Source organism: Paraburkholderia sp. BR14374 (assembly GCF_040948685.1).
Classification (GTDB): Bacteria; Pseudomonadota; Gammaproteobacteria; order Burkholderiales; family Burkholderiaceae; genus Paraburkholderia; species Paraburkholderia youngii.
The window spans coordinates 56436-113085 of sequence record NZ_JBFPKF010000013.1; the positions used below are offsets into that span (position 1 = coordinate 56436).

General features: G+C 65.0%; 53 protein-coding genes (2 of these 53 only partly in view). 21 read left to right on the forward strand and 32 right to left on the reverse strand.

The features are described 5' to 3' along the window. On the forward strand, positions 1 to 41 hold the 3' end of the coding sequence (locus tag AB3X86_RS25855) for a c-type cytochrome (protein ID WP_013088844.1). It extends 328 nt beyond the left edge of the window; 41 of the gene's 369 nt are visible here — the last part of the coding sequence; its start codon lies off the left edge, out of view; its stop codon occupies positions 39 to 41. Positions 42 to 87: 46 nt separating this feature from the next. Then, positions 88 to 468 (forward strand): c-type cytochrome, encoded by a 381-nt coding sequence (locus AB3X86_RS25860; RefSeq protein WP_176109202.1) that lies wholly within the window; start codon positions 88 to 90, stop codon positions 466 to 468. A 100-nt stretch (positions 469 to 568) separates the two neighbouring features. Here the strand turns inward: AB3X86_RS25860 and AB3X86_RS25865 are convergent, their stop codons facing one another. The 3 genes from AB3X86_RS25865 to rsxB form a co-directional block, all read right to left on the reverse strand. Further along, entirely contained in the window at positions 569 to 1003 is a 435-nt protein-coding gene (locus AB3X86_RS25865; RefSeq protein WP_176109201.1) for a DUF1841 family protein, read from the reverse strand. A gap of 146 nt (positions 1004 to 1149) precedes the next feature. Further along, the gene (gene nth, locus AB3X86_RS25870; protein ID WP_368598219.1) at positions 1150 to 1794 is read right to left on the reverse strand and encodes an endonuclease III; all 645 of its coding nucleotides are present in this window, start codon (positions 1792 to 1794) and stop codon (positions 1150 to 1152) included. Between the two features lie 43 nt (positions 1795 to 1837). Beyond that, positions 1838 to 2743: an electron transport complex subunit RsxB gene (gene rsxB, locus AB3X86_RS25875; protein ID WP_368598220.1), complete on the reverse strand. Its 906-nt coding sequence runs from the start codon at positions 2741 to 2743 to the stop codon at positions 1838 to 1840. A gap of 241 nt (positions 2744 to 2984) precedes the next feature. Between rsxB and AB3X86_RS25880 the strand changes: the two genes are divergently transcribed. Next, positions 2985 to 3617: a TetR family transcriptional regulator gene (locus AB3X86_RS25880; RefSeq protein WP_176109198.1), complete on the forward strand. Its 633-nt coding sequence runs from the start codon at positions 2985 to 2987 to the stop codon at positions 3615 to 3617. Positions 3618 to 3740: 123 nt separating this feature from the next. Here the strand turns inward: AB3X86_RS25880 and AB3X86_RS25885 are convergent, their stop codons facing one another. From AB3X86_RS25885 to AB3X86_RS25895, 3 genes are all read right to left on the reverse strand, one after another. Beyond that, a complete protein-coding gene (locus tag AB3X86_RS25885) occupies positions 3741 to 5018 on the reverse strand; it encodes a polyhydroxyalkanoate depolymerase (RefSeq protein WP_176109197.1) in 1278 nt (425 codons plus the stop codon). A gap of 179 nt (positions 5019 to 5197) precedes the next feature. Next, the gene (locus AB3X86_RS25890; protein ID WP_368598221.1) at positions 5198 to 7087 is read right to left on the reverse strand and encodes a glycoside hydrolase family 15 protein; all 1890 of its coding nucleotides are present in this window, start codon (positions 7085 to 7087) and stop codon (positions 5198 to 5200) included. 69 nt (positions 7088 to 7156) lie between these two features. Beyond that, positions 7157 to 7297, reverse strand: coding sequence for a hypothetical protein (locus AB3X86_RS25895; protein WP_368598222.1), 141 nt, complete (start codon positions 7295 to 7297; stop codon positions 7157 to 7159). 35 nt (positions 7298 to 7332) lie between these two features. On the opposite strand from AB3X86_RS25895, the gene AB3X86_RS25900 reads away from it, so the two are divergent. Beyond that, positions 7333 to 7578 (forward strand): hypothetical protein, encoded by a 246-nt coding sequence (locus AB3X86_RS25900; RefSeq protein WP_176121351.1) that lies wholly within the window; start codon positions 7333 to 7335, stop codon positions 7576 to 7578. A 235-nt stretch (positions 7579 to 7813) separates the two neighbouring features. Here the strand turns inward: AB3X86_RS25900 and AB3X86_RS25905 are convergent, their stop codons facing one another. Further along, a complete protein-coding gene (locus AB3X86_RS25905; RefSeq protein ID WP_013088853.1) occupies positions 7814 to 7966 on the reverse strand; it encodes a DUF3096 domain-containing protein in 153 nt (50 codons plus the stop codon). Between the two features lie 267 nt (positions 7967 to 8233). Between AB3X86_RS25905 and AB3X86_RS25910 the strand changes: the two genes are divergently transcribed. Continuing rightward, entirely contained in the window at positions 8234 to 9553 is a 1320-nt protein-coding gene (locus tag AB3X86_RS25910) for a lactonase family protein (protein ID WP_368598223.1), read from the forward strand. An 82-nt stretch (positions 9554 to 9635) separates the two neighbouring features. Here AB3X86_RS25910 and AB3X86_RS25915 read toward each other — a convergent pair whose 3' ends face one another. Together AB3X86_RS25915 and AB3X86_RS25920 are read right to left on the reverse strand one after the other, a co-directional pair. Then, positions 9636 to 13622, reverse strand: coding sequence for a DNA translocase FtsK (locus AB3X86_RS25915; RefSeq protein ID WP_368598224.1), 3987 nt, complete (start codon positions 13620 to 13622; stop codon positions 9636 to 9638). A 113-nt stretch (positions 13623 to 13735) separates the two neighbouring features. After that, positions 13736 to 14272, reverse strand: a complete 537-nt coding sequence (locus AB3X86_RS25920; RefSeq protein ID WP_176109191.1) for an META domain-containing protein — start codon at positions 14270 to 14272, stop codon at positions 13736 to 13738. 269 nt (positions 14273 to 14541) lie between these two features. Between AB3X86_RS25920 and purT the strand changes: the two genes are divergently transcribed. From purT to AB3X86_RS25950, 6 genes are all read left to right on the forward strand, one after another. Continuing rightward, a complete protein-coding gene (gene purT / locus AB3X86_RS25925; RefSeq protein ID WP_184227664.1) occupies positions 14542 to 15756 on the forward strand; it encodes a formate-dependent phosphoribosylglycinamide formyltransferase in 1215 nt (404 codons plus the stop codon). Between the two features lie 98 nt (positions 15757 to 15854). Next, a complete protein-coding gene (locus tag AB3X86_RS25930; RefSeq protein ID WP_176366934.1) occupies positions 15855 to 16067 on the forward strand; it encodes a DUF6726 family protein in 213 nt (70 codons plus the stop codon). A gap of 125 nt (positions 16068 to 16192) precedes the next feature. Continuing rightward, entirely contained in the window at positions 16193 to 16573 is a 381-nt protein-coding gene (locus AB3X86_RS25935; RefSeq protein WP_368598225.1) for an MliC family protein, read from the forward strand. Positions 16574 to 16810: 237 nt separating this feature from the next. After that, positions 16811 to 18463 carry an acetolactate synthase large subunit gene (locus tag AB3X86_RS25940; protein WP_368598226.1) on the forward strand — a complete coding sequence of 551 codons (1653 nt, stop codon included), beginning with the start codon at positions 16811 to 16813 and terminating at the stop codon, positions 18461 to 18463. Between the two features lie 45 nt (positions 18464 to 18508). Then, positions 18509 to 19945, forward strand: coding sequence for an aldehyde dehydrogenase family protein (locus AB3X86_RS25945; RefSeq protein WP_368598227.1), 1437 nt, complete (start codon positions 18509 to 18511; stop codon positions 19943 to 19945). Between the two features lie 343 nt (positions 19946 to 20288). Next, a complete protein-coding gene (locus AB3X86_RS25950; protein WP_176121260.1) occupies positions 20289 to 21743 on the forward strand; it encodes a DEAD/DEAH box helicase in 1455 nt (484 codons plus the stop codon). Between the two features lie 107 nt (positions 21744 to 21850). On the opposite strand, the gene gluQRS is transcribed toward AB3X86_RS25950, so the two are convergent. Continuing rightward, on the reverse strand, positions 21851 to 22741 hold the full coding sequence (gene gluQRS, locus AB3X86_RS25955) for a tRNA glutamyl-Q(34) synthetase GluQRS (RefSeq protein WP_368598228.1): 891 nt from the start codon (positions 22739 to 22741) through the stop codon (positions 21851 to 21853). 52 nt (positions 22742 to 22793) lie between these two features. After that, complete coding sequence (locus AB3X86_RS25960) at positions 22794 to 23657, reverse strand: sulfurtransferase (protein WP_368598229.1); 864 nt, start codon at positions 23655 to 23657, stop codon at positions 22794 to 22796. A 317-nt stretch (positions 23658 to 23974) separates the two neighbouring features. Between AB3X86_RS25960 and dnaE the strand changes: the two genes are divergently transcribed. After that, positions 23975 to 27553: a DNA polymerase III subunit alpha gene (gene dnaE / locus AB3X86_RS25965; protein WP_368598230.1), complete on the forward strand. Its 3579-nt coding sequence runs from the start codon at positions 23975 to 23977 to the stop codon at positions 27551 to 27553. 58 nt (positions 27554 to 27611) lie between these two features. Here the strand turns inward: dnaE and AB3X86_RS25970 are convergent, their stop codons facing one another. After that, positions 27612 to 28373 (reverse strand): glycosyltransferase family 2 protein, encoded by a 762-nt coding sequence (locus AB3X86_RS25970; protein WP_368598231.1) that lies wholly within the window; start codon positions 28371 to 28373, stop codon positions 27612 to 27614. 243 nt (positions 28374 to 28616) lie between these two features. On the opposite strand from AB3X86_RS25970, the gene msbA reads away from it, so the two are divergent. After that, positions 28617 to 30410: a lipid A export permease/ATP-binding protein MsbA gene (gene msbA, locus AB3X86_RS25975; protein ID WP_368598232.1), complete on the forward strand. Its 1794-nt coding sequence runs from the start codon at positions 28617 to 28619 to the stop codon at positions 30408 to 30410. Positions 30411 to 30560: 150 nt separating this feature from the next. Further along, positions 30561 to 31610 carry a glycosyltransferase family 2 protein gene (locus AB3X86_RS25980; RefSeq protein WP_368598233.1) on the forward strand — a complete coding sequence of 350 codons (1050 nt, stop codon included), beginning with the start codon at positions 30561 to 30563 and terminating at the stop codon, positions 31608 to 31610. Positions 31611 to 31658: 48 nt separating this feature from the next. On the opposite strand, the gene AB3X86_RS25985 is transcribed toward AB3X86_RS25980, so the two are convergent. Beyond that, positions 31659 to 32684, reverse strand: a complete 1026-nt coding sequence (locus AB3X86_RS25985) for a glycosyltransferase family 2 protein (protein WP_368598234.1) — start codon at positions 32682 to 32684, stop codon at positions 31659 to 31661. A 182-nt stretch (positions 32685 to 32866) separates the two neighbouring features. On the opposite strand from AB3X86_RS25985, the gene AB3X86_RS25990 reads away from it, so the two are divergent. Then, entirely contained in the window at positions 32867 to 33961 is a 1095-nt protein-coding gene (locus AB3X86_RS25990; protein WP_368598235.1) for a glycosyltransferase family 4 protein, read from the forward strand. 45 nt (positions 33962 to 34006) lie between these two features. Here the strand turns inward: AB3X86_RS25990 and AB3X86_RS25995 are convergent, their stop codons facing one another. Beyond that, on the reverse strand, positions 34007 to 35308 hold the full coding sequence (locus AB3X86_RS25995; protein WP_368598236.1) for an O-antigen ligase family protein: 1302 nt from the start codon (positions 35306 to 35308) through the stop codon (positions 34007 to 34009). Between the two features lie 290 nt (positions 35309 to 35598). Here AB3X86_RS25995 and AB3X86_RS26000 point away from each other — a divergent pair, with 290 nt between their 5' ends. Next, the gene (locus AB3X86_RS26000) at positions 35599 to 36444 is read left to right on the forward strand and encodes a glycosyltransferase family 2 protein (RefSeq protein ID WP_176109175.1); all 846 of its coding nucleotides are present in this window, start codon (positions 35599 to 35601) and stop codon (positions 36442 to 36444) included. Positions 36445 to 36510: 66 nt separating this feature from the next. On the opposite strand, the gene AB3X86_RS26005 is transcribed toward AB3X86_RS26000, so the two are convergent. Then, positions 36511 to 36837: a hypothetical protein gene (locus AB3X86_RS26005; RefSeq protein ID WP_176109174.1), complete on the reverse strand. Its 327-nt coding sequence runs from the start codon at positions 36835 to 36837 to the stop codon at positions 36511 to 36513. Between the two features lie 198 nt (positions 36838 to 37035). On the opposite strand from AB3X86_RS26005, the gene AB3X86_RS26010 reads away from it, so the two are divergent. After that, positions 37036 to 37968, forward strand: a complete 933-nt coding sequence (locus AB3X86_RS26010) for a recombination-associated protein RdgC (RefSeq protein WP_368598237.1) — start codon at positions 37036 to 37038, stop codon at positions 37966 to 37968. Positions 37969 to 37971: 3 nt separating this feature from the next. Here the strand turns inward: AB3X86_RS26010 and AB3X86_RS26015 are convergent, their stop codons facing one another. From AB3X86_RS26015 to AB3X86_RS26035, 5 genes are all read right to left on the reverse strand, one after another. Further along, entirely contained in the window at positions 37972 to 38787 is an 816-nt protein-coding gene (locus AB3X86_RS26015) for a FecR family protein (protein ID WP_368598238.1), read from the reverse strand. A 636-nt stretch (positions 38788 to 39423) separates the two neighbouring features. Next, positions 39424 to 40644, reverse strand: coding sequence for an MFS transporter (locus AB3X86_RS26020; RefSeq protein ID WP_368598239.1), 1221 nt, complete (start codon positions 40642 to 40644; stop codon positions 39424 to 39426). Positions 40645 to 40735: 91 nt separating this feature from the next. Further along, on the reverse strand, positions 40736 to 41209 hold the full coding sequence (locus tag AB3X86_RS26025; protein ID WP_176109171.1) for a VOC family protein: 474 nt from the start codon (positions 41207 to 41209) through the stop codon (positions 40736 to 40738). 67 nt (positions 41210 to 41276) lie between these two features. Further along, complete coding sequence (locus AB3X86_RS26030) at positions 41277 to 41762, reverse strand: VOC family protein (protein WP_176380793.1); 486 nt, start codon at positions 41760 to 41762, stop codon at positions 41277 to 41279. Between the two features lie 150 nt (positions 41763 to 41912). Beyond that, positions 41913 to 43475 carry an SH3 domain-containing protein gene (locus AB3X86_RS26035; RefSeq protein ID WP_368598240.1) on the reverse strand — a complete coding sequence of 521 codons (1563 nt, stop codon included), beginning with the start codon at positions 43473 to 43475 and terminating at the stop codon, positions 41913 to 41915. A gap of 158 nt (positions 43476 to 43633) precedes the next feature. On the opposite strand from AB3X86_RS26035, the gene AB3X86_RS26040 reads away from it, so the two are divergent. After that, positions 43634 to 44059: a molybdopterin-binding protein gene (locus AB3X86_RS26040; RefSeq protein WP_368598241.1), complete on the forward strand. Its 426-nt coding sequence runs from the start codon at positions 43634 to 43636 to the stop codon at positions 44057 to 44059. A 36-nt stretch (positions 44060 to 44095) separates the two neighbouring features. Here AB3X86_RS26040 and AB3X86_RS26045 read toward each other — a convergent pair whose 3' ends face one another. After that, complete coding sequence (locus tag AB3X86_RS26045; RefSeq protein ID WP_368598242.1) at positions 44096 to 44533, reverse strand: hypothetical protein; 438 nt, start codon at positions 44531 to 44533, stop codon at positions 44096 to 44098. Continuing rightward, positions 44530 to 45012, reverse strand: coding sequence for a lysozyme (locus AB3X86_RS26050; protein ID WP_246392069.1), 483 nt, complete (start codon positions 45010 to 45012; stop codon positions 44530 to 44532). The genes AB3X86_RS26045 and AB3X86_RS26050 overlap by 4 nt, the downstream gene beginning before the upstream one ends. A gap of 285 nt (positions 45013 to 45297) precedes the next feature. Between AB3X86_RS26050 and AB3X86_RS26055 the strand changes: the two genes are divergently transcribed. Both AB3X86_RS26055 and AB3X86_RS26060 read left to right on the forward strand, forming a co-directional pair. Continuing rightward, the gene (locus tag AB3X86_RS26055) at positions 45298 to 45798 is read left to right on the forward strand and encodes a GAF domain-containing protein (RefSeq protein WP_368598243.1); all 501 of its coding nucleotides are present in this window, start codon (positions 45298 to 45300) and stop codon (positions 45796 to 45798) included. Positions 45799 to 46001: 203 nt separating this feature from the next. Further along, the gene (locus tag AB3X86_RS26060) at positions 46002 to 46811 is read left to right on the forward strand and encodes a mechanosensitive ion channel family protein (protein ID WP_176109165.1); all 810 of its coding nucleotides are present in this window, start codon (positions 46002 to 46004) and stop codon (positions 46809 to 46811) included. Between the two features lie 18 nt (positions 46812 to 46829). On the opposite strand, the gene AB3X86_RS26065 is transcribed toward AB3X86_RS26060, so the two are convergent. From AB3X86_RS26065 to upp, 10 genes are all read right to left on the reverse strand, one after another. Further along, positions 46830 to 47228: a VOC family protein gene (locus AB3X86_RS26065; RefSeq protein WP_368598244.1), complete on the reverse strand. Its 399-nt coding sequence runs from the start codon at positions 47226 to 47228 to the stop codon at positions 46830 to 46832. Between the two features lie 398 nt (positions 47229 to 47626). Continuing rightward, a complete protein-coding gene (rng, locus tag AB3X86_RS26070; RefSeq protein WP_368590349.1) occupies positions 47627 to 49096 on the reverse strand; it encodes a ribonuclease G in 1470 nt (489 codons plus the stop codon). A 9-nt stretch (positions 49097 to 49105) separates the two neighbouring features. Further along, positions 49106 to 49735 carry a nucleoside triphosphate pyrophosphatase gene (locus AB3X86_RS26075; protein ID WP_368598245.1) on the reverse strand — a complete coding sequence of 210 codons (630 nt, stop codon included), beginning with the start codon at positions 49733 to 49735 and terminating at the stop codon, positions 49106 to 49108. Between the two features lie 258 nt (positions 49736 to 49993). Further along, positions 49994 to 50464, reverse strand: a complete 471-nt coding sequence (gene rlmH / locus AB3X86_RS26080; RefSeq protein WP_008919684.1) for a 23S rRNA (pseudouridine(1915)-N(3))-methyltransferase RlmH — start codon at positions 50462 to 50464, stop codon at positions 49994 to 49996. 36 nt (positions 50465 to 50500) lie between these two features. Further along, the gene (gene rsfS / locus AB3X86_RS26085) at positions 50501 to 50950 is read right to left on the reverse strand and encodes a ribosome silencing factor (RefSeq protein WP_176109161.1); all 450 of its coding nucleotides are present in this window, start codon (positions 50948 to 50950) and stop codon (positions 50501 to 50503) included. 4 nt (positions 50951 to 50954) lie between these two features. Next, a complete protein-coding gene (locus tag AB3X86_RS26090; RefSeq protein WP_368598246.1) occupies positions 50955 to 51710 on the reverse strand; it encodes a nicotinate-nucleotide adenylyltransferase in 756 nt (251 codons plus the stop codon). A 10-nt stretch (positions 51711 to 51720) separates the two neighbouring features. Next, on the reverse strand, positions 51721 to 52644 hold the full coding sequence (hemF, locus tag AB3X86_RS26095; protein WP_368598247.1) for an oxygen-dependent coproporphyrinogen oxidase: 924 nt from the start codon (positions 52642 to 52644) through the stop codon (positions 51721 to 51723). 256 nt (positions 52645 to 52900) lie between these two features. After that, complete coding sequence (gene purD, locus AB3X86_RS26100) at positions 52901 to 54184, reverse strand: phosphoribosylamine--glycine ligase (protein WP_368598248.1); 1284 nt, start codon at positions 54182 to 54184, stop codon at positions 52901 to 52903. 104 nt (positions 54185 to 54288) lie between these two features. Then, on the reverse strand, positions 54289 to 55017 hold the full coding sequence (locus tag AB3X86_RS26105) for a YebC/PmpR family DNA-binding transcriptional regulator (RefSeq protein ID WP_176121283.1): 729 nt from the start codon (positions 55015 to 55017) through the stop codon (positions 54289 to 54291). 608 nt (positions 55018 to 55625) lie between these two features. Further along, positions 55626 to 56276: a uracil phosphoribosyltransferase gene (gene upp, locus AB3X86_RS26110; RefSeq protein ID WP_013088896.1), complete on the reverse strand. Its 651-nt coding sequence runs from the start codon at positions 56274 to 56276 to the stop codon at positions 55626 to 55628. Between the two features lie 216 nt (positions 56277 to 56492). On the opposite strand from upp, the gene AB3X86_RS26115 reads away from it, so the two are divergent. Continuing rightward, positions 56493 to 56650: the start of an SDR family oxidoreductase gene (locus tag AB3X86_RS26115; RefSeq protein WP_176109156.1), read on the forward strand. 622 nt of this gene lie beyond the right edge of the window; the window shows 158 of its 780 coding nt (coding positions 1–158); its start codon is at positions 56493 to 56495; its stop codon lies off the right edge, out of view.

Genomic DNA, 56650 nt, shown 5'->3' on the forward strand with positions numbered 1-56650 from the left:
CAGCGCAAACTGCCGCTTCGAAAAACAATCCCGACAAGTGATCGGCGTCGGTCACCAGTACATCCAATTCGCGGGATAGGAGATTTCATGATCAAGCCCCAACAGGCACTCCACACGGTATTCAAGGCGGTCGGCGCGGCGGCGGTAATCGGTCTGGCCGTGGCGAACGTCGCTCACGCGGCTGACGCGGGCAACGGCAAGGTGCTCGCCGACAGTCACAACTGCGCGGCCTGCCACGGTCCCGGCCTGAACAAGCCGGTGAGCCCGGAGTATCCGAAGCTGGCCGGTCAGCACTCCGACTATGTGTACTGGGCGCTGCGTCAGTACCAGATGGGCACCGGCAATCCGCACCTCGGCCGCAACAACGCGATCATGCAGGCACAGGTGCAGAGCCTGTCGCTAGGCGACATGAAGGACATCGCCGCTTACGTCGAATCGCTCGAAGGCGACCTCGTGCAGAAGAAGTGAGCGTAGGACGCGGGTCTCGCGTCGCGGCTTCAAAAGCAAAACACCCCGCCTTGGCGGGGTGTTTTGCTTTGAGGGCATCGAGTCGGGGTTTGCGGTCGCTTCAGTCGCGCGTCGCGCGACGTTCGATGCGCTGCAAATACGCGTCCGTGTCCGGCGGCGTGCCGGTGCGCTGCGCTTCCCAGATGGTTTCGCCGAGGCAGTCCATGATCGCGTGCTGCGCCTCGTGCGTCGAGCCGAGGCGTGCGGCGAGCCGCTCGTGCGCGGCGCGAATGCCGGGCGGCTGATCGATCGACAGCTGTTCGGAGATCGCCAGATGCATCGACAGGTGCAGGAACGGATTGGTCTGGCCGCGCTCCGGCGAATAGTCCTGCGCCTGCGCAGCGGGGGCGTCGGTGAGGTCGGCGTGATATTCCGGATGCTCGACGATCCAGTCGGCGGCGATCGCCTCGAGCGGCGTCAGAATCTCGCCTTGGCGCTGTTTTCGCCAGGTGTCGGTGAAAAAGAGGCGAACTTCGTCGCGGCTGGGATTGAACATCGTGGAACCGGTGCGTGGGAGTGGGGCGTGTGCGGGCGCGACGGCGTGTGTACGCGGGGCGCACTGCGTGTAAAGCATCATTTTACGCGGCGGCCGTTCGGGCTGCAGGCGCGCCGCGCGGTCTGGGGTTTCGAGTTGGGCTGCCCTTAAAGATCGGGCGGCGGGGTTTTCGGCCGGAACTCGCACAGCGGCTCGATCACGCAATGCCAGCATTCGGGGCGGCGCGCCTTGCACACATAGCGTCCATGCAGGATCAGCCAGTGGTGCGCGTCCTTCCTGAATTCGGCGGGCGTGAATTTTTCGAGCGCCGCTTCGACCGCGCGCACGTCCTTGCCGGGCGCGAGGCCGGTGCGGTTGGCGACGCGGAAAATGTGCGTGTCGACCCCGATGGTCGGATGGCCGAACGCGGTGTTCAGAATCACGTTGGCCGTTTTGCGGCCGACACCCGGCAGCCGTTCGAGCGCCTCGCGATCCTCGGGCACCTCGCCGCCGTACTGGTCGAGCAGAATGCGACAGGTCGCGATCACGTTCTTCGCCTTCGTGCGATACAGGCCGATCGTCTTGATATAACTCGCGACACCTTCCTCGCCGAGGTCGAACACCTTCTGCGGTGTGTTCGCCACGGGGAACATCCTGCGCATCGCCTTGTTGACCGACACGTCGGTCGCTTGCGCTGACAGCAGCACCGCGATCAGCAGTTCGAACGGCGTCGTGTACTCGAGTTCGGTGGTCGGGTGCGGATTCAGGCTCTGAAGCGTTTCGTAGATCGCGCGGCGTTTGTTCGCGTTCATGCGGAGCGGGTCCGTGTGGATGAGGAGGGTTGCGCGGGCGAGGTCACCGCGCGGTCGGCGGCGAGCTGGACGGCGGCTTTGACTCGTCGGACTCGTTGGACGACGGCTCCGAGCCGAGTGTACCCTCGCCGCTGGCAAGACCGAGACGGCGGCGGCGCGCTTCGGCTGCATCGATCTGTGCCTGCACGTCGGCGCTGACGTTCTCGGTGTTCCGCGGTCCCTGGCCTTTCGCGGCCAACTCCTCTTTCTTCTTGCGCGCGCGCTCGAGCGCCGCCTGGATGATCGCGCGTTTCTTTGCTTCGGCGTCGTCCGCACTCGGGGTGGTCGGGGCCTCGGACGGCGTTGTCGCGCCGCTCGCGGGAACCGCGCCCGACGCAGCCGCCCCCGGCGCGCTCGCACTCGCGGCTCGCCGCGCCGCAGCACGCGCTTCGGCGGCGTCGCGCTCGCGCGCGAGACGGCCCTCGTGGCGGTTATGACGCGCCCGCGCCGCGTCTGCCTCACTCTGGCTCCATGCATCCCAGCCGGTGGCCTCGCCGGTCACGGGCAGCATCGCGATGCAGTCGACCGGGCAGGGCGGCACGCACAGGTCGCAGCCGGTGCAGAGCTCGGCGATCACGGTGTGCATCTGTTTCGGTGCGCCAACTATCGCGTCGACCGGACATGCCTGCATGCACAGCGTGCAGCCGATGCATACCTGTTCGTCGATAACCGCCAAGGGGCGCGGACGTTCGACGCCATTGGCGGAATTGAGCGGAATCACCGGTTTGCCGAGTAGCGCGGCGAGGCGCGCGATGCCTTCGGCACCGCCGGGCGGGCACTGGTTATAGTTCGCCTCGCCGCTGGCGACGGCTTCGGCATACGGACGGCATGCGGGATAACCGCACTTCGTGCATTGCGTTTGGGGCAGCAGATCTTCGATGCGATCCGCGAGTGTTTTGACGTCTGTCACGGTTACGGCGCGGGGGTTTGCCGTGCGATCGCACGACCTGAACTAAATGCCACATTATCGCCGATTTCCCGGATTGCCATTCGCAATCCATGTGCCATAATCGAAGCGCTTCATTCGAAAGACCGCAGAAAAGGGTGTGTTTCCCAACCACGACGCGCCCGCTAAACGCCGCCAACAAAAAGGCTCGAGGAGAGGCCGGCGGCGCGATCCGGATAACGCGGCTCACGAAGACGATGCCACCATGAATCAGCCGAAAATCAAAAGAGATCCTGAAGGCACGAGACGCCGCATCTTGCTTGCGGCGGCGGAAGAGTTTGCAAATGGAGGACTGTTCGGCGCACGAGTCGATCAGATCGCTCGCCGCGCCGAAACCAATGAACGCATGCTCTATTACTACTTCGGTAGCAAGGAACAGCTATTCACCGCGGTACTCGAGCACGCGTTCAGCGCACTCAACGAAGCGGAACGCACGCTCGAACTCAACGGAGTCGCGCCCGTCGAGGCGGTTACACGTCTCGCCCATTTCGTGTGGGACTACTACCGCGATCATCCCGAGTTATTGCGACTCATCAACAACGAGAATCTGCATGAAGCACGCTATATGCAGAAGTCGACGCGCATACGCGAAATGATCTCGCCGATCGTCGCCACGCTTGGCGGCATCCTCGAACGCGGGCAACGCGCGGGACTGTTTCGCACCAACATCGACCCACTGCGTTTTTACGTGACGCTTTCGGGCATGGGCTACTACATCGTCTCGAACCGCTTCACGCTCGAAGCGACGCTCGGGCGCGATTTCAGCAGCGCCGCCGAACGCAGCGAGGTGATTCAGATGAATACCGAACTGCTGCTCGCGTATCTGTTGAGAAAGTAACGGCCCGTGCCGCGGTGATCGCCGCCGCGGCAGAACATCAGTATCACGAATGAAGCGCGATAAAAAAGCCAACGGCCTCGAAGGAGACCGTTGGCTTTTTATATGCTATTGCAAGTTTAATGCTCAGGCTTCGACTTTTTCTTTTGCCGTTTTTGCCGTCTTGTTGTGCTCGAGAATGAAGTCGCGCAATTGCGGGTAAATGATCGTGCGCCAGCGGCGGCCCGAGAAAATGCCGTAGTGGCCGCATTTTTCCGCGGTGAAGTGACGCTTGTTCTTTGCCGCAATGCCGCTGCACAGGTCGTGCGCCGCGTAGGTCTGGCCGTCGCCGGAAATATCGTCGAGCTCGCCTTCGATCGTAAATAGCGCGGTCGTCGTGATGTCCTGGGGGCGCACCGGTTCGCCGTTGACGACCCACGTGCCCTCGGCAAGACGGAATTCCTGGAACACGACGCGGATCGTATCGAGGTAATAGTCGGCATCCATGTCGAGCACCGCGTTGTACTCGTCGTAGAAGCGGCGGTGCGCTTCGGCGTCGTCCTCGTCGCCGCGAAGCAGGCTCTGGTAGAAATCCCAGTGCGATGCCGCGTGACGCTCCGGATTCATCGCGACGAAGCCGGTGTGCTGCAGGAAGCCCGGATAGACCTTGCGGCCCGTGCCCGGATAGTTCGGCGGCACCGTGAAGATCACGTTGTTCTCGAACCACTCGTACGAGTGCTGCGTGGCGAGCGAATTGACCGAGGTCGGGCTCTTTCGCGCGTCGATTGGGCCGCCCATCATCGTCATCGTGCGCGGCGTGTCCTCGCCGCGGCTCGCCATCAGCGAAATGGCGGCGAGCACCGGCACGGTCGGCTGGCACACCGAGATCACGTGCAGATTCTTCGCGCCGATATGGCGAATGAATTCCTGGATATACGCGATGTAGTCGTTCAGACCGAACCAGCCGGCCTCGAGCGGCACCATGCGCGCGTCGATCCAGTCGGTGATGTAGACCTTGTGGTCTTGCAGCAACGTGCGCACGGTGTCGCGCAGCAGCGTGGCGTGGTGTCCTGACAACGGTGCGCAGACCAGCACGACCGGCTCGTCTTTCAGTTGGCTGACAGCTTCGCTGTCGTCCGCGAAGCGCTTGAAGCGCATCAGCCGGCAGAACGGCTTTTCGATGATCGTCTGCTCGACGATCGGAATGTTATGTCCGTCTTTAACAATCTGATGAATGTTGAACTCGGGCTTTTCGTAATCCTTGCCGAGCCGGTAAAGCAGTTCGTACCCGGCGGACAGGCGTGTGGCGCCCGGCACATAGGCTAACGGACTGGCCGGATTCGCAAATGATTTCGATGCGGCCTGGGCCCAGGCGGTGAGGGGGCTCAACATCGCCCGGCTAAATTCGTGCAGTTGATAGAGCATGTTTGCTCCGTTTTAAGCGGTTCGCATTGGGCTTCGCAAACACGCGTGAAGCGTTGCGGCGGGCCATTGTGGTTGTGGGCACATTGTTGTTGGCCGACAGTCGGATCGATAATATCGAACAAAGCAATCTTGTGCAATGCAACAATTTTCGCATTCAGTGTACGCAAACTGTCACGGCGTCATGCTAGTGGCGATGCTGCTCCGCCGCTATAAGGGCTTGCCTGAACCTCAAGCTCTGTGGAGCGCATGCCGTTATGCGCCGGATGGCCGGTCGCCTGCGCCATTTCCTGCTCATGCTTCATCAGGTTCAGTCCGGTGTGCACGAGCGCCACGTGCGAGAACGCCTGTGGAAAATTGCCGACCAGACGTTTTTCGACCGGATCGTACTCCTCGGACAGCAGGCCGACGTCGTTGCACAGCGCGAGCAGCCGCTCGTACATCTCGATCGCTTCCTGCACGCGCCCCTGCAGCGCGAGGTTATCCACCATCCAGAACGAACACGCAAGAAAGGTGCCTTCCCCGGGCGGCAGGCCGTCGTCGTATTCGGTCGTGCGGTAGCGCATCACGAAGCCGCCGTGCATCAGATCTCGCTCGATCGCCTCGACCGTGCCCTTGATGCGCGGGTCCTGCGGCGGCAGGAAGGCGACCAGCGGCATCAGCAGCACGCTCGCGTCGAGCTGGTCGCTGCCGTAGTACTGCGAGAACGCGTTCAGCTTCGGATTCCACGCCTTCTCGCAGACCTCGGCGTGGATCGTGTCGCGCGTCGCGCGCCATTCGTCGAGCGGGCCGTCGAGCTTGAACATTTCGGCCGAGCGGATCGCGCGGTCGAACGCGACCCACGCCATCACCTTCGAGAACGTGAAATGCTGGCGGCCGCCGCGCGTCTCCCAGATGCCTTCGTCGGGTTCGCGCCAGATCGTGGTCAGATGCGCGAGCATCGCGCGCTGCACGCTCCACGCGGTGACGTCCGCCTGCAGGCCGCCCACGCGCGCGAGATGCAGCGCATTCATCACTTCGCCGTAGACGTCGAGCTGAAGCTGCCCGACCGCGTTGTTGCCGATGCGCACCGGTTTCGCGCCCTCGTAGCCGGGCAGCCAGTCGATTTCGACTTCGGGCAGGCGTCGCTCGCCGCCGATGCCGTACATGATCTGCAACTGGTCCGGCGCGCCCGCCATCACGCGGCCGAGCCAGCTGCGCCAGGCGCGCGCTTCGTCGTAGTAGCCGCCGCGCATCATAGCGAGCAGCGTGATGGTCGCGTCGCGCAGCCAGCAGTATCGATAGTCCCAGTTGCGCGTGCCGCCGAGCTTCTCCGGCAGCGACGTGGTAGGCGCCGCGACGATGCCGCCGGTCGGCTCGTAGGCGAGCGCGCGCAGTGTGATAAGCGAACGGCGGATCGGCTCGGCCCAGCGTCCTTCGACAGTCCCGCGCGCCGCCCATTCGAGCCAATGGTTCTCGGTGCGCGCGAGTGACGTGTGCGGGTCGCGAGCGGGCGGAATGCGCAGATGCGACGCCGCATACGCGAGCGAGAACGGCACGCGCTCGCCCGCGGTCACCGTGAATTCCGCGACGGTCTTCATATCTTCGCCGTGCAGTTCGACCGGCGTGCGCAACACCGCGTTGTCGGGGCCGACGATCGCCTTGATGCCGCTGTCGTGTTTGAGCTTGTCGACCCATGGGATCGAGAAGCCGTAGTCGAAGCGCAGCACGAGTTCCATCTTCATGCGCACGGTGCCGCGCTTGCCGACGACGATGCGGATCAGCTCCGACCAGCCGTTGCCTGGCGGCATGAAATCGATCAGCGTGACGGCGCCGTCGGGCGTTTCGAAGTCGGTTTCGAGGATCAGCGTTTCACCGCGATAGCGCCGCGTAATGGTCGGCGCGCCGTGCTCGCCCTGGGTGGCGGGGGCGATCTGCCAGCGACCGTTGTCGGGCGTGCCGAGCAGCGCGGCGAAGCAGGCGCCCGAGTCGAAGCGCGGCCAGCAGAGCCAGTCGACGGAACCCTCGCGGGAGATGAGCGCGGCGGTATGGCCGTCGCCGATGAGTGCGTAGTCTTCGAGGTGTGCAGGCATGGAAAGCGTGTCGAAAAACGAGTCGTTATTACGGATGGCGACAGCAGCCGCGCTTCGAGTGGGTGTTAATTACCGGACCACGATCGGCAGTGTTTGGTTCACCGCATAGTGCGGCAAAACGCGGGTTGGAAAATTGTCAATTCCATGCATAAAATCAGATTTCATGCCGATGTCCGGTGACCTGCCGGACTGCGAATCGGCCTTGCTCATGGCGCATGCAGACGCCGTTTCCGAGGACGAAAGCCATGCTGAACCCTTCGAAATCCGATTGCATCACGATTCTCTCGGCCGCCAGCCAGCTTGCCGGCGACTCCATGCTGCCACTCGATCATGGCCGGCTCGGATTGAGCCGCAACGGCATGCTGGCTGCCGCGTCCTTCCTGGTCGAGCGGGACTGCTTCCGGCGCTATCAGCAGAATGCCGATCATTATGCGGTCGGCGCGCTGTCGTTGCAGGGGCGCTTGCGCCTCGAACAACTGGCAAACGGTTGAGCGGCCGCACCGAGCGTTCGTAGCGCGGGCTGCTGCTCGCGTATCCGCATCTTCGCGCCACGTCACGTCGATTGTTCGCGTGGCGCGATGCCCGCTTTCCGCCTATGTCACCGCGTGACGCAGGCCGCGCTTTCATGCGTGCGAGTGCCGCTGGCACCGCGCGAACCCTCTTTTCTCGCAAATTGATCTCGATACCGGGCGCAAATACCGCGCCCGGTATCGCGTCGCCTGTCGCTTACAGATGCGACGAGCCCACGCCGAAGATTCCGATGATGCCGATGATGATCAGATAAAGCGCGACGATGTAGTTCAACAGGCGCGGCATGATAAGGATCAGGATGCCGGCGATCAGCGAAACGAGCGGGCCCAGGCTGAGAGTGACGTTCATGGAGACTCCGTGGTTGACACGCGTGGTGCGCGATTGAGAAAACTCTTGAAAAACCGCCCCCGCTTGCGGGAGCAAACCCGCTGACGCAGCCCGCGCGTCAGCGGTGGATTCACTGCATGATCCGACCTAACGCTCTTATACTGACTTCGACAACAACAACGCGGAACGACGCTCGATTCGCGGCGCGGCAGACCAGACACCGTTACAACCGCTCGTACCCCGGCTCATACGCGAGCCCGTACAGACAACCGATGTCGAGGAGGTCTCATGCTTCACCGTCGCCGTGCCGCCGGGTGTGTTGCCGCGCGCCCAGTTCCGGCTTCCGCTTTTACTTCTGTTCTTGCCAGTGTTGCCGTACAGGGTTCCGGTCCGCGTGGCGCGGACCGCGTCGCCCGTTCGATGATAAAAGGTTTCCTGCTCATGGTTTCGATGCTTGCTTCGCACGCGTATGCGCAAGATGCTGGCCCGGTCCCCGCGGACGGCGTCTATACGATGCTGGTCGGCACTTACACCAGCGGCAAGAGCGAAGGCATCTACGTGCTTCGCTTCGACACGAAGACCGGCGCGGCGACCCAGGTGTCGGTCGCGCAGACGGTCAATCCGTCGTTTCTGGTCGTGAGCCGCGACCGCCGCTTCGTCTATTCGGTCAACGAACTGCCCGGCGACAATGGCCCGGCCACGCAGCGCGGCGGCATCAGCGCATTTGGCTTCGATGCCGCGCGCGGCCAACTGACGTTTCTTAACAAGGTGTCGTCCGATGGCAATGACCCGTGCTATCTGAGCATCTCGCCGGACGGCAAGTATCTGCTGACCGCGAACTATTCGGTCGCGCCCGACCCGGGCGGCAGCTTCGCGGTGTTTCCGCTGCAGGCGAACGGCCAGGTGGGCGCCTCGGTGCAGACTGTGCATCACGAGGGCGGCGGGCCGGTGAAAGGCCGGCAGGACAACTCGCACGTGCATTCGACCGTGTTCTCGCCTGACGGCCATTATCTGTTCGCGCAGGATCTCGGCGCCGACAAGCTGTACTCGTACCGTTACGCGCCGCAGAGCACCGCCGGCGCGGGCCCGTTCGTCGTGACGGACTGGGGCTACGCGCAGCAGCAAGCCGGCACGGGTCCACGCCATCTGATCTTCAGCGCCAACGGCAGGCACGCCTATCTGACGAGCGAACTCTCGGCGACCGTCAGCACGTTCGACTACCAGGACGGCAGACTGAAGCTCGTGCAGACGTTGCCATTGAGCGAGCCCGGCTTCAAGGGGCAGGTGGCCGCAGCGGCGATCCACATGTCGCCGGACGGACGCTTCGTGTATGCGTCCAATCGCGGCGACGCGAACGAGATCGTGATTTTCTCGGTCGATCCCGCCAATGGGCATCTGAAGCAGATCGGCCGGCAGTCGAGCCTCGGCAAATCGCCGCGCGAGTTCACCATCGATCCGACCGGCAACTGGCTGATCGTCGGCAATCAGTTGAGCGACACGGTCTACGTGTTCAAGCGCGATCAGCAGACGGGGCTGCTCGATCCGAATCCGAAGCAGCATTTCGAGCTCGGCTCGCCGGTGGATTTCAAGCTGGTATCACCGTCGTAACGCACGGCACGCGCGGGCAAAGAAAAACGGACAGATCACATCGTGAGGCTGTCCGTTTTTTTCTTTGCGGTTTACCGTGCGTTCATTCCGCCGGCCCCGGCGCCAGCACTTCGCGGCTGCCGTTGATGCTCATCGCCGACACGAGCCCGGCCGTCTCCATCTGTTCGACGAGCCGCGCCGCGCGGTTATAGCCGATGCGCAATTGCCTCTGCACCGACGAGATCGACGCGCGCCGCGTGCGCACGACGAACGCGACCGCTTCGTCGTACAGCGGATCGGCTTCCGCATCCGGCGCTTCGCCGAACAGGTCCTGGGCCGCGCCGCCATCGGTGGCCGGGCCGTCGAGAATGCCTTCTTCGTATTGCGGCTCGCCGAACTGCTTCAGATACTCGACGATCGCATGCACTTCCTCGTCGGCGACGAACGCGCCGTGCACGCGCTGCGGGTAGCCCGTGCCCGGCGGCAGGAACAGCATGTCACCCTGGCCGAGCAGCGACTCGGCGCCCATCTGGTCGAGAATCGTGCGCGAGTCGATCTTCGACGACACCTGGAACGCGACGCGGGTCGGAATGTTCGCCTTGATGAGACCGGTGATCACGTCGACGGACGGCCGCTGCGTCGCGAGGATCAGGTGGATGCCGGCCGCGCGCGCCTTCTGCGCGAGCCGCGCGATCAGTTCCTCGATCTTCTTGCCGGCGACCATCATCAGGTCGGCGAGCTCGTCGATCACGACGACGATCAGCGGCAGCGGCGCGAGCGGCTCGGGTGCATCGGGCGTGAGCGAGAACGGGTTGCCGAGCTTCTTGCCCTTCGCCTCGGTGTCGCGGATCTTCTGGTTGAAGCCCGCGAGATTGCGCACGCCGACCGCCGACATCAGCCGGTAGCGCTTCTCCATTTCGCCGACGCACCAGTTCAGCGCATTGGCCGCGAGCTTCATGTCGGTGACGACCGGCGCGAGCAGATGCGGAATCCCTTCGTAGACCGAAAGCTCGAGCATCTTCGGGTCGATCATGATCAGACGTACTTCCTCGGGAGTCGCCTTGAACAGCAGCGAGCAGATCATCGCGTTGATCGCGACCGACTTGCCCGAACCGGTCGTGCCGGCCACCAGCATGTGCGGCGCCTTCGCGAGATCGGCGACGACCGGATGGCCGGTGATGTCCTTGCCCATCGCGAGCGTCAGTTGCGAGTGCGAGTTCTGGTAGACGCTCGCTTCGAGGATTTCGGAGAGCCGGATCGTCTGCCGCTTCGCGTTCGGCAGTTCGAGGCCCATGCAGGTCTTGCCCGGAATCGTTTCGACCACGCGGATCGACGTGAGACCGAGACCGCGCGACAGGTCCTTCATCAGACCGACGATCTGGCTGCCGCGCACGCCGAGCGCCGGTTCGACTTCGAAGCGCGTGATGACCGGACCCGCCGATGCGCCGACTACCGTCACCGGCACCTTGAATTCCTGCAGGCGCTGCTCGATCAGCTGGCCGGTTTCGCGGAGCTTTTCGTCCGAGATCGGTTCGACGTCGGCGTCGGCGGGGGCGAGCAGATCGAGCGTCGGCAGTTCGACCATCGATGCGGCCGGCGCATGGAACTCGAAGCCGTTGACCGGCGCGTGGCCGCGCAGCGGCGCGCGGGCGGCGGGCTCGGTGGCTGGCTCGGTGGCGGGTTGGGTCAGCGGCTGCGGTGTGGGCGCGGAAGCAGGCGACGGAGTGGGTGACGGTTCGGCTGCCGGCGTGTTCGTGACAGACGTCGCGTTTGCGTCGACCGAAGGCTCGATGCTGGTCGCCGGCGCGGCAACGCCAGGGAAACGGACCACGTTCGAGACGACGGCTGGGGCGAGTGCCGGTGTAGCCAGGTTCGCCGCGCTCGTTGAAGTCGACGACGGCGAGGCGTTCGTGGGGTCGATCGCGGGCTCGGTCGCAGCGGGCAGGGCAGGGGCGAGCGACGTCGCATGCGTCGGCGGCGTTGCTGGCTCACCTGGCCGCGCGCCTTCGCTCGCGGCCGGGCCGAGCTTGCTCTCCCAAGGCACGAGCGTTTTGTCGATGACGATTTCGGCGACAGGGGCCGGCTCTTGCTTCGGTGTCGCGGTGTCGGCGGTCGCAGGTTCGACGGTTCGCGCGGATTCTTCCCCCTGCGATGGCGGGACGCTGGTGTTTGTCGTCGTCTGGTCTGCGATCGCCGGTACGTCTTCGTGCGTAGCGTCGTCCTGCAAGCTGGCTGCAAAGCGCTGGAACGGCGTCGCCGTCGCCGCCTCGTGTTGCGGCGCGCTTGCAGCAGGTTCCGCGGCGGCAGGCTCAGCCGCAGCGGATGCCGACGGCTCGACAACTGCGGGCGTGCCGGTGACAGCGTCCGCGCGCACGGGATCGGCCGGCGTCTCTGCGACAGAAACGGGCTCTGCAATCGCGGATTCGACAGCCGCAGCCGCCACGCCGGCCACCGGCTCGATCGCAGCCGTCGTCAGCGGCGCGGCCGTGAGCGGCGGATGAATGACCGGCGGTTCGGTCGGCCATTGCGCAACCGCTTCGTTGGTGCTCTCGACCGACGTGTCGGATCCGACCACCTCATGCTCGGCCGGCAACTCCACAGGTGACGCTTCTTGCTGCGACTGCGCCGGCGACACCGTCTCGCCGTTTTCGACAGGCAGCACGTCCGGCAGCGCCGGCGGCACGTCGAACGTGGTCGACATACGTTCCACGTCGCCAATCTTTGCGCCATCGCCGCCACGGCTGCGCGCGAGGCTCACGCCGGCCATGTCGGTCCAGCGCGCGGTGTTTTCCGCGATGCTGCGCAGCGTTTCCTCGACGCTCGCCGGCGGCGCGACCGTCGACCCGTTCGCCATCGTTCGCGTGAAGTCCGGTGTAGGGCGGCGCACAGTCGACGGCAATGTGACACCGTTGGCGCGCTGAGCCGCCGGGAACGGCTGACGCGGACTCGCGCCGCGATTGAGCGGCGCGCTGCCGTCTGCCGGACGTGGCAGCGGCGACGGACGGCTGCTGCGGCCTGCGGCATTCATGGATCCCGCCGTCATGCCGATCCCGGCGCCCGACGTGGCGGACCGGCCCGCCATGGCCTGTGCCGCTCGCGCCGACACGCCGGACGCATTGGCGGCCGTCGCCGCCAATGCGGCGCTGGAGCCGAACGGCGCGGCCACGCGCTGTTCGCCGACCGAGCGCCGACCGGCCTGCGCAGCGCTATCATGAACCGACATGCCCGATGAAGCCGATGCACCCGGCGATCCCGCCGCCGTCGCCGCGCGCGGCTCCGTCGTGCGCAGCCAACCCGCCGGCGCGACCGGCTCGGTCGGCACGAATGGTGCCGTGGACCTGACCGGAGCTTTGTCCACTGGCGGCGCCTGCGTTGCCATCGACGCTGCCGGACGCAGCGGCGCGCTCGACCCCGTGCGCAATACCGGCTCGATCTGCCTGGCCGGCCCACGCGCCGCGCCAGCGGCCGCATCGGCGCGCCAGTTTGCGCCGGCGCCACGGGCGGCAGCCTCCTTGCTACCCGCGACGCCAACCGCGGCACCGCCCGCAGCGGCGGCGCCCACGCCGCGCCCGCTCGCGGGCGGACGCCACACCGTCGGCCGCGCGTAGCGACCCTTGCTGTTGCGCGGCGCCATCGTGTTGGTGGCAGGCGAAACGTGCGACGGCGCGCCGTCGTCGACGGTGCGGTGGCGGCGCGCATCCTCGTCTCGCTTCGCGAGTCCGCGCGACAACCCGAGGCCGAACGCGCCGTCGGCCCAGGCGGCAACCTCGCTCCAGCGGAACTCGATGAGCCAGGGCAGGCTGATCAGGAGCAGCGCGAGCGCCGCGAGCGGCGTGCCGATATGGCCGAGCAGATGCCCAAGCCCAGCGGCCAGCGCATGACCGAAACCATTGACGCCGGCAATGCCGATCAGCGAGCCCTCGAGCGTGCAACTCGCGATCAGCACGCAGACGAAGCCGAGCCACAGCCGGATCGTGCCGGGGCCGCGCAGACCCGCGCCGCCGGGCAGCATCGACTTCACGAGGCGCCACAAAAGAGGAATGAACCAGACGGCCGACCCGCCGAACCAGCCGAAAACTACCGTGTGCATACCAGACATCTACGAATGACGGAGCGCGCGAGAAGCGCAATCCGTCGAGTTTAAACGGCGCAGCGCGCGGCTTCGAAGGCCGGCGCGAGTCCCGAACGCGGCGCAAACTCGCATCACTTGTCGCTGCGATCGAACATCAGCGTGTCGCCGTTCTCGAGGATCAGCTGCATCTGCTGTGGCGCGCGCATCTGCACGCCCGTGCGAGCGATGCGTTCGAGCGCTTCGAGGAACGGCTTTTCGATGTCGCCGCCCGGCGACACGCACGCCTTGCGCGTGCCGGCGAGGGTGCCGAAGCTGAGCTTGCCGTCCTTCAGCAGGTACGAACCCATGAAGCGGTTGCAGCCGGAAAAGCCGCTCGCATGGCGTCGGCCGCCTTCGGTCGACAACGTGAGCGTGAGCGGCTCCTGATCCTTCGACGGCACCGCGCGCGCCGTGCCGTCGGCGTTCTTCCACGAGCTCAGCACCCAGCTGCTGTCGTCGAGCAGTTGCACGGCGGCGGGATTGAATGGATCGGGCGGCGGCGCCGACGAATCTGGATGCTTCGGGATCGCGCAGGCACCGAGCAGCGCGGCGATGCTCAACGCGGCGACGGCCGTGCGCAGGCACGGAGTGATGCGCGCAAGACGTCGCGGGCGGGAGCGGATGAGCATGGCGTCGTTCCTGTTCAAACTGGCGAAGGCGTAAGGGTAACGTACTAAGCTTGTCGTGCGCGAGCGATGCGCGCGGTGGCGCGGTCGCGGCTGCGAACGTCGACGCGGCGGCACGCTTGCGCACGACCGCCACGGCCTCGCGAGCGGACTCGGAGCGTACCCCGAACGCACCCCGAACGCGCCCTGAGCGCCGCGCGGCAAGGGGGCCGCATGTTAACATCGCGGTCTATCCAATCCCACCCTCATCCCGACTTTTATCTGGAGTTCCCATGCAGATCGGCCAACGGATCGGCACCCCCCTTTCTGAATCCGCGACGCGCGTGATGCTGCTCGGCGCCGGCGAGCTCGGCAAGGAAGTGATCATCGCGCTGCAACGGCTGGGCGTCGAAGTGATCGCCGTCGACCGTTACCCGAACGCGCCGGGCCATCAGGTCGCGCATCGCGCGCACGTGATCGACATGACCGACCGCGCCGCGCTGCGCGCGCTGGTCGAGCAGGAGCGCCCGCATCTGATCGTCCCCGAAATCGAGGCGATCGCCACCGACGAGCTCGCCGCGATCGAAACCGAGGCGCTCGCCGAGGTCATCCCGACCGCCCGCGCCACCCAGCTGACGATGAATCGCGAAGGCATCCGCCGCCTCGCCGCCGAGGAGCTCGGCCTCGCGACCTCGCCGTACGCATTCGCCGATTCGCTCGACGAGCTGCGCGCGGGCATCGCGAAGGTTGGCTATCCGTGCGTCGTGAAGCCGGTGATGTCGTCGTCGGGCAAGGGGCAGTCCGTATTGCGCCGCGACGCCGACGTCGAACCCGCGTGGCAGTACGCGATGGCGGGCGGCCGCGTGAATTTCGGGCGCGTGATCGTCGAGGGTTTCATCGACTTCGAATATGAAATCACGCAGCTCACCGTGCGCGCGATCGACCCGGCGAGCGGCGCGGTCAGCACGTATTTCTGCGACCCGATCGGCCACGTGCAGGTCGCGGGCGACTATGTCGAATCGTGGCAGCCGCAGCCGATGAGCCCGCTCGCGCTCGAGCGTTCGCGCGAGATCGCGCACAAGGTCACGGCGGCGCTCGGCGGCCGCGGCCTCTTTGGCGTGGAACTTTTCGTGCGCGGCGACGACGTATGGTTTTCGGAAGTCAGCCCGCGTCCGCACGACACGGGGCTCGTCACGCTGTGCTCGCAGCGCTTCTCGGAGTTCGAACTGCATGCGCGCGCGATCCTCGGCTTGCCGGTCGACACGTCGCTGCGTGCGCCGGGTGCGTCGGCGGTGATCTACGGTGGACGCGACGAGGCCGGCATCGCGTTCGAAGGCGTCGCGGCGGCACTCGCGGTGCCCAACTCGGACCTGCGCCTGTTCGGCAAGCCGGAGAGCTTCGTCAAACGCCGCATGGGCGTCGCGCTCGCGACCGGCGAGAACATCGACGAAGCGCGCTCGCGTGCGAAGCAGGCCGCGGCGGCGGTTCGGCCGGTGTCGGCGAAGTAACGGGCAGGGGCAGGCGGCGACGCGCGGCGTGGGCCGCAATCGTTGCTGGCTAATCGTTGCTGGTTTATCGCAGCAAAGAGATCGGAGTAGGGGATCATATGGCGCTTGAATCGCGCAGCAATCCGTGGCGTGGCGCGCTTCGCCGGGTCGGCGCACTCGGCGTGGCGTTCGCGCTGTGTGCCGGCATCAGCGGCTGCGGGCTCGCGGCGGCGCCGTGCCGGGTCGCTTCGGCGGGACTGAAGATCGTGCCGGTCGTCGGGCACGTCGCCGCCGCGCCGACCGATGCGTGTGCCGAGGTGATCGATCCTTGAAACGTCGTAGAGCTGTCCGTGAATTGCCCACGAGCTTCCTGTAACCCGCCTGTGACCCGTCTGTGACCGGCGTGGCGGCCGGTATGCCTTCCCTGCCTGACCCCCCGCAACAATCGAGGTGTTCGATGAAGACATGGCGTGTTGCATTCCTCACGGCAGCATCGATGCTGGCCTCGCTGGCGGCATCTTCCGGCGGCGCCTCGGCCGCACCGTTGCAGTTCAAGCACATCGAAGGCAAGAACCACCAGACGCGCAAATACACGTGCGCGACCGGCAAGATCCTGCAGGTTACCTACTGGAACGCGCAGAACGGCCAGAGCTTCGCCGTGCTGCCGGTGAAAGGCACCTCGATGCTGTTCGTCAACACGGTCTCGGCGTCCGGCGTGAAGTACCAGGCCGGCAGCTATACGTGGTGGACCAAGGGACCGCGCGCCAATCTTTATGACCTGACGAGCGGCGAGAACGCGCCGCCGGTTCTCTCCGACTGCGTAACGGTGATTCGCTGATTCATTGGTCAGCGCACACCTGCACGTCATGCGGCGGCTTCATCCTCTGCCGCCGCCTGCTTCCTCTCGCGCCCGGCTTCCTGCCGCTCGCGCGCATCGTTTCCATTCGAGTAGTAAGCTGTCCAGCATGGTGTTCGCCATGCCGTTTGCCATGCCGCGCGCGATGCGGTGTTTCGCGCGCAGCCGTCGTTGTCGTCTTCGGTTGTCCGTCCCCCGAGTCATCAAGCGAGACCCTCAATGAAAGCATCGGACCTGTTCGTCAAATCGCTGGAAGCCGAAGGTGTCGAGTACGTGTTCGGCATCCCCGGTGAAGAAAACCTCGATCTGCTCGAGTCGCTGCGTCGCTCGAAAATCCGTCTGATCCTCACGCGCCACGAGCAGGCGGCCGGCTTCATGGCTGCCACCTACGGGCGGCTCACCGGCCGCACGGGAGTATGTCTGGCGACGCTCGGCCCCGGCGCGACCAACTTCGTGACTGCGGCCGCCTACGCGCAACTGGGCGGCATGCCGATGCTGATGGTCACCGGCCAGAAGCCGATCAAGTCGAGCAAGCAGGGGCACTTCCAGATCGTCGACGTGGTGCGGATGATGGAGCCGCTCACCAAGTACACGCGGCAGATCGTGTCGATCGGCAATATTCCGGCGGCGGTGCGCGAGGCGGTGCGCCGCGCCGAGGAGGAGCGCCCGGGCGCCGCGCACCTCGAATTGCCCGAGGACGTCGCGCACGAGGAGGGCGACGGCAAGCCGATTCCGAAGAGCTACAGCCGCCGTCCGGTCGCCGAGGAGAAGGCGGTCGCGCGCGCGGTCGAGGCGATCACCGCCGCGAAGCATCCGCTCCTGATGATCGGCGCGGGCGGCAACCGCAAGACCACGACGAAGATGCTGCGCGAGTTCGTCGACCAGATCGGCATTCCGTTCTTCACGACGCAGATGGGCAAGGGCGTGATCGACGAATCGCATCCGATGTGGCTCGGCAACGCGACGCTCTCCGACGGCGACTTCGTGCACCGCGCGATCGAGCACGCGGATTGCATCATCAACGTCGGTCACGACGTGATCGAAAAGCCGCCGTTTTTCATGCGCAGCGGCGAGGCGGGCGAGAAGACCGTGATCCACGTGAACTTCCTCGGCGCCGAAGTCGATCCGGTGTATTTCCCGCAGATCGAAGTGGTCGGCGACATTGCGAACGCGGTGTGGCAGCTCAAGGAGAGCCTGAAGACGCGTCAGGAGCATTGGAATTTCACGCGCTTCAAGGAGATCAAGGAGCACTTCGAGGCGCATCTGGTGAAGGGCCAGCACGACGACCGCTTCCCGATGTACCCGGTGCGGATCGTCAACGACGTGTACGAGACCACGCCGGTCGACGGCATCGTGTGTCTGGATAACGGCATGTACAAGATCTGGTTCGCGCGCTACTACCGCGCGCACGAGCCGAATTCGCTGTTGCTCGACAACGCGCTGGCGTCGATGGGCGCGGGGCTGCCGTCGGCGATCGCGAGCAAGATCGTGCATCCGGAGCGCAAAGTGATCGCCGTGTGCGGCGATGGCGGCTTCATGATGAACTCGCAGGAGCTCGAAACGGCGGTGCGCCTGAAGCTCGACCTGGTGATCCTGATCCTGCGCGACGACGCGTTCGGCATGATCCGCTGGAAGCAGGAGAACATGAACTTCCCGGACTACGGCATGACGCTTGCGAACCCGGATTTCGTCGCCTATGCGCAGAGCTATGGAGCTCAGGGGCATCGGGTCGAGGCCGCCGAACAGTTCGCGCCGCTGTTGCGCGAGTGCTTCGTGACACCCGGCGTGCACGTGATCGACGTGCCGATCGACTATTCGGACAACGAGCGCGTGCTCAATCGCGAGATCAAGCGGCTGTCCGCGCGGCTTTGAGCCTCTGTGCATCGACGCTTTGATTCGATTCAAGGAGAACGCGACATGTTGCAGAAAACCTATCCGTACTACCTCGCGAATGAGCCGGTGGCCGCCAACACCGATCTCGAAGTCACCGACAAATTCAGCGGCGAAGTCGCCACCCGCGTCGCGATGGCCGACGCGGCCGCGATCGACAAGGCGATCGGCCTCGCGGTCGAGGCGATGCCCGCAATGCGCGCCTACCCGCCGTTCAAGCGCCAGGCGGTACTCGAACACTGCGTGAAGCGCTTTCGCGAGCGCTACGACGAGCTCGCGCTCGCGCTGTGCATCGAGGCGGGCAAGCCGATCAACGATTCGAAGGGCGAGGTCACGCGCCTGATCGATACGTTCAAAGTCGCCGCCGAGGAGAGCGTGCGAATCGACGGCGAGATCATCAATCTGCAGATTTCGCCGCGCGCGAACGGTTACCACGCGTACGTGAAGCGCGTGCCGATCGGGCCGTGCTCGTTCATTTCGCCGTTCAATTTTCCGTTGAACCTCACTGCGCACAAGGTCGCGCCGGCGATCGCGGCGGGCGTGCCGTTCGTGCTGAAGCCGGCGAGCCGCACGCCGGTCGGCGCGCTGATCATGGGCGAAATTCTTGCGGAAACCGATCTGCCGAAGGGCGCGTTTTCGATTTTGCCCGCGCACCGCGACGGCGCCGATCTGTTCACGACCGACGAGCGCTTCAAGCTGCTGTCGTTCACCGGGTCGCCGGCGGTCGGCTGGGAGCTGAAACGCAAAGCCGGCAAGAAGAAGGTGATTCTGGAACTGGGGGGCAACGCGGCGGCGATCGTCGACGGCGATCAGGGCGGCAAGCTCGATTACGTGGTCGAGCGGCTCGCGTTCGGCGCGTTCTATCAGTCGGGGCAGAGCTGCATCGGCGTGCAGCGGATTCTCGCGCACGCGAGCGTCTACGATGCGCTGCGCGAGAAGCTGATCGCGAAGACGAAGTCGCTGGTGATGGGCGATCCGAAGAACGAGAAGACCTTCGTCGGGCCGATGATCTCGGAATCGGAGGCGAAGCGGCTCGCCGGCTGGATGGAGGGGGCGGTGCAGGCGGGCGCGCAGATCGTCGCGGGGGGCAAGGTCGACGGCGCGATGTTCGAGGCGACGCTGCTCGAAGGCGTGAAGCGCGACACCGATCTGTATCGCAAGGAGGCGTTCGGGCCGGTCGCAATCCTCGAGCGCTTCAACGATTTCGAGGCGGCGCTCGCGCAGGTCAACGACAGCGACTTCGGCCTGCAGGCCGGCGTGTTCACCGATTCGCTCGCGCATGCGCATCGCGCCTGGGATGCGCTCGAAGTGGGCGGCGTCGTGATCAACGACGTGCCGTCGTTTCGCGTCGACAACATGCCGTATGGCGGCGTCAAGGATTCGGGGCTGGGGCGCGAGGGCGTGCGCTACGCGATCGAGGATATGACCGAGCTGCGGCTGATGGTGATGCGCGAGACGTGGTGAGTGGGCGCTCTGACGCGGGCAGGGCGCGCGGGACGGCTGACGAACGCCGCGCGCCGCCCGCCCGAGCGCCCGGCTGTCATGCCACTGTCGTCTGTGCGCACTACGCTGCGACCGAAGCAACGGCCGCGAGCGGCCGGCCAGCCGGCCGTCGTGAGCGTTTTTGCTGAAGTGCTACAATACTGGGCTTTCGGCGGGTGTTTCCGCCAACCGGAGCCGGCCGCATTAACCGAACTCACACGGGTCTCGCGCGGAACGACGTGGCTCCGCCTTCATCCTGATGCCCTCCGCGGCCCCGACCGCTGCCGCGCGCATCGCGCCACGCGCCTTTTTAGCGAAAGCCACCATGTCCGACACAGCCGTCACGCCCAGCACCGAGACTTTTGATCAATTCGGCCTCGCGCCCGACATCCTGAAGGCCATCAAGGAATCGGGCTACACGTCGCCCACGCCGATCCAGGCGAAGGCGATCCCGGTCGTGCTGGCGGGCCGTGACGTGATGGGCGCCGCGCAGACCGGCACCGGCAAGACCGCGAGCTTCTCGCTGCCGATCATCCAGCGTCTGCTGCCGCAAGCCAATACGAGCGCGTCGCCGGCACGCCATCCGGTGCGCGCGCTGATCCTCACGCCGACCCGCGAACTCGCCGACCAGGTCGCCGCGAACGTGCAGGCCTACGCGAAGCACACGGCGCTGCGCAGCGCGGTCGTGTTCGGCGGCGTCGATATGAATCCGCAGTCCGACCAACTGCGCCGCGGCGTCGAAATCCTGATCGCGACGCCGGGCCGTCTGCTCGATCACGTGCAACAGAAAACCGCCAACCTGGGCCAGGTGCAGATGCTCGTGCTCGACGAAGCCGACCGCATGCTCGACATGGGCTTCCTGCCCGACCTGCAGCGCATCCTGAATCTGCTGCCGAAAGAGCGCCAAACGCTGCTCTTCTCCGCGACGTTCTCGGGCGAAATCAAGAAGCTCGCCGCGACCTATCTGCGCAACCCGCAGACCATCGAAGTCGCGCGCAGCAATTCGACGGCTACCAATGTCACGCAGGTCGTCTACGAGGTCGCCGAGGGCGACAAGACCGGCGCGGTCGTGCAACTGATCCGCGAGCGCGGCCTGAAGCAGGTGATCGTGTTCTGCAACAGCAAGATCGGCGCGAGCCGGCTCGCGCGCAGCCTCGAACGCGACGGCGTGGTCGCGACCGCGATTCACGGCGACCGCTCGCAAAGCGAGCGCATGCAGGCGCTCGACGCGTTCAAGCGCGGCGAGGTCGAGGCGCTGGTGGCGACGGACGTCGCCGCGCGCGGTCTCGATATCGCCGAACTGCCGGCGGTGATCAACTTCGACCTGCCGTTCAACGCCGAAGACTACGTACACCGGATCGGCCGGACTGGCCGCGCGGGCGCATCGGGCGACGCGCTGTCGCTGTGCAGCCCGAACGAGCGCAAGCAACTGGCCGACATCGAGAAGCTGATCAAGCGTCCGCTCGACTTGCAGCGCCTGACCGTCGAGGCGCCGGTGCGCCATCATCACGATGATCGTTCGCTGCGCCGTGAGCGCAGTGAATCGCGCGACGAGCGCAGCCGCCGTCGCACGGGCGGGGCATCGGGTTCGTATGACCGTCCGCATCATCATCGCGCGCAACCGATCGACGATTTCTTCCTGAAGCCGTACGAGCCGTCGCCGGCATCGGTGCACAAGGTCGAGGAGACGGCCGCGCCGCAAAAGGCAGCGCCGAAGCGGCAACTGGCCGCGTTGCTCGGTGGCTTCGGAATGCCGAGGAAGACGCCTTCGTCGTCGTAAGACGGGCTGTCGGGTTCGGAGCTCGGGGTGCAACGCCCCGAGGGTAAAGGCGGTGGGGCCGCGCGATTCGATGTTCCGCAAAGCGCAGCAAGCTCCCCGCATGCGCATCATCTGGATGCGCGAATGTTCATCCGTTTTGCCCAGGCCGCGGTCGCGGCGCTGTAGAACTGCTCGAGCGTCGCAGGCGGCTCGCTTCCCAGCTCCAGTCCCAGATGCCGTGCCGCCGCGCCTAATGCTTCAAGCGGCTTGTCGCTATCGAGCGCGGTCGCGCCGTTCTGTTTGCTCAGCTTCTCGCCGTGCTCGTTCGTGACGACCGGCACATGCAGATATTCGGGCGTCGCCACGCCTAGACAACGTTGCAGATAAATCTGCCGCGCCGTCGAATCCATCAGATCCGCGCCGCGCACGATGTGCGTAATGCCCGCGTCCGCATCGTCCACCACGACCGCCAGCTGATACGCCCATTGATCGTCCGCGCGGCGCAGCACGAAATCGCCGACCTCGGTCGCGAGGTTTTGCGTCTGCGGACCCTGCCAGCGGTCGTCGAACGTGATCACGGCCGGGTCGCCGTCGGGCACACGCAGGCGCCACGCGCGCGCGGGCTTGCCGTGCAGACCGGTGCGGCAGGTGCCGGGGTAGGCGAGCGTCGTGTTGCGCGCGTGCGCGTGCGATAGCGAATCGGCGATTTCCTTGCGCGTGCAGCCGCACGGATAGACGAGACCGGTCGATTTCAACCGCTCCAGCGCCTGCTGATAGTGCGCGATGCGTTGGCTTTGCCAGACCGGCGTTTCGTCGGCGCGCATGCCGAAGCGTTCGAGTGTCGCGAGGATGTCCTCGGCGGCACCGGGCACCGTGCGAGGTCCGTCGATATCTTCGATGCGCACGAGCCACGCGCCGCGCTGCGCGCGCGCGTCGAGCCAGCTCGCGAGCGCGCTGACCAGCGAGCCGAAATGCAGCGGGCCGGTTGGCGACGGTGCGAAGCGTCCGCGATAGATCATGGTGCGGGGAGGTCAGGCGAGGCGCCCGCGCCGCGAGGCACCCCGGCTGTCATTACGCGGCGCACGCAGCCTTGCTGTCCGGATGGCACGCCGGGCAGGTCTTGCCCGCGACGTACATCGGCGATTGCTGTTGCTCGGGCGTGACCACCGCGCGGCAGCCGAAGCATTGCGCGGTCGCGGTCGGTTCGAGTTGCGGATTCAGCGCGGTGCGATAGTCGAACACGAAGCAGTCGCCGTGATAATGCGCGCCGCCCACTTCCTCGAAGTATTTGAGGATGCCGCCTTCGAGCTGGTACACGTTCTCGATGCCGACGTCTTTCATATGGATCGCGGCCTTCTCGCAGCGGATGCCGCCCGTGCAGAACGACACCACCGTCTTGCCTTCGAGATCGGCGCGGTTGTTCTCGATCACCTCGGGGAATTCGCTGAACTTCGTGATGCGATAGTCGAGCGCATTGTCGAACGTGCCGACGTCGACTTCGAACGCGTTGCGCGTGTCGAGCATCACGACCGGACGGCCTTCGTCGTCGTGACCGCGGTCGAGCCAGGTCTTCAGCGTGGGCGCGTCGACGAACGGTGCGCGGCCGAGCTCGGGGCGGATCGCCGGCTTTTTCATCGTGATGATTTCGCGCTTGAGCTTGACCAGCATGCGCGTGAACGGCTGCTTGTCCGACAGGCTTTCCTTGAACTGCAGATTCGCGAACTTGCCTTCGAACAGCGCGTCGTGGCGGATGTAGTCGATGAACGCGTCGGTGTTCTCGCGCGCGCCGGCGATGAACAGGTTGATGCCTTCCGGCGCGAGCAGGATAGTGCCGCGCAGGCCGAGCGCATGGCAACGTTCGGTGACGAATGGGCGCCAGGCGGCGGTGTCTTCGATGGTCGCGAATTGATACGCGGCGAGATTGACGATACTCATGTGTCTTCTGCGGTAAAGATGGCCGGCGTGGCGAAGGGCGGCGGGCCGTGCCGCCGCTGTTGCGCCCCCGTATAAGACCCGGGGTTTGGCGCGCGGTTTCGCGCGCGTTTGCCGTGCGCGTTTGCCGTGCATTTGCCAGTTCAATGGCCAGGCCGAAACAGGCGAAACCTCTATTATCCCTCAACCGCGGATTTTTCCCGGCCTGGCCGAATGGCTAACGGGTTGCGCTAGCGCAAACAACCCTCTCGCCGACCTCGTCCTGGCCGGATGGCTAACGCGCCGTTCAGACCTGAAATCTGCGGAAGGGTGGGGTTACAATGTCGCCCATGTCAGATCCCCGCTTCGTCCATCTCCGCGTTCACTCCGAATTCTCGATTGCCGACGGCATCGTGCGTCTCGACGACATCGTCGCGGCGGCGGCCAAAGACGGTCAGGGCGCGCTCGCGCTCACCGACCTCGGCAACGCGTTCGGCCTCGTCCGTTTCTACAAGGAAGCGCGTGGCAAAGGAGTCAAACCCATTGCCGGCTGCGACGTCTGGATCACCAATCCGGACGACCGCGACAAGCCTTCCCGTCTGCTGCTGCTGGTCAAGGACCGCCGCGGTTACCTCAACCTTTGCGAATTGCTCAGCAAGGCCTCGCTGACGAACCAGTATCGCGGCCGCGCGGAAATCGAAGCCGGCTGGCTCGAAACCGATTTGGGCGAAGGGCTGCTCGCGCTGTCGGGCGCGCAGCAGGGCGACATCGGTCTTGCGTTGGCGGCGGGCAATGAAGAGGCGGCGAAGCGCAATGCACGGCATTGGGCGAAAGTGTTTCCGGGCGGCTTTTATATCGAGCTGCAGCGCTACGGTCAGCCTGGCGGCGAGCAGTACGTGCAGCAGGCGGTCGCGCTCGCGGCATCGCTGAAACTGCCGGTCGTCGCGACGCACCCGATGCAGTTCATGACGCCGGACGACTTCACCGCGCATGAAGCGCGCGTGTGTATTTCCGAAGGCGATATTCTCGCGAATCCGCGTCGCCAGAAGCGCTTCACGTCCGAGCAGTATTTCCGCACGCAACAGGAAATGGCCAAGCTGTTCGCGGACATTCCTTCGGCGCTCGCGAACACGGTGCAGATCGCCAAGCGCTGCAATCTGAAGCTCGAACTCGGCAAGCCGAAGCTGCCGCTCTTTCCGACGCCCGACGGCATGTCGCTCGACGACTACCTGGTGCAGCTGTCGAAAGAGGGCCTCGAAAAGCGGCTCGAACAGCTGTATCCGGACGAGGCCGAGCGCGACGCGCAACGCCCGACCTACCACGAGCGCCTCGAATTCGAGTGCGGCACGATCATCAAGATGGGCTTTCCGGGCTACTTCCTGATCGTTGCGGACTTCATCAACTGGGCGAAGAACAACGGCGTGCCGGTCGGTCCTGGCCGCGGTTCGGGCGCGGGTTCGCTGGTCGCCTATGCGCTCGGCGTGACCGATCTCGATCCGCTGCGCTACAACCTGCTGTTCGAACGTTTCCTGAATCCGGAGCGGGTGTCGATGCCCGACTTCGATATCGACTTCTGCCAGCACGGCCGCGATCGCGTGATCCAGTACGTGAAGGAGAAGTACGGCGCGAACGCGGTGTCGCAGATCGCGACGTTCGGCACGATGGCCGCGAAGGCGGCGGTGCGCGACATCGGCCGCGTGCTCGATCTCGGCTACATGTTCACGGACGGCGTCGCGAAACTGATCCCGTTCAAGCCGGGCAAGCACGTGACCATCGCCGACGCGATGAAGGAAGAGCCGCTATTGCAGGAGCGCTTCGACAACGAAGACGAAGTGCACCAGCTGCTCGAACTCGCGCAGCGCGTAGAGGGCTTGACGCGTAACGTCGGTATGCACGCGGGCGGCGTGCTGATCGCGCCCGGCAAGCTGACCGATTTCTGCCCGCTCTATACGCAGGGCGACGACAGCGGCGTCGTCAGCCAGTACGACAAGGACGACGTCGAGGCCGTCGGCCTCGTGAAGTTCGACTTTCTGGGCCTGACCACGCTGACCATTCTGGATTGGGCCGAGCGCTACATCCGCCGCCTCGATCCGTCGAAGCAGGACTGGTCGCTAAGCCAGGTGCCGCTCGACGACCCCGCGTCGTTCACGATCCTGAAGAAAGCGAACACGGTCGCCGTGTTCCAGCTGGAAAGCCGCGGCATGCAGGGCATGCTGAAGGATGCGCAGCCCGATCGCTTCGAGGACATCATCGCGCTCGTCGCGTTGTACCGCCCGGGTCCGATGGACCTGATCCCGAGCTTCTGCGCACGTAAGCACGGCCGCGAGGTGGTGGAATATCCGGACCCGCGCGTCGAACCTGTTCTGAAAGAGACCTACGGCATCATGGTCTACCAGGAGCAGGTGATGCAGATGGCGCAGATCATCGGCGGCTACTCGCTGGGCGGCGCCGACCTGCTGCGTCGCGCGATGGGTAAGAAAAAGCCCGAGGAAATGGCCCAGCACCGCGAGATTTTCGCGGAAGGCGCGGCCAGGAACGGCCTCACGCGCGAGAAGTCGGACGAAATCTTCGACCTGATGGAGAAGTTCGCGGGCTACGGCTTCAATAAGTCGCACGCGGCTGCGTATGCGCTGCTCGCCTACTACACCGCGTGGCTGAAGGCGCACCATCCGGCCGAATTCATGGCGGCCAACATGTCGCTCGCGATGGACGACACGGACAAGGTCAAGATCCTGTTCGAAGACTGCCTCGCGAACAAGATGGTCGTGTTGCCGCCGGACGTGAACCTGTCGGCGTATCGCTTCGAGCCGGTCGCCGAAGCCGACGGCAAGCGCTCGCGCACGATCCGTTATGGTCTCGGCGCAATCAAGGGCAGCGGCCAGAACGCGATCGAAGAAATCTTGCGCGCGCGCGAGGACGGCCGCTTCATCGACATCTTCGATTTCTGCAATCGCGTCGATCGGCGCATCGTCAATCGACGCACGATCGAAGCGCTGATTCGCGCCGGCGCGTTCGACACACTGCACGCGAACCGCGCGCAGCTGATCGCATCGGTGTCGCTCGCGATGGAAGCGGCCGAGCAGGCGGCGGCCAATGCGCTGCAGGCGGGTCTGTTCGACATGGGCGACGCGCCGTCGCAAGGCCACGAACTCGTCGACGAACCCGAGTGGCCGGAAAAGCGCAAGCTGCAGGAAGAAAAGGCCGCGCTCGGTTTCTACCTGTCGGGCCATCTGTTCGATGCATACAAGGACGAAGTGCGCCGGTTCGTGCGCCAGAAGATCGGCGAGCTGAAGGAAGGGCGCGACAAGCTGGTTGCGGGCGTGATCGTGTCGCTGCGCACGCAGATGACCCAGCGCGGCAAGATGCTGATCGCGCTGCTCGACGACGGCACCGGTCAGTGCGAAGTGACGGTCTTCAACGAGGTCTTCGAAGAACACAAGCAGCTGTTCAAGGAAGACGAGCTGCTGATCGTGCAGGGCCAGGCGCGTAACGACGCGTTCACGGGCGGCATCCGCTTCACCGTCGAAACGGTGATGGATCTCGGCCGCGCGCGCTGCCGCTACGCGGACTCGCTGAAGGTGCAGATGAACGGGAACGCTGACGCGCAGGCATTGCGCCGGGTGCTCGAAGCGCACACCGCCGGCAAGGAAGAGCCGGCCGGGGCAGCCGCGTCGGCGGCCGCCGCTCGTGGCAACGGCGGTGGCAACGGCGGCGGGCGTGGCGGCTTCGGCGGCGATGGCGGCCGTCAGCGTCAGGCGGTGCAGATTCCGAATGGACTCGCGGTGCAGGTGGTTTATCGCAGCGAGCATGCGCAAGGCGAAATGCGTCTGGGCGACGCGTGGCGCGTGAAGCCGACCGACGAACTGCTCGCCGCGCTGCGCGGCGAGTTTGCGGGAAGCTTGATCGAGATCGTGTATTGAGCGAGGTAGGCGGTGTGGATCGGCCGGTGCCGCGTGTACCGGCTAATCTGAGCTCAGCTTATCGCCCGCCCGTTTTTTCCAGCCGCGCCAGCTTCAGAAACCGGTAGTACACCGTCTCCGCATTGAACAGCGCGATCATCAGCCCGGTGCGGCCGTCCAGAAAGCCGCGCCGCAGCAGATAAGTCCGTACGAACGCCCACAGGCCGCGCCCGATCGCAAGACGAATGCTGCCTTTCTGCCCGGCCTCGTAACGCTGCCGCGCGCCGGCCGTCGAATACGCGTCGAGCTTGCGCAGCACGCCCTCGTAGTCCTCGTACGAGTAGTGCATCAGCTTGCCGGTCAGGCGTTGCGCGGGCGTATCGAACACGAGGCGCTCGTGCACGAGATCGTCGGAGAAACGCGCGGTGCCGCGTTTGAAAAGGCGCGGAATCCAGTCCGGATACCAGCCGCTGTGATGGACCCATTGGCCGCAGAAGCTCGACAGACGGTCCACCGCGTAGACGTCGGCGGCGGGCGCGGCGAGCGTCGCGCGAATCGATGCGGCAAGTTCCGGCGTGACGATTTCGTCGGCGTCGAGCGACAGGACCCAGCTGGTGGTCAGTGCATCGACCGCACGGTTCTTTTGCGGGCCGAAGCCCGGCCAGTCCGTTTGCTCGATGACACGCGCGCCGTGCGCGCGGGCGATGTCGGCGGTGCCGTCGGTGCTGCCGCCGTCGATCACGACGATCTGATCGGCGAAGGCCACGGCCTGCAGGCATTCGGCGAGCCGCGCCGCCGCGTTCCGGGTGATGATGGCAACGCCAAGAGTGGTTTCCTGCATACCTGAGTTGCGTGGAGGAGAAGTGATGGAGCGGGCCCCGCGACCCGGCAATCGAGCAGCGAGTATACACAGCCCATCCGGTCCGACACCACAGCGCGTATCCCCCCAGATGTTGCGCGCATGCCGTCGCGCGCCGAGCGCCGGCCGTCATCTGCAACCGATTACAATGCTCTTTTTTGATATTCCACGCGGCCATCCAACCCTGCGCCGCGTGCTCGCCGTTCCGCATTTCCAGAGGATTCCTTGAACGCGAAGCCAACGTTAAGCAAACCCATGGGTTCAGGCGATGCGTCGTCGCCGGCCGTCGTCCTGCGGCGCCTGTGGCCATTCATCAAGCCGCTGCTGTGGGTCGTGCTCGGCGCGATTGTCGCGATGGCAGTGAGCGCCGGCACCGACGCCGCCATTCCCGCGCTGCTCAAGCCATTGCTCGACAAGGGCTTCGGCTCGCACGCGGTCGACAAGACGAAGTGGCTCGTGCCGATCGCGGTGATCGGCCTCGCGCTGATTCGCGGCGTGTCGCAGTATGCGTCCGGCTATCTGCTCGCGTACGTGTCGAACAAGATCCTGCTCGAGCTGCGTCTGAAGATGTTCGACCGCATGATCCACACGAGCGTCGCGTTCTTCCAGCGCGAAACCGCGAGCACGGTCATCAACGCGATCGTCTTCGAGGTCAACCAGATTCTGAACGTGCTGCTGAGCGTGATGGTCACGCTCGTGCGCGACTCGCTGACGGTGATCTTCCTGCTTGGCTATCTGTTCTATCTGAACTGGCGCCTGACGTTGATCGTCGCGGTGCTGCTGCCGGGCATCGGCTGGCTGGTCGGCAAGATCAATCGCCGGCTGCGGCGCCTGAACCGCGAGCATCAGCTGCTCACCAACGAGCTGTCGTACATCGTCGAGGAGACGGTGGGCGGCTACAAGGTCGTCAAGGTGCATAACGGCGAGCAGTACGAGATGGACCGCTTTAACTCGATGAGCCGGCGCCTGCGCGGCTACGCGATGCGCATGACGGTATCCGGCGGCCTCGCGCAGCCGTTGACGCAGTTCCTCGCATCGATCGCGCTCGCGGTCGTGATCACGATCGCGGTGGTGCAGTCGTCATCGGATCAGACGACGGTCGGCGGCTTCGTCGCGTTCGTCACGTCGATGCTGCTGATCATCTCGCCGCTCAAGCATCTGATGGACGTGAACCAGCCGTTGCAGCGTGGTATGACCGCGGCCGAACTGATCTTCGGTCTGATCGACGAGCCCGCCGAGCCGAAGGGCGGCGGCAAGCCCCTCGCCCGCGCGCGCGGCGAGGTCGAGTTCCTCGACGTGTCGTTCACCTACGGCACCAGCTCCACGCACAACCGTCACACGCTCGACCAGGTGTCGTTCAAGGTCGCCCCGGGCGAGATGGTCGCGCTTGCGGGTCCGTCGGGCAGCGGCAAGACCACACTCGTGAACCTGCTGCCGCGCTTCTTCGATCCGACCGGCGGCGCGATCCTGGTCGACGGCGTCGCGCTGCCCGAGTACGACCTGCACGCGCTGCGCAGCCAGATCGCGATGGTGAGCCAGGACGTCGTGCTGTTCAACGACACGATCGCGCACAACGTCGCGTACGGTCAGGAGGTCGATGCGGAGAAGGTCAAGGCGGCGTTGCGTGCGGCGAACCTGTGGGACACCGTGCAGGCGATGCCGCAGGGCATCGAGACGCTCGTCGGCGACAACGGCATGATGCTGTCGGGCGGCCAGCGCCAGCGTCTCGCGATCGCGCGCGCGATCTACAAGGACGCGCCGATTCTGATACTCGACGAAGCGACATCGGCGCTCGATTCCGAGTCCGAGCGCCACGTGCAGGCGGCGCTCGAAACGCTGATGAAGGGCCGCACGACGCTCGTGATCGCGCACCGGCTGTCGACCATCGAGCGCGCCGACCGCATCCTCGTGATGGAAGCGGGCCGGATCGTCGAGCGTGGCAGCCATCGCGAGCTGCTCGAGCACGACGGCCTGTACGCGCATCTGCATCGGATCCAGTTCCAGCAAAGCCCGGTTTGATCCGGCACATTGCGGCCCCGACCGCTGATTCGCCTATCCGGCCCATTATCTGGGCCGGTGTTGTGTTTAAGTCTCAATTTATTGCGCTTTTTCGGCGCTCATCGCATGCTGGCGGGCAATCACGGTCCGCCTGGCGGAAATCGACTGCCTATGTTTGACGACGATCCGACCAAGCCGCTCGTCTCCATCGCGCTCGCGACGTACAACGGCCGCACCTATCTGCCCGAGCTGCTGGCTTCGCTCGAAGCGCAGAGCTGGCCGCATCTCGAAGTCGTGGTATCCGACGACGCATCCTGCGACGGCACCCGCGAACTGCTCGCGTCGTATACGGGACGCGTGCCGGTGCGGCTCGTCGGCGATGGCACGCGGGCGGGCATCGTCGGCAATTTCGAGCGCGCGCTCGCCGGCTGCCGCGGCGACTACATCGCGCTTGCCGACCAGGACGACGTCTGGGCGCCCGAGAAAGTCGCCGATCTGATGCGGGAGGTGCGGCGCGCGGAAAGCGCGGGCGACGGCGCCGCCACGCCGGCGCTCGCGTTCTGCGACATCGAGCTCGTCGACTCGACGCTGTGCCGTCTGTCGCGCTCGCTGTTCGATATCACCGCGAAGTCGCGCTGCGCGACGCGCTTGCGCGATTTTTTGCTGAGCAACCATGTGCCCGGCTGCGCGATGCTCGTCAACCGCGCGGCGCTCGATCGCGCACTGCCGTTCCCGCCCGGCATCGTGATGCACGACTGGTGGCTCGCGATGGTGGTTGCGTCGTTCGGCGAGATTCGCCACGTGGCGGCGCCGCATCTGAAGTATCGGCAGCATGACGGCAACGCGGTCGGCGCGAGCGCGACCCACGAGCGCGCGGTGCGTGATGAATGCGGCGCCGAGGCGGCACGGCGGCGCGGCGCGAGCCGGCGGCGGCAGATCGAAGCCATCGCGGATCAGGTGCGGGTGTTCACGCGCCGCTTCGGCGCCGAGCTGCCCGTCGATGCGCGTCACGACATGTACGCGTTTTCGCGTGGTGTCGCGAGCTGGCGCGGCGCGTTCGAGTTCGTGATGATCAGTCACACCGGCGAGACCTTCGTGCGCTCGGTGAAGATGCTGCGGCGCTTGCGCGCGAGTGTGCTGAGCTTCGGCGTCGAACTGCGAAGGCCGAGTCTCGCGCGACGCTTGCGGCAGCGGCGGGGCGCGTCGCGCCGAGTTTCGTGAGCCGCGCCGCGTCGAGTCGCAAAGCGCGGTCAGAACTCACCGACGTCTTCAGGCCTTTCTGCTCCGCACGACCCGCTTGAGCCAGATGCCCGGAGCATAGGCCACCGGGCAACTCGCATACAGAAACATCCGAATCCGCAGCCCGAGCTTTACGCCGGCGCTGCGCGTCACGAGGCCGATGCGTTCGCCCAGGCTGCGCGCTTCGAACATCGCATGGATGAACTGCTCGCGCGCGAGCTTCGGCGCCATCGCCGCGCGCATGCGTTCGCCGACGCCGGCGATCTGCGCGTCGCGCTGCAGCTGCGCAAGTTCCGCGAGTCCGTAGCGATTGCTCTGCCGCATCCGCGCGATCAGCTCGTCGACTGACTGGTAGCGACGCTTGCGCGAGAGTCCGCCGCGCCGGTAGCGCACCAGCGGCTCGCGCAGACTGATCGCGCCGCCCGACAGGATCGCGCGCAGCACCATGATCTGATCCTCGGCCGCGGCGCCCGGCAGCATCGGCCCGAAGCGCTCGATCAGGCGTCGCGACCACGTATGCGCGGCGCCGATCAGCCACGGACGCTCGACGAGCCAGTCGTCGAAGCTGCGATAGCGGTCGAGCTCGGTCGGGCTCACGCGCTCGTGCACGTGACCCGTTTCGTCCATGTCGGCGAGATCGGTCGCGATCAGGTCGGGGCGGCGTCCATGCGCGAGCCAGCAGTCGACGACGCGCTCGCAGCGCTCGGGCGCCGACATGTCGTCGCCGGCTGCGATGAACAGCAACTCGCCCTGCGCCAACTGCGCGAGTTGCGACAGGTGCGCGCTGATGCCCTGGTTCACCATATTGCGCCGCGCTATCACGCGATGCGGCCCGCTGTAGCCGGCGAGCGCCGCTTCGATCGCGGCGTAGGTCGCGTCGCGGGACGCGTCGTCGGAGACGATGATTTCGAGCGGCTCGTAGGTTTGCGCGAGCGCGCTGCGCACGGCGTCGCCGATCTGCTCTGCCTGGTTGTAGGCGATCACGAGCATCGAGACGAGGGGGCGGGCGGTGTCGGCGGTTGCAGGGGGTGCGAGGTGCGCCAGGCTATCGGTCATGGAGTCGGGGAGAAAGCGATTGGCCTAGATTCTAGCCGCTGACGGCCGCGCCGCGCGACGCGCACGGCAAACCCGAGCCCCCGCGAGCCGAACCCGGCGAAATCCATCCTTTACAATTGCCGCTGCCCCGAAACTGCGCACCCAAGGACTCGTCCGCGCGTGCGCCTCACCGAGACCGATCCTTGTCAGAGCCGACCCTCGACCCGAACCAGCGGCCCCTCACCGACATCGCGCTGACCGCCCAGGCGCTGAAGAACAGCGGCGGCGCCGAGCGCTACACGCGCGACGTGATCGCCGGCCTGCATCGGCTCGGTCTGCGCCCGACGCTGTTCGCGCGCGAGATCGACGAGGCGCTTCCCGAGGCCGCGTGGATCGATGCCCAGCCGCTCAACGTGCGCTGGGCGCCGCGCAAGCTGCGCAACCTCGCGTTCGACTGGCGTCTGAAGCAGCGTTTGAAGCGGCATCGTCCGGCGTGCGTGTTCTCGATCAATCACTCGACGCATGCCGACGTCGCATTGTGCGGCGGAACGCATCCGGGTTCGCTCGAAGCCGCGGGCCGCACCGCGCGTCGCAGCGACGAATGGCAAATCGAGCTCGAGCGGCGCGTCTACACGCGGGCCCGCGCGATCGTCGCGCATTCGCAATTGATGAGCCGCGAGTTGCAGCGTTTCTATCACGTGCCGGCAGCGCGCATCGACGTGCTCTATCCGCCCGTCGACACCGCCCGCTTCAAGCCGCTCGACGCCGCCGCGCGCGCCGCCGTGCGCCGCCAGCTCGGCGTGCCCGACGATCGCGTGATGTTCGTGTTCTCGTCGACGAGTCACGAGCGCAAGGGCTATCCGTTGCTCGAAGAGTTTTTCTCGGGCACGACGCTGCCGGTCTGTCTCGTCGTCGCGGGCCGCCCGGTGCCCAAAACTGGCGACACAATTCGTTACGCGGGTTACAGCAAAGAGATCGAAAAGCTGTTCGCGGCCGCCGATTTCACGGTCGTCGCATCGGCGTACGAGCCGTTCGGGCTCGTCGGTGTCGAGTCGGTGATGTGCGGCACGCCGCTCGTGATCGCCGACAACGTCGGCTCGGCGGAGACCGTGACCGGCGCCGCGAAGATCGAGTTTTCGCGGCAGTCCCAGGGCAGTTTCGAGCGCGCGATCGGGCAGGCGGTCGAACGCGTGAAGAGCGGCGCCGCGCGCATCGCGGCACCGCGCGACAGCCTCGTGTACGACCCGAGCGTCGACGCGCACGTCGCGGCGCTTTACGAGGTGTTCACGCGAGGATGAGGGCGGCGCTCCGCGCTCGGGCAGCCGCTTCTCGTCGAATCGGAATCAATCGCGCGGCTGCGTCTCGCGCACGAGCGCGGGTGGCGTCGGCGCGGCCGGCGCTTCGCTGCGCAGCTCGCGCTTGCGTGCATCGATCATCGCCAGCAGGGTCGCTACCAGCAGCGCGAGCAGTACCGTTACCATGACCGGCACCAGCACGTCGATCGTGAGCCCGAAGATCACCGTGCTCGACGCGACCGCGAGACCCGAATACGACGCGGCGCGAATCGCCGGGTCGCTCGCGTGCCGGTGTCGCCAGAAATACACCGTCATGCCGTAGTAGAACAGCAGCAGACAGACCACGCCGACCGCGCCCATCTCGGCCAGTGTCGAGAAGAAGTCGCTATGCGCGCGTTCGTTGACGATCTCGGCCTTCACCTCGCCGCGCTTGGCCATCGCGCCGAGTTCGTTGACCAGATGGCCCTTGCCGACGCCCCACAGCGGATGCCGCTCGACGATCATCCGCGATGCGTCCCACAGTTGCAGGCGCAGACCGGTGGCCGTGAAGTCTTCGCCCTTGTGCATCATCGATACATCGTTCGGCACTTCGGCGAAGCGCTTCTGGACCCGTTCGGTCGACAACAGCCCCCCCGCGCCGATCACGATCACGAGCGTCGCGACCAGCAGGCGCTTTTTCCGCGTGAACCAGTGGTACTGCATGCCGAGCAGCACGACGAACACCGGCACCGCGAGCCAGCCGCCGCGCGAGCCCGACAGAAACGACGCATAGCCGCCCGACACCAGCGCGAGCACGCGCGGCACGAGCAAGCGCCAGTCGCGCGGATTGTCCCAGCCGAGCGTGAATACCGACAGGAACGCGAGCAGCAGCGCGGTATCGCCGAACGGTATCGCGTTCGTGTACGAGTTGTTCAGGCGGTTCGCTTCGGTCCAGCCGCCGGGCGGCTGATTGATGATCGCCCATGCGCCGACCGCGAGCGCGCCGGCCGCACAGCCCCAGCCGATCATGCGCAGATTGCGAGACGGCAATTGGCGCAGCAGCAGGAACACCAGCAGCGCGAACACGAAGCGCGCGACCGAGTCGAGTTCGCGTGGCAGCCAGTAGCCGAGCGCCAGCTGCTGCGCGCCGATTCCGACGACGAACGCGAGCATGCCGATCGTGAACCAGCGATAGGTGCGCAACGCGGAGAAATAGCCCGGCATGCGCCGGTTGACGATGGCCGCGCCGAGCGCAAGCGCGACGAGTACGAAAAAGCAGTAGCCGGTGCCGCCGCGCCACATCAGATTGACCGCGGGCGCGAGAAACAGCAGGGCCGACGTGAGCCAGACCAGACTGGAAGCAAAAATCATAGGTCTACGTTATCGATGAGCACACTACCGTTCCGGTGGTGAAATTGCAGGGGACGCCGGACCATTTGAGGTTTTCAAGACGGCAGAGCGATCCGGATTATAACCATGCGCTACCTTGCGGAATGCTTGCTGCCGCACCCGGCAAGGTACCGTCGGCCCGCGGTATTCGGCGTGGCGGCGGCAGGCGGCGCCTGTCGTGCGAGAAGGCGGGGGGCGGTACAATCGCGCGACATTCATGGCCGGCGCGCGGCGCATGCCGCGCCCCGCGCCCAGCTCAACGGACCGACTCGATGTTCTCAATCATCATCCCGACCTGGAACAACCTGCCATATCTGCGCCTCGTGATCAAAAGCCTGCGCCGTCATTCGACGTATCCGCACCAGATCATCGTGCACGTCAACGACGGTTCGGACGGCACGCTCGCGTGGGTGCGCGACGAGGGCATCGAGCATACGGCGTCGCCCGGCAATATCGGTATCTGCCACGCGGTCAATATCGCGGCGGCGCGCGCGACGCAGGACTACATCGTCTACATGAACGACGACATGTACTGCTGCCCGGGTTGGGATGAAGCGCTCGTCAAGCGTCTCGCGCAGATGCCGGCCGACAGGCTGTTCATGTTGTCGGGCACGATGATCGAGCCGGTCGATTCGGGCAATCCGTGCGTGGTCGTACGCGATTTCGGCCGCGATGCCCAGGTGTTTCGCGCCGACGAGCTGGTCGCTGCCGCGCCCAGTCTCGTGCGTGCCGACTGGCGCGGCGCGACGTGGCCGCCGACGCTCGTGCATCGCGACTGGTGGTTCAAGGTGGGCGGCTACAGCAGCGAGCTAAGCCCCGGCATGAGCAGCGACAACGATTTCTCGATGAAGCTGTGGGACGCGGGCTGCCGCGTGTTCGTCGGCGTCGGCGACAGTCTCGTCTATCACTTCCAGCAGAAGAGCACCGGCAAGATCGTGAAGAACGACGGCCGTCGCCAGTTTCTCAACAAGTGGGGGATGACGCAGGCGACGTTCGACCGCTATTACCTGCGCCGCGGCACCGCCATCGACGGTGCGCTCGCGGTCAGCGAGCCGGAGCGCACCGGCCGGCTGCGCCGGGCGCTGCTGAAGTCGCGCATCAAGCGCGCGTTGGGCTGACGGGCGCCGAACCGAAAACGGCGGCTCAACGCGCTGCGGGTGTCGCTGCGGGTGTCGCTGCGGGTGTCAAACGCCGCCCGTCACGAGCGGCAGCACCGTCAGGTCCGGATGCGTGCCGTCGACGATGCTGCGTCCCACGTGCACCGCTTCGTAGAGCGCGTCGTCGACACTCGCGAAGCTCTCCTCGCCATCCGCGTGAAACGGCACCGCATGACCGGGAAGCTGGGGATTGGCGCCCGGATGACAGACGTAGCCTAGATACGTGTAGCGACTCTTTTGCGTGGCCGCGTCGGCGGCATGCGCCGGGTCGGGCGGGTCTTTCGGAACAGGTGACACGTGTATCTCGAAGCCCTCGTATTGCACCGTTTGCCAACTTGCGGTTTGGTCGGCCATGACCGCCTCCGTCTAGGTCTGTCCTGTCCAAAAGTCTAGGTGATTTGCCGCCAAAACGCGCGGCTGCGCGGGCCTGTAGTCGGAAGATTTTTGCTTTGTTTCTGAAAATCGGCAGTATCCACGATCGCGTCGGCCAGAACGCCCCGGCTGGTTCTCGTCGGATAAAATGCTGCGCTTTGCCTAAATCCGACTTCGCTCATGTGGTTCAAAAACCTTCAGCTGCACCGTCTGCCCGCTCCGTGGTCCGTCACCCCTGAACAGATGCAGAAGTGGCTCGCGCCGTACGCGTTCGCGCCCGGCCAGAGCGTCGAGATGCAGGCCCAGGGGTGGGCGCCGCCGCGCGACGGCGACTCGCTCGTCTACGCGATGAACGGTCAGATGCTGCTGACCTTCCGTGCCGAGAAGAAGCTGCTGCCCGCGTCGGTGGTCACCCAGATCACGCGCGATCGCGCGGCCGAGCTCGAGGAGCAGCAGGGTTTCAAGCCGGGCCGCAAGCAGCTGCGCGACCTGAAGGAGCAGGTCACCGACGAGTTGCGCCCGCGCGCATTCAGCATCCGCCGCGATACGCGCGTGTGGATCGATTGCACGAATGGCTGGCTCGTGATCGACGCGGCGTCGCAGGCGCTCGCCGACGATGTGCGCGGTCTGCTCGTCAAGTCGATCGACCAGTTGCCGCTGATGACGGTGCGCGTCGCGCAGTCGCCGGTCGCGGCGATGACCGGCTGGCTGCTCGACGGCGACGCGCCGGCGGGTTTCACGCTCGATCAGGACACCGAGCTGCGTTCGCCCGCCGAGGGCAACGCGACGGTCCGCTATGTCGGACATGCGCTGGACGCCGAAGACATGCGCCGCCACATCGAGGCAGGTAAGCAATGCATGCGGCTGGCGATGACGTGGAACGATCGCGTGTCGTTCGTGCTGACGCCGTCGCTGACGATCAAGCGCATCGCGCCGCTCGACGTGCTCAAGGAAGCGAGCGATCCGACCGCGCAGAACGACGACGAACGCTTCGATTCCGACGTCGCGCTGATGACGGCCGAACTCGACCGCATGCTGCGCGATCTGATCGATGCACTCGGCGGCGAGCAGGGCGAGCAAGGGCTCGCGTTGCCGCAGGCCGTGGCGGCTTGAGCGTCAGATTCTCGTGCTGTCGAGCGCTTCGACGAGGGTCCAGTAAGGCGTGATCGAGCGCAGACGGATCGGGTAGATCCGCTGCAGCAGCGCGAGCGTCGCGTCGCTATCGGTGAGCTGATAGATGCCCGACACGCGCAGATCGGCGACGTCGGCGGCACAGCGCAACACGCCGGCGTGATAGCGCGCGAGTTCATCGACGAGGTCCGCGATACGCATGTCGTTCGCGTAGAGCAGGCCACGAGTCCACATCGCCTCGCGTGGGTCGAGCGTGAGCGGCGCCGCGATGCCGTCGCGCGTGAACCTGCACCATTGGTCCTGCGTCAGCATCAGCGCCGCGGTGGCTGCTGGCGTCGCCAACGCGTCGCCGCGAAACGCAGCCACGCGCGTGAAACCGTCCCGTTGCTGCACACTGAACTGCGCGCCACGCGCTTCGACGACGCCTTCGGCCGTTTGCACGAGTAAAGGCGCATGAGTCGTTCGGGTGCCAGCGGTGCCGCGGACATCGCTCACGGGCCGCACCATGATTTCCCCTTCAAGCAGATGAACGCGCCGAACGTTCGCTTCGAACGCGACGTCGATCGCGCTCGCGCTGCCCAGCGTGATCTGGGAGCCATCCGCGAGCAGTATGTCGTGCAGTTCGCCGGTCGCGGTGCGGAAGTCGGCGGTCCATGTGCGCCATGGCGGGCGGCTCGCGAGCCATCCCGCGGGCGCGGCGATGGCGAGCCACGACAGCGCCTTCAGCGCGCGTCGCCGTCCCGTCGACACGCCGACAACCCCCGCGTCTTCGCGTAGCGCGGTGCCGGCTTCGCGCCGCAATTCATGATTGGCCTGTCTTTCCGTATTCGACTCGCAAAGCATTTTGATTAAATGTGCCGCACTCTGAACGCAATTGACAGATGTGATTTATCAATTGAATTTTGCAAATCACATTTAACAATTCATGCCTGTTGAATGGACTATTTCAGGTTGAATGTGAACCTGAGTTCGCATCGGGGTTACGCACGCACACCCGGTAATTTCAGATCAGGCAGACACATTGTCACCGATACAAAAAAACTGCGCCATGCGTGTGACTTCAATTTTTCATGAATGTTTAGCCGTGAAATACGGCCAATTGCGCCGCAAGCGAACGTAGCCTTTTCGTCACGAATTACAGTGTGCCGGGTTTGGCTGACGGGTGTGTGAAGCCGGCTGAAACTATTCGCTGGGCCACGCGGATCATCGCCGTCCTGCGCGCGGGCGAGTTCCCGGTTGCGTTGCAACCTGTCATGCATCGTGACTTGCGTTCGAGCATCAACCCCGGTAAAACTCCGTGCGCTGCCGCACCTTCGATGCAGACGAAAAAACGACAGCCGTATCAAAGGCTTGCGGCTTTTCCCGGGAAGTTATGCACAGATTTGCCAACAAAAACTGTGGGTAACTTTGCGCGTATGGTCGCGTGTCGAAGCGCTGTCAGTCTTCGAGGGCCCACGCGCGCTTGCCGCGCAGCAGCGCCGAGCCGATCGATACCGCGGCGCCGATGCCGCCCATCGTCAGCGACAGCGCGACGATCAGTGGGCCCGTTTGCGTACGAGCGGAGAACACGCCGACCAGCAGGCCGGCGAGCGGCTGCGTCAGATTGTTCAGCAAAATCGCGACGCCGATCGTCTTGCCGTAGTCCTCGGGCGGAATGATCTGCAAACGCGCGCTGCGGATGTACACGTTGAACATCTTGTCGAAGCCGACGATCAGCAGAAAGCCGAGCGCATAGCCCCACGGCGACGCGCTCGCGCCCGCGATCACGCCGCCCGCGCAGATCGTCACGAACGCGACGAGACCGAGCACGCGCGCGGGCCAGCCGGCGCGCGCCACCGTCAGCAGCACCAGCACCGTGGCGACCGCGCCGGCCGTTTGCAAAGCTGCGTAGTAGCGATTGGATTGCGCATGCAAGCCCGTCACCATCGCCGCCGATGTCGCGAGCGTGACACCGATGACGAGGTTCTCCGCGGCCGCGAGCATGATGACCTTTTTCAGGCCCGGCAGCGTCCACACGTGCTTGAGCGCGATGCGCAGCGGCGTGCTCCAGCGAGCGGCGCGCGCGAGCGATTGAGCGGACCCGGGCGAGCGCGCGCGAAAACCGCTCAGTCGCTGCCAGACCAACAGCGCCGCGTCGGCGCACAGAAACAGCATGCCGGTCGCGGCGACCACCCATTCCCAACGCCACACACCGAGCAGCAGCGCGGCGAGCATCGGCCCGAGCACGAAGCCGAGCTGGTCGGCCAGTTGCGAATAAGCGAGCACTTTCTGGATCTGCTGCGTGCTGAAGATCTGCGGCAGCATCACCTCGCGCGCGACGAGCCCCTGGCTCGTCAGCACGCCGCACGCGGCCGACAGCGCGATCAGCCAGCCGATGCCGCCGAACAGCGCATACGCGGCGATACCACCGAAGCACGCGAGTGCGCGCACTGCCTGGCTCAGCCGCATCAGACGCAGCGGCGGGAAGCGGTCGCAGAGCGCGCCGAAGAATGGGAACACGAGGTAGCGCGGCAGTGTCTCGATGAAGAACGCGAGGCCCGACCACGAGACCTGGCGCGTCGTTTGATAGACGACGAGCGGCACCAGAAAGAGCAGGATCTGATCGGCGAGACGCGCGATGAACAGCGAGCAGAAGAACGACTGATGGTTGACGCGCACCGTGGTTGTCTCGCCGTGTTGGGGTCGAGTCCGATCCTATCAAAAGATCGCGCAAGCGAGGGAAGGCGGGGCGCTCGCTGCCGACGCGGTCCTACTCGCCGCGATACGCCTGTTCCAGCGGCGCGATATCGAGCTTGACCATCTTCATCATCTGCGCCATCACGCGGCTTGCCTTCGCGCGATCCGGATCGCGCAACATCTGCAGCAGCACGTTCGGCGTGATCTGCCACGACACGCCGAAGCGGTCCCGCAGCCAGCCGCAGGCCACCGGCTCGCCGCCGTCGAGCAGCTTCGACCAGTAGCGGTCGACTTCTTCCTGCGAGTCGCAGTGAACCATCAGCGAGATGGCCGGCGTGAATTTATATTGCGGGCCACCGTTCAGCACCATGAACTCCTGGCCTTCGATTTCGAAGGTGACGGCGACGACCTCGCCCGCCGGTCCGGGGCCGGCGTCCGTGGAGTGCAGCGTGGTGGCGATGCGCGAAGCCGGAAACACCGACGTGTAGAACTCCGCGGCTTCTTCCGCATTGCCGTCGAACCACAGGCACGGCGCGATTTTCTGCATGGCGTTGCTCCTTCGGGACGGGTGTCGGTGGGGCCGGGCGTGCGTTCGCCCGACGCCCACCTTCAGCTCACTTCTTCTCTTGGGACGAACAATCCATCGCGGCCATCGCCTTCTGGATTTCCTCGGTGCTAAGGTCGCGCTTGTGCGTCGCGAGCGACCAGCTGTGGCCGAACGGGTCTTTGACCTGGCCATAGCGGTCGCCCCAGAACATATCGGTGACGGGCATCGTGACGGTCGCGCCTGCGTCGACCGCCTGTTTGAAACTTGCGTCGACGTCCGGTACGTAGTGGTGAATCGTGACCGGCGTGCCCTTCAGCGTGTTCGGGCCGAAGGTTTGGTGCTCGGGCCATTCGTCGGTCAGCATCAGCATCGAGTCGCCGATTTTCAGGGTCGCGTGCATCACCTTGCCGTCGGGGCCCGGCAGACGGACCTGTTCGACGGCGTTGAAGGCTTTCGTGTAGAACGCGATCGCTTCGGCGGCGTTCTTGCAGATCAGGTACGGCGTGAGTGAGTGCATCCCTTCCGGGATCGGTTTGACTGCGGCGCTGGACATGACGGTGACTCCTTGAAGTAACGGTTCCTCAGTGGAAAGACCGGCTGCGTGAGCTGGGTCTTCAACGTTACGACGAGTTGGTGACCGTTGGATCGACACTCCGGGAAAAATATTTTCGGGCCCCGGGCGAGGGTGAGTCGCCGTTGTCATTCACCCCGCCGGATTGTCCTCGTCCGCAGGCGGCGCGGACGACGGCGCCACGCTGCCGGCCGGTGCGCCGAGGATGCTGATCTGGAACGTCCGCGTCGCGGCGAGCGACTGCAGCGTCGCGTCCTCGGCGATGCGCTCGTCGAGCGGCAGGATTACCGAGCCACCGATCACCGCGCGCCGGCTGTTGTCTGCCGGACGCAGGCCCCACACGTCCTGATAGACGACCGGGACCGTGGCGCCGTTGCGCGTCGTGTTGCCGAGGTACAGCATCACGTGGCCGCCGATGTAGATCAGCGTGCGCAGCGGCACGCCATGCCGCGCCAGATAGTCGAGCCGCTCGGCGGGCGTCGAGTCCGACAGATCGATCATGCGGCCGGCGCTCATCTGCGTCGACGAATGGCGCGGCAGCCACACGCCGAACGCCGCGAAGATGCTTTGCAGTTCCGACGAACAATCGTTGTAGAGGCCGCTGTTCCCCCAGCCGTACGGCCGGCCGATCAGCGCCTTCAACAGCGTCGCGAGATGGCGCGGGGTCGCGGTGAGCGGCATCGGCGTGATTTGCGTGGCGTCGAGCGACGCGGTGCGGATCAGCGCCCGGCCGTCGACGTCGCGCGCGGGAACGAGTAGCTGGAGCGCGCCTGCGTTGGTGCTGGTCGCGGCTGGCGATGCCGAGCCACCCGTCAGCAGCGGCAGCATAGTCCCGGCCGGCGCGTTGAAGCGGAATACGTCGCGGCTGTCGTTGACCGCCGCCGACGCGGCGATCACCGCGCCCAGCGACTTGCCGGCCGCCGTGCGCCATTGATCGATGAAACTATCGTCGGCGAACGCCACGCCGTCGCTGCGCACCCAGCCCTGCACGTCGGGCGTCTGCACGTAATGCCATGCACCGTCGACGCTGCCGCCGAGCACATAGAGCGGCGTACCCGGCCGCACCGCCGAAATCTGCAGGTTGTCGAACGGATAGCCTTCGCCGGCCAGGTGACGATCGTAGAACGACGGATCGGTGGTCGGCAGTTCGCGCACCATCAGGTTGCCGGTCGCGATCGCGCGCCGCTCGGGCTGATACACCGGCGCTTGCGTGAACTGCGCGACGTTGATGTTGCGCGCGATCGCGTCGATCCACGCCTTGTCGTGCGGCCGGAAGTTTTCGCCGTAACCGATGACGCCGCCATGCTTGCCGGTGTTGTCGAACTTGTCGATGCGGCGCTGTTGCAGTGCGGCAATGTCCTCGCCCTGTTCGCCAAACACGCGTGCGCTCACCCAGGCGGGATTCCATGGCGACGGCGCGTTCTCGCCCGTGCCGAAGTAGCGCGCGAATAGTGCGTCGAAATGTGCGTGCTGCTCGGCGGCGCTGAGAAACGGCCTATCGTAGTCGGGGCTGTTCGGATCGAGCCAGTGATCGACGTTCTGGTCGTAATGGGCGAGCGGAAACAGCGTGACGTTATCGACGAACGCGTGCGTACCATGCGGCGGCGTTGGCGTGCCGCACGCGACAAGCGTCGTGACGGCGGCGCATAGCATGGCGGTGCGGCAGGCACGGCGGGAGAGAACGGCGACTGACATAAGGATTCGGCGTGTGACGTGCAAGGCCACGATGATACGGTGTCGGCGGCACCCGCGGCGCATTGGATGTTAGCCGGTGGCGCGCGCGGCATCCGCTACACTCGCTTTGTCCGTCCACCCGCGCGTTGCCACGCGCTTGAATCGACAGGGAGCTCGCTATGAAAACCAGCGCACGCAATCAGTTCAGCGGCGAAATCACTGACGTCACGCACGGTGCCGTCAACGACGAAGTCACGCTGCGCACGTCGGACGGTCTCGAGATCGTCGCTATCATCACACACGGCAGCGCGAAATCGCTCGGGCTCGCGGCTGGCAAGCAGGCGTTTGCGCTCGTGAAGGCATCGTCGGTGATCGTGATGGTCGATGTCGCGAAGCACCAGGTGTCGGCGCGAAACTGCGTCGAAGGGACCGTCGCGGCCGTGACGAAGGGCGCGGTCAATTCGGAAGTGACGATCAGTGCAGGCGGCGCACAGATCGCGGCGATCATCACGAACGACAGCGTGGAGCGTCTTGGCCTCGCGAGCGGCAAGACGGCGACGGCGATTTTCAAGGCGTCGAGCGTGATTATTGGGGTCGATCAGTAGCAGGCCCAGGCCTCTGGGACGGTACTCAGCGAGCTCTCACTGATCCCGTAGCGCGCGAACGATGATGCCGTCCCATCCAAACACAATCCTGTGAGCGTCCATCCGGAAAACCGCAAAACAATTGTCGCTATCTACGACAACAGTTGTAGCGGGCAATCCGGTTTCATTTACGCGAAGCCCGAACTGATTCTTCAACGCCGAAAGCGTGTCGATTCGTTTGACGGTAAAACCTGTGTTCGGCTGACAGGTTTCACTGTCGAAGCTCATGGATTGCGGCGTAATTGTCATCGTCATGCCGAGAATCCTTTTTGCTTCGGGGATGCCACCAGAAATATCGGCGTAGTCAACAACATCGGTCACGACCCAATTGCCGACGAAATCATTGATTGTCGCGTGTGGTGTTTGTGCGGCGCACACGCTCGCCGAGGCGGTCAGTGTGAGAGCCACGTATGCAAAAATCTTGTGGCCTGTCATTGTGCGGACTGCCGGAAGGGCGCGGATTCTCGTTGGCGGCGGCTCGTTAGTCCCCGGCTTCTCTTCGCAGGACCGATCTTTCGGCCATTGCGATCGCGCGGGGTAATCATCACATTGAGCATCATTTTTTCTGCGACGGCTGTCATGTCTCCGGTATTTGCGGGACCTAGCGCGTCGCGTGTGTTCTGGCGTGACGAGTTATAAGCAAAAGACACGGCAGCATCGAACTGTGCCTGAGTCAATTCGTACTGCGTGACCACGGTTTTAACTGCTGCCTCTGCCTCACGAACCCGATTTCGCAGGATAGTGTTTGCCTCTTCGGGAACAACCGTTCGCGCTAGTTCCTCCGCCGTACACGGACCGAAGTGGGCTAATGTGCCGATGCCCCAGGTGCAATTACCATTCTTTGGTGCATCGTTGTAGTAGCGCATAACGACGCCTTCATTTATACGAAGGGCGGTATAGCCTGCTTCACTCATGGATTTATCTGAATTTGCGTTTGGCATCGAGTATCTTAAAAAAGCAGATCGAATGGAGTGAGTAATATAACAAAATAGAACTCGCAAAAATCAGTTTGAGTTAAAATAATGCGAAATGAGTTATTTATAATATTAAGATAGAATCTGAAAAGGGCAAATTGAGAATTGGAGGGGACGCGAGCATATGCGCGCGGTGTGTGTCGCCGCGTTCGACATCCGCGCGTGGGGATTGCGCTTGCTTTAAACTTTGCCGTTTACCATCCCGCTCTGATTAGAGACCCCGTCATGTTCCAAGTTTCCTCTACCTCGCATCTGCCGAAAGCCGCGCAATATGAAGAACTGGTTGCGCAGGCGCGCGCGCTCTTGGCCGGCGAAACGGACTGGATCGCCAACGCCGCGAACTTCTCTTCGTTCGTCTTTCATTCGTTGAGCGATCTGAACTGGGCCGGCTTTTACTTTCACGACGGCCGCGAACTGGTGGTCGGCCCGTTCCAGGGCAAGCCCGCGTGCGTGCGCATTGCACTCGGCAAGGGCGTCTGCGGTACGGCCGCGCAAACCCGTCGGACCCAGGTCGTGCGCGACGTGCACGAGTTTCCTGGTCACATCGCGTGCGATTCGGCGTCGCAATCGGAAATCGTCGTGCCGCTCGTCGCGCCCGACGGTACGCTGATCGGCGTGTGGGATGTCGATAGCCCGATCATCGCGCGCTTCGACGAGGAGGACGCGAAGGGCATGCAAGCGTTGTGCGCGGTGTTCATCGAGGCAGCGCTGCCGCGCGGCGTGTAACGTCGCGAATCGCGCCGAGCGCGACGCGCAGCATTGAAGCACAGATCGTCCATCTCAATCTTTGAGACGCTCGAGCGCATCTTCCTGAGGCCGTCGAGATCGACGCCCGGGTAGCAAGTCGCGTACCGCATCTTGCGACCGATGGACAGGAACGCGTCGTGCTGGCTCTGCATCGGTATTCGATCAAGCGGACCAAGCCGACGATGGACGACTCCCTCTACCGTTTCTTTCATCTTCAGCCGTCACTGCTCGTCACGCTGACACACGACGTCGTTGATATCGCGATTGCCGTGCTGATCGTCGTGATTGGCTGGTGGTTGTCGAATCGCGTCGGCGCGATGTTAGCGAAGGCGCTCGCACGCACGCACGCGGACCCGACCCTCGCGCCGATGCTCGCGGCGATGGGCACGTGGGCCGTGCGCGTGCTCGCCTTCATCGCGGCGCTCGGTGAAGTCGGCATCGCGACCGCGAGCGTTTTGGCCGTGCTAGGCGCGGCTGGCCTCGCGATCGGCCTCGCGCTGCAAGGTACGTTGCAGAACATCGCGGCCGGCATGATGCTGCTGTTGCTGCGACCGTTTCGCGTCGGCGACGTGATCGAAGGCAGCGGCGCCGCGGCTGGCATCGTCCGCGAGGTGGGGCTCTTCACGACGCGGATCGAACGCGGCGACGGCAACATCGTGTTCGTGCCGAATAGCCAGATCTGGAGCAATCCGGTAATCAACTACAGTTGTGGCGGCACGCAGCGCATCGAGGTCGATGTGGAACTCGCGCAGCGCAAGGACGTGGATGCAGCGATCGGACAACTGCAGAAGCTCGTGGCCGACGAGCCGCGTGTGCTGAGCGGTTCGACGCTTGCACCGGTGGTGTCGGTTGCGGATTATCCGGCGGATGGCGGCGCGACGTTAAGGATCGCCGCGTGGGTCAGGTCGCCGGACGCGTCGTTGGCTGGCGGCGATCTGCAACAGAGGGCGCAGTCTGTGCTGGAGCAGGCGGGGTGTGAGGTGGCGGCTTAGGCCTCGAGAGGTTCGGGTTTAGGGTTTCGCGGCATGGCATACGGCCTCGATGCGATTGCCGGCCGGGTCGATCAGAAATGCGGCGTAGTAGCCGGCATGATAGTGGGGCCTCAAGCCAGGTTGGCCGTCGGATTTGCCGCCGGTCGAGAGTCCCGCTTTGAAGAATGCATCGACGTGCTCGCGTGACGGCGCCTTGAAGCACCAGTGACGTTTGTTTTCTGTTATTTCATTTGGATCGAGATACACGGCCAGATAGGTCGATGAGCTATCGTCGATCGTGCAACGCTCGCCGTAGCCCAAGGCGGTGGGACGGTCGAAGACTTTGCTCGTGCCGAGAGCTGACATGGTGGCGTCGTAGAAAGGGCGGGCTGCCTCGATGTCGGGAACGCCGATCGATACGTGATCGAGAAGCTGCATTAGATGTCTCCCTCTGGAAGTTGCGGTGAGTTTATACCTTTGACTCGTTTCAACAGGGCTTGGCGATGCGCAGGCGTTCGACTATCAGCCGGATATGCCGGCGGGCGTTTTCGCTCGCGGAGGTTCGGATGTGGATCCAGTGGATCGATAGTCGCGACGACTCGAAGGGGGCCACGCTCAGCGAGCAGAAGGGTGATGAGTACGTCCAGAAACTGAGGGCTGGAGCTCGCCTGTTATTTGTTCTCGAGCCGTCGTGTGGTGCTGAAATGGCCGTGCTTTGCGAATCACTTTCGCTAAAGGCGAGAATCTGAATCGGGTGCTGACAAGAACATCGAAAAGCTGATGCGGGCACTGCGCCCAGACCGGTATGAATGATCCGGCCCGATCCGGTGCAATACCTACATCAGCACAATATCGTACTGCTCCTGACTCAAATTCGACTCCACCTGCAACGACACCGGCTTGCCGATGAAATCGATCAGCATCGCCAGATGCTGCGACTCTTCCTCGAGAAACAGATCGATCACCTGCTGCGCAGCAACCACGCGAAACTCGCGCGGATTGAATTGCCGTGACTCGCGCAGAATCTCGCGCAACACGTCATAGCACACCGTGCGCGCGGTCTTCACCTGCCCCTTGCCCTGGCAAACCGGGCACGGTTCGCACAGCACATGCGCGAGCGACTCACGCGTACGCTTGCGTGTCATCTCGACGAGCCCGAGCTGCGAGAAGCCGTTGACGGTCACCCGCGTGCGATCGCGCGACAACGCCTTCTTCAATTCCCCTAGCACCTGGTCGCGATGCTCGGCGTTTTCCATATCGATGAAATCGATGATGATCACGCCGCCCAGGTTGCGCAGCCGCAATTGCCGCGCGATGGTATGCGCGGCCTCGAGGTTGGTCTTGAAGATCGTGTCGTCGAAGTTGCGCGCGCCGACGTAACCGCCGGTGTTCACATCGATCGTCGTCATCGCCTCGGTCTGGTCGATCACGAGGTAGCCGCCCGACTTCAGGTCCACGCGACGCGACAGCGCGCGCTGAATCTCGGCCTCGATGTTGTACAGATCGAATAGCGGCCGCTCGCCGGTGTAGTGATGCAGCTTCGACGATACCGCCGGCGTGAACTCGGCCGCGAAATCGGCGAGCATCTGATGCGTCTCGCGTGAATCGACCTGGATGCGCGACGTTTCATCGTTGACGAAATCGCGCAGCACGCGCTGCGCGAGATTCAGATCCTGGTAGAGCAGGCTGGTGGGCGGCATGCGCTGCGCCTGCGACAGAATCGTCGCCCACGTCTTGCGCAGATACGCGACATCGGCGGCGAGCTCTTCGCTCGTCGCATCCTCGGCGATCGTGCGCACGATGTAGCCGCCTTTCTCGTCGGCGGGCAGCACGGCGGTCAGTCGCGCGCGCACGGCCTCGCGCTCGGCCTCGCTCTCGATCTTCTGCGAGATGCCGATGTGCGGTTCCTGCGGCAGATAAACGAGCGTGCGCCCGGCGATGCTCACTTGCGTGGACAGCCGCGCGCCCTTCGTGCCGATCGGGTCCTTGACGACCTGCACCATCAGCGTCTGACCTTCGAAGACGATTTTTTCGATCGGCTGATGCGGCGTTTGATGTTGCGCTTCGCCGGCAATGCGCGGATGCCAGATGTCGGCGACGTGAAGGAACGCAGCGCGTTCGAGGCCGATGTCGATGAACGCCGATTGCATGCCAGGCAGCACGCGCACGACCTTGCCGAGATAGACATTGCCGACGCGCCCGCGCGACAGCGTTCGTTCGACATGAAGTTCCTGGACGGCGCCCTGTTGAACGAGCGCGACGCGCGTTTCCTGCGGCGTGACATTGATCAGGATTTCTTCATTCATGGTGTTGTTCTAGAAGTCGATGCGCGCTGCACGCAGGAGGGCAGCGGTTTCAAAAAGCGGCAAACCCATGATACCCGAATAGGACCCGTCTATATGCTCGATAAACTCCGCCGCGCGTCCCTGCACGCCATAGGCACCCGCCTTGCCGAGCGGCTCTCCGCTCGCCGCATAGCGACGCAACGCGTCTGCGTGCACTGCAGCAAAACGCACTTTCGACACCGACAACGCCGCCGGCAGCAGCGCGCCGTCGGCATCGATCACGGCGAGCGCGGTCAGCACTTCGTGCGTGCGGCCCGCGAGGCGCGCGAGCATCGCGACCGCATCGTCGGCGTCGACGGGCTTGCCGAGAATCGCGTCGTCGATCGTGACGGTGGTGTCGGCGACGAGGATCGGCCGCACCGCGTGACCAGCGGCCACGAGACGCGCGCGCGCCGCATGCGCTTTCGCAATGCATACGCGCCGCACGTAGTCGCGCGCGTGTTCGCCGGGCAGTTCGGCTTCGAGCGCTTCGGCGTCTTCATCGGGGCGCGGCAGCAGCAATTCGAAACGCACGCCGAGCTGTTGCAGCAGCTCCTGGCGGCGCGGGCTCTGCGAGGCGAGGTAGACGAACGGATGCAGCGAAGCGGTGGGCGTGGGCATGAACGGGTCTCGATGGAGCGGGGAACGGATGGCGTGGCGGCGGTGAACGCGGATGGGCGTGGAAGAGCGGGCGGGGCGAGCTTGATTCGGCGACGCGATCGATGCGCCGAATCCATTCATCGCATCGATGCGCGGCGCGTCGGGCGCATCATCGCATGAAGTGGCGGCAATGCGTTCAAGAAGCGTATCGACCAGAGCACCCGCGACGTGCCATCAACAACGAACGGTTGCCAGGCGTCGCCGCGCTGGCTCCGGCACTCATGCGCGATGATACGGGTGATTTTGCGTGATGGTCCACGCACGGTAAAGCTGTTCGGCCAGCAGCACGCGCACCATTGCGTGCGGCAGCGTGAGGCTCGACACGCGCAGCATCATATCGGCGCGTGCTTTCAGCTCGGGATCGAGACCGTCCGCGCCGCCGATCAGAAAGGCCACGTCGCGGCCGTCCTGCTGCCAGCCCGGCAATGCGCCCGCGAGCTGCATCGTGGTCCAGTCCTTGCCGCGTTCGTCGAGCGCGACGATGCGCGCGTTCTTCGGCAACGCGGCTTCGATCTTCTGCCGCTCGGCGGCCATCACGCTTTCGGCCGAACGGCCAGACGAGCGCTGCTCCGGTTTGATCTCGCGCAGCTCGATGCGCAGCTCGGGCGGCATGCGCTTAGCGTATTCGTCGAAGCCGGTCGCGATCCAGTCCGGCATCTTGTGGCCGACGGCGAGGATATGCAGTTTCATTGCGACGAAAGTAGCGGTGTGGCCGACACGGCCCGCTTACTTGCGGCGCGCGCTAGTCTTGCGCGCGGGCTTCGCGGCAGGCAAATCCTCGTCTTCCTCGTCGTCGGGCTCGCTTGCACGCGCGCCGCCGAACGGACTCGGCGTAGACAGCTTGATGCGCACCGGCTTGTCGCCCCAGATTTCCTCGAGGTTGTAGTACTGGCGCAGCGCCGGCTGCAGGATGTGGACGATCGCGTCGCCGCAATCGACCAGCACCCATTCGCCGATGTCCTCGCCCTCGGTGCTGACGATCTCGCCGCCGGCTTCCTTCACGCCTTCGCGCACGCTCGACGCGAGCGCCTTGGTTTGCCGGTTCGACGTGCCACTCGCGACGATCACGCGATCGAACAGCGAGGTCAGGTGGCTGGTGTTGAACACTTTGATGTCTTGCGCCTTGACGTCTTCGAGAGCGTCGACGATTACGCGCTGCAGTTTGCGAATATCCATGGAGTTACCGGTGGTACAGATGATGTTGAAGAATATAGTCCCACACCGCGGCGGGGACGTGACTCGTGGCCTGATCCTGGGCGGTGTCGCTCGCACCCGCGTGGACCAGCCGCTGGTTGACCTGCTCGCGCAGCTGCGCGCGGATGTCGGTGGCCGAAACGTTGAACGCGAGCGTCGTGTCGATCAGCAGATGGCCGCAGGGCGTGGCCTGCAGCACCTCAGCTTTCGCGCGGCGCGCGGTGATTTCCCTCGCCACCGCGGGGGCGACCGACGCGAGGTCGAAGCCGGGCCGCGTGGCCGCGCCGATATGCGCAAGCTCGAACAGGCGCCGCCAGTCGCGCCACGTGTCGAGATGCACCAGTTGATCCGCGCCGATCAGCAGTGTGATCGATGCGTCGGCACCTTCGCGCTCGCGCCAGCGTTGCAGCGTGTCGACCGTGTAGGTCGCGCCTTCGTGCTCGATTTCGTCGGTCGCGACGCGCACCGTCACGCCGGGGATCGCGAGCGACGCGGCCGCCGCGCGCGTCATTGCGAGTCGATGTTCGGCGGGCGATACGTCGGCTTTCTGCCACGGCTGGCCGGCCGGCAGCAGCACCAGTTCGGTCAGCCGCAGCACGTCGGCGAACCGCCGCGCGAGCGCGAGGTGGCCGTCGTGGATCGGATCGAAAGTGCCGCCCAGAAGACCGATCCGGCGGGGCAGCGCGACAGGGTGAGCGTTCGGCTTCAGGTGAGGATCCTTTGTCGTGACCGTAAGCGACACGGGTGGCGCGTCACACCCACTCGCGCGGCACGAGGAAATCGCTGTACAAGCGAGCTTCCGGCGTGCCCGGCTCGGGGTGCCAGTTGTAGCGCCAGTTCGCCACGGGCGGCATCGACATCAGGATCGATTCGGTGCGTCCGCCGCTCTGCAGCCCAAATAGTGTGCCACGGTCGAAGACCAGATTGAACTCGACGTAGCGCCCGCGCCGGTAGGCCTGGAATGCGCGTTCGGCTTCGCCATAGGGCGTATTGCGGCGCCGCTCGATGATCGGCAGGTACGCCTTGAGAAAACCTTCGCCGACGCTTTTGAGCATCGCGAACGATTGCTCGAAGCCGGGCGCCGAGAAATCGTCGAAGAAAATCCCGCCGATGCCGCGCGCCTCGTTGCGGTGCTTCAGGTAGAAATACTCGTCGCACCAGCGCTTGAAGCTCGGGTACAGGTCCGCGCCATATGGCGCGAGCGCGTCGCGGCACACCTGATGGAAATGCCGCGCGTCCTCTTCGTAGCCATAGTAGGGCGTCAGATCCATGCCGCCGCCGAACCAGAACACCGGCTCTTCGCCTTCCCTGGTCGCAATGAGCAGGCGCACGTTCATGTGCACGGTCGGGCAGTGCGGATTGTGCGGGTGCAGCACGAGTGACACGCCCATCGCCTCGAAACCGCGCCCGGCCAGTTGCGGCCGCGCGGCGCTCGCCGAGCCCGGCAGCGCGTCGCCGGCGACGTCCGAGAAGCCGATGCCGGCGCGCTCGAAGAACTGCCCGCCTTCGAGAATCCGCGTGACGCCGCCGCCGCGCAGCTTGTCGCCGGGTCCGCGCTGCCATGCGTCGGTCGCGAATGCGGTGCCGTCGAAGGCGCCCAGCGTGTCGGCGATATGCGATTGCAGGCCTTGCAGCCAGTTGCGCACGGCTTGTGCGTCGTAGCTCGAATTGCTCATGAATGCAGGTTCTTCGAAAGAGGGCGACGGCCGCGTTCGCGCCGGGTTGGCTGCCGGGACGCTCGGACCGCGCATTCGGATGGCACGGACGCAGTAGACGGATGGAGAAAGCGGCTTGCCGCTTCGGTCGATCCGCGGGCTCCGTGCCCGTCTGTCGCGACGAGCGCGAAAAATGCAGTGTAGCGCGCGTCGTGCCGCGCGCCCGCGGCGCGCTGTCGCGCGTGGGCGCCGCTTGCACGGCGCCCGGCAGTACCGCTTATTTGCCGTCGTGCTTGCGATTGAGCGCGCGATAGCCGATGTCGCGGCGGTACTGCATGCCGTCGAAGGCGATCTGGTTGATCGTGTGATAGGCGGCCGCCTGCGCGGTGCGCACCGAATCCGCCAGACCGACGACGCACAGCACGCGCCCGCCCGAGGTGGTCAGCTTGCCGTCCGTCAGCGTGGTGCCGGCGTGGAACGTGACCGAATCCGCGGTTTCGGCGGGAATGCCGTTGATGCGGTCGCCCTTCCTCGGTGTGTCCGGATAGTTGTGCGCGGCGAGCACGACGCCGAGCGCGGTACGGCGGTCCCATTCGAGCTCGACGGTGTCGAGCGTGCCGGCGATCGCGTGTTCGACCACTTTCGAATAGTCGCCCTTCAGACGCGCCATGATCGGCTGCGTTTCGGGGTCGCCCATCCGGCAGTTGAATTCGAGCGTCTTCGGGTTGCCTTGCGCGTCGATCATCAGGCCCGCGTACAGGAAGCCGGTGTAGCGGATGCCTTCCTTCTCCATGCCGCGCACCGTCGGCAGGATGATTTCGCGCATCACGCGCGCATGCAACTGCGGCGTGACGATCGGCGCGGGCGAGTAGGCGCCCATGCCGCCCGTGTTCGGGCCCTGGTCGCCGTCGAGCAGACGCTTGTGATCCTGGCTCGAAGCGAGCGCGAGCACGTGCTTGCCGTCGACCATCACGATGAAGCTCGCTTCCTCGCCGGCGAGGAACTCCTCGATCACGACGCGCGCGCCGGCGTCGCCGAGCTTGTTGTCCGACAGCATCATGTCGACCGCGGCGTGCGCTTCTTCCAGCGTTTGCGCGACCACCACGCCCTTGCCGGCGGCGAGGCCGTCGGCCTTGATCACGATCGGCGCGCCCTTGGCGTCCAGATACGCGTGCGCGGCGACGACGTCGGCGAAGGTTTCGTACTCGGCCGTCGGGATGCCGTGGCGCTTCATGAACGCCTTGGCGAAATCTTTCGAGCTTTCGAGCTGAGCGGCTTCTTTGGTCGGCCCGAAGATCTTCAGACCGCGCGAGCGGAACAGGTTGACGATGCCTGCAGCGAGCGGCGCTTCCGGCCCGACCAGCGTGAACGCGATCTGTTCTTTTTCGACGAAATCGGCGAGCGCGGCCGGATCGGTGATGTCGACGTTGAGCAGACGCTCATCCTGAGCGGTGCCGCCGTTGCCGGGCGCGACGTAGACGAGCTGAACCCGCGGCGATTGCGCGAGCTTCCATGCCAGCGCATGTTCGCGACCGCCGGAACCGACGACGAGTAACTTCATGTGAATCCCCGAGACTTAAAAACCATAAACGGCCGAGCGCTGTGCTCGGCCGTGCAATAAACCATCGACAGCAAGGGCAAACGATGCGAAAGCCCGGCGCGCCATTACTCGCCGGCGATCGACGCGTTTGTATAGACTTCCTGCACGTCGTCCAGATTTTCCAGCGCGTCGAGCAGCTTCTGCATTTTCACGGCGTCGTCGCCGGTGAATTCGACTTCGGTCTGCGGCTTCATCGTGACTTCGGCCAGTTCGGCCTTGAAGCCCGCCGTTTCGAGCGCTGTCTTCACCTTCGAAAAATCGTTCGGCGGGCACAGCACTTCGATACTGCCGTCCTCGTTCGTCACGACGTCGTCGGCGCCCGCCTCTAGCGCGGCTTCCATCAGCGAGTCTTCGGCGGTACCGGGCGCGAACAGGAACTGGCCGACGTGATCGAACATGAACGACACCGAGCCGTCCGTGCCCATGTTGCCGCCGTTCTTCGAGAACGCGTGACGCACTTCCGCGACCGTGCGGGTGCGGTTGTCGGTCATCGTGTCGACGATCACCGCCGCGCCGCCGATGCCGTAGCCTTCGTAGCGGATTTCCTCGTAGTTCGCGCCTTCCGCGCCGCCGACACCGCGCTGGATCGCGCGGTTGATGTTGTCCTTCGGCATGTTGGCGTCGTACGCCTTGTCGACCGCGAGCCGCAGACGCGGGTTCGAGTCGATTTCGCCGCCGCCCATACGCGCCGCGACCTGGATTTCCTTGATGAGCCGCGTCCAGACCTTGCCGCGCTTGGCATCGGCCGCTGCTTTCTTATGCTTGATGTTGGCCCATTTCGAATGACCCGCCATACTTTTCTCCGTCGCGCGCGCCAGCGGGGCGCACGCATAGTGCAATTGTCGTTGCGATGTGGGGCGCCTCGCGGGTTGCGCCTCGCGTGTCGTGTCCCGATCCCAAACCGTCAGGTGAAAGGCTGCCGGCCGCTCGCGCTTGTTGCTCGGCTTGGCCCGTCGGCGCGGCCACTCCTGCCGCCGATCTCAGCCTGGCCGTTCCCGCGCGTCGTTCCACGCATGCCCGCCGGCAGGCGTTCGAGCCGGTTCATGCATGAGCCGCGGCCCAAGCGGGGCCGCAGGGCGGCAGCGCGATTGAAGCGGGGCAGCTTGCGCGGCCAGGCGCCGCATGACCTGATGCGAAGGCGCGGGGCGCCGGTCGAAATTGCAGACGGTGGTGCGTGTGATCGTGCGAGTCGAGCCGCTCATCGAGCGGATTCGAATTTTATCACGCCGCGAGGGTGCGGCAGAGGGGGCCGCCGCGCGAAACCGGCCGCAAATGCAATGAAATCGAAGCGAAAATGAATGGAGGCGGCGCGGATGTGTCTCCGGGACGGCCGGATGCCGTCGAAAGCGGGGGCGGCTTTAGGGCAGGGACACTGCCAAGCCACCCCGCCGGCTCCTGCGCCTCAGTTCTTCGTACCGAACAACCGGTCGCCCGCGTCGCCCAGGCCCGGCACGATGTACGCATGCTCGTTCAGATGCGAATCGAGCGACGCGACGAACAGCTTGACGTCCGGGTGCGCGTCCTGGAACACCTGCACGCCTTCGGGCGCGGCGACGAGCGCGAGGAACAGGATGTTCTCGGCGGCCACGTTGCGGCGCTTGAGCACATCGACCGCGTGCACGGCCGAGTAGCCGGTCGCGACCATCGGATCGCAGAGGATGAACACGCGGTCTTCGAGGTCCGGCAGCCGCACCAGGTATTCGACCGGCCGATGATCCTCCGCGCGATACACGCCAATGTGGCCGACCCGCGCCGACGGTACCAGCTCGAGCAGCCCGTCCGACATGCCGACGCCCGCGCGCAGCACCGGCACGATCGCGAGCTTCTTGCCGGCGATCACAGGCGCGTCGATCTCGACGAGCGGCGTGGTGATGCGGCGGGTCGTCATCGGCAGGTTGCGAGTGATTTCGTAGCCCATCAGCAGCGTGATTTCTCGCAGCAATTCGCGGAACGTGCGCGTCGACGTGTCCCGGTCGCGCATGTGCGACAGCTTGTGCTGGATCAGCGGGTGATCGAGGATGAAGAGATTGGGGAAACGGCTGTCCTGGGTCATGGCGGGCTCGCGCGTGGCGGCAAGGTGGATCGGTTCGGCGCGCCCATCCGTTAGTTTCGCCAGCGCCCGAAGCTCGGACGAACGGAGGAAATGCACGCCACCGCGCAAGTTTACCGAAAGAGTACCGCCCGGCGATACCTGAGATTGAAGCGACGCGGCACAGTCCGGCACCGATTCTTCTAGAATCTTGGGAAACTTCGCTACGAGGGTATCCACATGGACTTGGGAATCGCAGGACGTACCGCGCTGGTTTGCGCGGCGAGCAAAGGTCTGGGACGCGGCTGCGCGGAAGCGCTCGCCGCCGAGGGCGTCAACCTGACGATCGTCGCGCGCACCGCCGAAACGCTCGAAGCGACCGCCGAGGCGATCCGCAA

Bases quoted from the DNA above. Each gene is read 5' to 3' on its own strand.
- AB3X86_RS25860 (WP_176109202.1), top strand. From the start codon at position 88: ATGATCAAGCCCCAACAGGCACTCCACACGGTATTCAAGGCGGTCGGC.
- AB3X86_RS25865 (WP_176109201.1), bottom strand. From the start codon at position 1,003: ATGTTCAATCCCAGCCGCGACGAAGTTCGCCTCTTTTTCACCGACACC.
- nth (WP_368598219.1), bottom strand. From the start codon at position 1,794: ATGAACGCGAACAAACGCCGCGCGATCTACGAAACGCTTCAGAGCCTG.
- AB3X86_RS25880 (WP_176109198.1), top strand. From the start codon at position 2,985: ATGAATCAGCCGAAAATCAAAAGAGATCCTGAAGGCACGAGACGCCGC.
- AB3X86_RS25885 (WP_176109197.1), bottom strand. From the start codon at position 5,018: ATGCTCTATCAACTGCACGAATTTAGCCGGGCGATGTTGAGCCCCCTC.
- AB3X86_RS25890 (WP_368598221.1), bottom strand. From the start codon at position 7,087: ATGCCTGCACACCTCGAAGACTACGCACTCATCGGCGACGGCCATACC.
- AB3X86_RS25895 (WP_368598222.1), bottom strand. From the start codon at position 7,297: ATGAGCAAGGCCGATTCGCAGTCCGGCAGGTCACCGGACATCGGCATG.
- AB3X86_RS25900 (WP_176121351.1), top strand. From the start codon at position 7,333: ATGCTGAACCCTTCGAAATCCGATTGCATCACGATTCTCTCGGCCGCC.
- AB3X86_RS25905 (WP_013088853.1), bottom strand. From the start codon at position 7,966: ATGAACGTCACTCTCAGCCTGGGCCCGCTCGTTTCGCTGATCGCCGGC.
- AB3X86_RS25910 (WP_368598223.1), top strand. From the start codon at position 8,234: ATGCTTCACCGTCGCCGTGCCGCCGGGTGTGTTGCCGCGCGCCCAGTT.
- AB3X86_RS25915 (WP_368598224.1), bottom strand. From the start codon at position 13,622: ATGCACACGGTAGTTTTCGGCTGGTTCGGCGGGTCGGCCGTCTGGTTC.
- AB3X86_RS25920 (WP_176109191.1), bottom strand. From the start codon at position 14,272: ATGCTCATCCGCTCCCGCCCGCGACGTCTTGCGCGCATCACTCCGTGC.
- purT (WP_184227664.1), top strand. From the start codon at position 14,542: ATGCAGATCGGCCAACGGATCGGCACCCCCCTTTCTGAATCCGCGACG.
- AB3X86_RS25930 (WP_176366934.1), top strand. From the start codon at position 15,855: ATGGCGCTTGAATCGCGCAGCAATCCGTGGCGTGGCGCGCTTCGCCGG.
- AB3X86_RS25935 (WP_368598225.1), top strand. From the start codon at position 16,193: ATGAAGACATGGCGTGTTGCATTCCTCACGGCAGCATCGATGCTGGCC.
- AB3X86_RS25940 (WP_368598226.1), top strand. From the start codon at position 16,811: ATGAAAGCATCGGACCTGTTCGTCAAATCGCTGGAAGCCGAAGGTGTC.
- AB3X86_RS25945 (WP_368598227.1), top strand. From the start codon at position 18,509: ATGTTGCAGAAAACCTATCCGTACTACCTCGCGAATGAGCCGGTGGCC.
- AB3X86_RS25950 (WP_176121260.1), top strand. From the start codon at position 20,289: ATGTCCGACACAGCCGTCACGCCCAGCACCGAGACTTTTGATCAATTC.
- gluQRS (WP_368598228.1), bottom strand. From the start codon at position 22,741: ATGATCTATCGCGGACGCTTCGCACCGTCGCCAACCGGCCCGCTGCAT.
- AB3X86_RS25960 (WP_368598229.1), bottom strand. From the start codon at position 23,657: ATGAGTATCGTCAATCTCGCCGCGTATCAATTCGCGACCATCGAAGAC.
- dnaE (WP_368598230.1), top strand. From the start codon at position 23,975: ATGTCGCCCATGTCAGATCCCCGCTTCGTCCATCTCCGCGTTCACTCC.
- AB3X86_RS25970 (WP_368598231.1), bottom strand. From the start codon at position 28,373: ATGCAGGAAACCACTCTTGGCGTTGCCATCATCACCCGGAACGCGGCG.
- AB3X86_RS25980 (WP_368598233.1), top strand. From the start codon at position 30,561: ATGTTTGACGACGATCCGACCAAGCCGCTCGTCTCCATCGCGCTCGCG.
- AB3X86_RS25985 (WP_368598234.1), bottom strand. From the start codon at position 32,684: ATGACCGATAGCCTGGCGCACCTCGCACCCCCTGCAACCGCCGACACC.
- AB3X86_RS25995 (WP_368598236.1), bottom strand. From the start codon at position 35,308: ATGATTTTTGCTTCCAGTCTGGTCTGGCTCACGTCGGCCCTGCTGTTT.
- AB3X86_RS26000 (WP_176109175.1), top strand. From the start codon at position 35,599: ATGTTCTCAATCATCATCCCGACCTGGAACAACCTGCCATATCTGCGC.
- AB3X86_RS26005 (WP_176109174.1), bottom strand. From the start codon at position 36,837: ATGGCCGACCAAACCGCAAGTTGGCAAACGGTGCAATACGAGGGCTTC.
- AB3X86_RS26010 (WP_368598237.1), top strand. From the start codon at position 37,036: ATGTGGTTCAAAAACCTTCAGCTGCACCGTCTGCCCGCTCCGTGGTCC.
- AB3X86_RS26025 (WP_176109171.1), bottom strand. From the start codon at position 41,209: ATGCAGAAAATCGCGCCGTGCCTGTGGTTCGACGGCAATGCGGAAGAA.
- AB3X86_RS26030 (WP_176380793.1), bottom strand. From the start codon at position 41,762: ATGTCCAGCGCCGCAGTCAAACCGATCCCGGAAGGGATGCACTCACTC.
- AB3X86_RS26035 (WP_368598240.1), bottom strand. From the start codon at position 43,475: ATGTCAGTCGCCGTTCTCTCCCGCCGTGCCTGCCGCACCGCCATGCTA.
- AB3X86_RS26040 (WP_368598241.1), top strand. From the start codon at position 43,634: ATGAAAACCAGCGCACGCAATCAGTTCAGCGGCGAAATCACTGACGTC.
- AB3X86_RS26045 (WP_368598242.1), bottom strand. From the start codon at position 44,533: ATGACAGGCCACAAGATTTTTGCATACGTGGCTCTCACACTGACCGCC.
- AB3X86_RS26050 (WP_246392069.1), bottom strand. From the start codon at position 45,012: ATGAGTGAAGCAGGCTATACCGCCCTTCGTATAAATGAAGGCGTCGTT.
- AB3X86_RS26055 (WP_368598243.1), top strand. From the start codon at position 45,298: ATGTTCCAAGTTTCCTCTACCTCGCATCTGCCGAAAGCCGCGCAATAT.
- AB3X86_RS26060 (WP_176109165.1), top strand. From the start codon at position 46,002: ATGGACGACTCCCTCTACCGTTTCTTTCATCTTCAGCCGTCACTGCTC.
- AB3X86_RS26065 (WP_368598244.1), bottom strand. From the start codon at position 47,228: ATGCAGCTTCTCGATCACGTATCGATCGGCGTTCCCGACATCGAGGCA.
- rng (WP_368590349.1), bottom strand. From the start codon at position 49,096: ATGAATGAAGAAATCCTGATCAATGTCACGCCGCAGGAAACGCGCGTC.
- AB3X86_RS26075 (WP_368598245.1), bottom strand. From the start codon at position 49,735: ATGCCCACGCCCACCGCTTCGCTGCATCCGTTCGTCTACCTCGCCTCG.
- rlmH (WP_008919684.1), bottom strand. From the start codon at position 50,464: ATGAAACTGCATATCCTCGCCGTCGGCCACAAGATGCCGGACTGGATC.
- rsfS (WP_176109161.1), bottom strand. From the start codon at position 50,950: ATGGATATTCGCAAACTGCAGCGCGTAATCGTCGACGCTCTCGAAGAC.
- hemF (WP_368598247.1), bottom strand. From the start codon at position 52,644: ATGAGCAATTCGAGCTACGACGCACAAGCCGTGCGCAACTGGCTGCAA.
- purD (WP_368598248.1), bottom strand. From the start codon at position 54,184: ATGAAGTTACTCGTCGTCGGTTCCGGCGGTCGCGAACATGCGCTGGCA.
- AB3X86_RS26105 (WP_176121283.1), bottom strand. From the start codon at position 55,017: ATGGCGGGTCATTCGAAATGGGCCAACATCAAGCATAAGAAAGCAGCG.
- upp (WP_013088896.1), bottom strand. From the start codon at position 56,276: ATGACCCAGGACAGCCGTTTCCCCAATCTCTTCATCCTCGATCACCCG.